The sequence below is a fragment of the Geodermatophilus sp. SYSU D01176 genome (assembly GCF_054050015.1).
The window spans coordinates 1-54,025 of record NZ_JBJGYN010000024.1 but is presented as its reverse complement, the minus strand read 5'-3'; the positions used below and the strand labels follow the sequence as shown (position 1 = coordinate 54,025).

Here is a 54,025-nt window from a genome sequence, read left to right as displayed (position 1 = left end):
TGCCCGCTTGCTCGGCTTGGTGCCCGAGCGGGACGGCGTGCCGCCGGCGTCGGAGACGACCTTGCCCAGCGCCCGGCTGTACGCCGTCACGCCCAGCGCCGCCGCGGTCAGCGCCGTCTTGAGCGTGCTCATCCCCGCCACGCCCTGCTGTTGCGCGACGCGCCTCCGGTTGCCGATCAGCTGGCCGACGCTGCCGACCAGGTGGGCGCCGATGGCGGCGGCGTTGACGGGCGTCCACCGGTCCCAGCCGGCGTTGGCGACCCGGCCGGTGTCCGAGGCGCTGCCGGCCTCACCGGCCGCGGCGTTGAGCGCGACGGCGTTGGCCAGCGTGCCGCCGAACCAGGCGGCGAGACCGACGTCGTGCAGCGAGCGGGACAGGGTGTTGCGCGCCATTGCTGAGCTCCTCCGGATGAGAACGGGAATGGAGTCGCTCTACCCCGCTTCCGAGATCCACACTCGGTTGCGTGCCACCCGGCGCGCTCAGCTCCCGTAGCGCAGCGCCGCCCGCCGGCGCGCCTTGGCCGCCTCGACCTCGCGGTCCTTGGGCGGAGCGGTCGTGACGAGGGCGGCCAGCAGCCGGGCGGAGGCCTCGGCGACCTCGGCGACGGCGCGGTCGAACACCGCCGCGTTGGCCTGCGAGGGCCGCGCCGTCCCGCTGATCTTCCGCACGTACTGCAGCGCGGCGGCGTGCACCTCGTCGTCGGTCACGGGCGGCTCGAAGTTGGCCAGCGGCCGGATGTTGCGGCACATGCCGGCAGCGTAGGAGCGCCCACCGACGTCCGGGGGGCGCTCAGGCGGCGAGACCGGCCCGGTCGACCCGGCGGTGGTAGCGGGTGCCGAGCCCGCCGCCGAGCACCGCGCCGGCCAGGGACGCGGCCGCGGCGGCGGCGAGCGTGACCAGCCCGGCGGTGGTCGCGGTGCCCTCCCCGACCGGGATGCGCGGCAGCTGCAGCCGGGCGAGCACGTTGTACTCGCTGCCCAGCATGGCGGCGGCGCCGGAGACCAGCAGGACGACGACCAGGCCGAGCAGCCAGACGGCCGCGCCCTGCCGCATCCCGGTGAAGCGCGCCATCCGCCCGGCGACGTACCCGCCCGCGAGGTAGGACAGGAAGAGGACGACGAGCAGCGCCACCGCCCCGCCGAGGCCCACCTCCCCGACCGAGGCCCCCTCCGTCAGGCCCAGCGCGACGTCGGCCGCCGACACCAGCGCGACGAGCAGGACCGCGAGGCCGGTCGCCGACAGCCAGCCGAAGAACGCCGCGCCCCAGTGGACACCGCCGAACTCCGCCTGCTGGACGGCCACGGCGTCCCGCGCGGCGCCGGAGGTGGTCGACGCGCCGTCGGCGCCGGGCAGGGTGGAGTCGCGGCGAGCCATGGCGGGCCTCCTGGGGAAGATCGGAGCCGGACGTGCCCGGCGGGGTGCCCGGTGGGCCGCGGCGGAAACGGCGCGCCGGGGGAGGGGAGGACGGCGGTGGTGGTGCTGCTGGTGGACGCCGCGAACGTGGTCGGCGCCCGGCCCGACGGCTGGTGGCGGGACCGCGCCGGCGCGAACGCCCGGCTGCTGCGCCGGCTCGCGCCACTGGCCGGGAGCGAGCTGCCCGCGCCCGGCGGCGGACGGGTGGCCTGCGACGAGGTGGTCGCGGTCGTCGAGGGGGCCGCGCGGGACGTCGAGGCCCCGGCCGGCGTGACTCCGGTGCGGGCCGATGGCAGCGGGGACGACGCCCTGGCCGCGTGCGCCGTCCGGCTGACCGGGGAGGGCCGGGAGCTGCTCGTCGTCACCGCCGACCGCGGCCTGCGCGCCCGGCTCCCCGCCGGCGTCGCCGTCACCGGCCCCGGCTGGCTGTACGACCTCCTGCCCGCGGCACCCGGGGAGGGCCCCGCATGACCCGCGGTGGCCGTGGGTAGAGCGACTCCACCTACGCGGGTGCCGACTGCTGCCCGCGGGTCCGCCCCCTCCCGAGCCCGAGGAGCCGCATGCCGCCGACCCGCCCCCTGACCGCCCTGGTCACCGGCGCCTCCAGTGGCATCGGCCGCGCCACCGTGCACACCCTCGCCGCCCGCGGCGCCCGGCTGGTGCTCGTCGCCCGGGGACGCGAGGCGCTGGAGGTGACCGCCGCCGAGGCACGGGAGAAGGGGGCCGCCGACGTCCTCGTCTGCCCGGCCGACGTCGTCGACGCCGACGCCGTGCAGCGGGTGGTGGAGACCGCCGTCGCGCGCCTCGGCCGGCTCGACGCCGTCGTGCACTCGGCGCAGACCATGGCCTACGGCCGCATCGAGGACGTGCCCCGCGCGGCCTTCGAGGCCGTCGTCGACACCTCGCTGCACGGCACCGCCAACATCGCCCGCACCGCCCTGCCGGTGTTCCGCCGCCAGGGAGCCGGGCACCTCGTCGTCGTCAGCTCGCTGCTGGCCTCGGTCACCGCGCCGCTGATGGGCACCTACGCGGCGGCCAAGTGGGGCCAGCTGGGGCTGGTGCGCACGCTGCAGCAGGAGACCCGGGACGCGCCCGGCGTGCACGTCTCCGCCGTGGCGCCGGGCGGGGTCAACACCCCGATCTACTACCAGGGCGCGACCTGGGCCGGCAGCACCGGCCGGCCGCCGCCGCCGGTCTACTCGCCGGAGCGGGTGGCGCGCGCGGTGGTGGCGCGGCTGGAGCGGCCGCGGCGGCTGGTGCAGTCGGGGATCGCCAACCCCGTGGTCATCGCCGGCTTCCGGCTGCTGCCGGCCGTCTACGACGCGCTGGTCGGGCCGCTGTTCCGGGTGTTCGCGCTCGCCGGGGACGGGGCGCTGCCCTCCGAGGGCAACGTGTTCGCCTCCCGGCCGGAGCGCAACGCCAAGGACGGCCGCTGGCACGGCGTCTGAGTGAGCGGCCGAGGCGTCAGCGGCGCCCGCGCGGCTCGGCCAGCGCCTCCTCGAACGCGGTGACCAGGCCGGCGGCGACGTCGCGCAGCTTGACGTTGCTGCGCTGCGAGGCCGTCCGCAGCAGGTCGAAGGCCTGGTCGGCGGTGCACCGTTCCCGCGCCATCAGGAGGCCGACCGCCTGGCCGATGGTCGCCCGCGTGTCCAGGCCGCCGAGGAGCGCCTCGGCGCGCTCGTCGCTGTCGGCGAGCCGCAGCGCCACCGCCAGTGCGCCGGTGGCCTGGCCCGCCCAGCGGGCGGCGGCGGCCTCGTCGTCGGCGCTGAACACCCGGGGCTCGGTGGCGTAGAGGTTGAGCGCGCCGCTGCGCCGGCCGTCCACGACCAGCGGCAGGGACAGCGACGACCCGATGCCGAGCTCCGCGGCCCGCGCCGGGTAGGGGGCCCAACGGTCCTCGGCGGCCATGTCGTCCACCCGGACGACGGTGCCGGTGCGCAGCGACTGCAGGCACGGTCCGGTGTCCATCTCGTACTGCCGCTCGTCGGCCCGGTCGGCCAGCGGCCCCGTGCTGGCCACGGTCACCCCGCTGCCGTCGCGGGTGAGCGTCAGCCCGCAGGCGTGGGCGCGGGGGACGTGCCGCGCGGTCAGGTGGACCAGGTCGTCGAGGAAGGCGTTGAGGTTCCCCGCCGTCGCCAGTGCGGCGAGCAGCTCGCCGTCGTCCGGCCCCGCGTCCCGTCTCGGCGTCACTGCCGCCCGTCCTCCGTGTCGTGCCCCGCTCGGCGGTGCCCCGCCGACGGAGTATCCCGCACGCCGCCCCGGCGGTCGGGTCTGCCGGGAACGGTGCCGTGAACGGCGTGTTGCGCCCGGGGTGGCCCGTTGACCCCGCGCTGACGTGCGACGACGCTGGCCCCTCCCCGCCGTCGGCGGGCCGACGCCGGGAGGCCGCCCATGACCGCTGATCCCACTGCTCACCCCGCCCGGACCCGGCCCGCCGCGCACGCGGGGGTCGAGGCCGAGCGGGTCGAGGCCGGCTACCTCGAGAAGCGCCGGCTGCGCACCGGGACGGCGGGCTGGCTGCTGCTGGCGGGCCTCGGCGTCTCCGCGGTCATCTCCGGCGACTACGCCGGGTGGAACTTCGGCCTGGCCGAGGGCGGCTTCGGCGGGCTGCTCATCGCCACCGTGCTCATGGCGGTCATGTACACGGCGATGGTGTTCGGGCTGGCTGAGCTGGGCTCGGCGCTGCCGACCGCCGGGGGCGGCTACACCTTCGCCCGCCGCGCACTGGGTCCGTGGGGCGGGTACGCCACCGGCGTCGCGGTGCTCATCGAGTACGCGATCGCCCCGGCGGCCATCGCGACGTTCATCGGCGCGTACGTCGAGTCCCTGGGGCTGTTCGGCATCACCGACGGGTGGTGGGTCTACCTCGCGGTCTACGCGCTGTTCGTCGGCATCCACCTGCTGGGCGTCGGCGAGGCGCTCAAGGCGATGTTCGCCGTCACGATCGTCGCGCTCGCCGGGCTGGTGGTCTTCCTGGCCGGCGCCGTCCCGCGGTTCGATGCGGGGAACCTGCTCGACATCGCCCCCACCGACGCCGCGGGGGCCTCGGCGTTCCTGCCCTACGGGATCCTCGGCATCTGGGCGGCGTTCCCCTTCGCCATCTGGTTCTTCCTCGCCGTGGAGAGCGTGCCGCTGGCCGCCGAGGAGGCCCGCGACCCGGCCCGGTCGATGCCGCGGGGGATCGTCGCGGCGATGGGCGTCCTGGTCGTCCTCGCCGTCCTCATGCTCGTGGTGACCCCGGGTGCGGCGGGCTCCTCGGCGATCGCGGGGTCGGGCAACCCGCCGGTCGACGCGCTGGCCGGTTCCGGCGCACCCGGCGGGCTGACCACGGTGGTGAACTACGCGGGCCTGTTCGGCCTGGTCGCCAGCTTCTTCTCGATCATCTACGCGTACTCGCGACAGACCTTCGCGCTCTCCCGCGCCGGCTACCTGCCCCGGGCGCTGTCGGTGACCAACGGCCGCAGGGCGCCGGTGCTGGCGCTGCTCGTGCCCGGCGCCATCGGGTTCGTGCTGTCGCTGACCGGTCAGGGCGCGATGCTGCTCAACATGGCCGTGTTCGGGGCGACGGTGTCCTACGTGCTGATGATGGTGAGCCACATCGTGCTGCGCCGCCGCGAGCCGGACCTGCCGCGCCCGTACCGGACCCCGGGCGGGACGGCGACCACCGGCGTCGCCCTGGTGCTGGCCGCCGCCGCCGTCGTGGCCACATTCCTCGTCGACGTCACCGCCGCGCTCTGGACGCTCGCGGCCTACGCCGCCTTCCTCGCCTACTTCGCGGTCTACAGCCGCCACCACCTCGTGGCGTCAGCGCCGGAGGAGGAGTTCGAGCTGCTGGCCGACGCGGAGGAGGACGTCAGATGACCGAGCTCGCGAGGTCATCCATGGACACAGCACCGTCGGGGACGAGACCGACGAGCGCCAGCGAGGAGGGGTCGTGACCGTGCGCCGCGCGACGCTGGGCGGGCACACCCACGAGTTCCCGACGCTGGTCGAGCTCATGGCGAAGGCGACGCCGGCCCGCTCCGGCGACGTCCTCGCCGGGTGCGCCGCGGAGTCGGCCGCCGAGCGGGTCGCCGCGCAGACGGTGCTCGCCGACCTGCCGCTGGCCACCTTCCTCGACGAGCAGGTGGTCGGCTACGACGAGGACGACGTCACCCGGCTGGTCCTGGACACCCACGACGCGGTCGCCTTCGCGCCGGTCGCGTCGCTGACGGTGGGGGAGTTCCGCGACCGGCTGCTGTCCTGGGCCGCGGCCGGCGACGAGACGTCGATCAGCGGCCTGGCGCCCGGGCTGACACCGGAGATGGTCGCGGCCACGTCGAAGCTGATGCGCAACGCCGACCTGGTCGCCGTCGGCCGGCGCACCCGGGTGGTCACCGGGCTGCGCAGCACCCTCGGCCTGCCCGGCCGGCTGGCCTCCCGGCTGCAGCCCAACCACCCGACCGACGACCCGCTGGGGGTCACGGCCTCCATCGTCGACGGGCTGCTGCAGGGCTGCGGGGACGCTGTCATCGGGATCAACCCGGCCACCGACTCCCCGGCCCGCACGGTCGCGCTGCTGCAGCTGGTCGACGAGGTGATCGGCCGGTACGGCATCCCGACCCAGTCCTGCGTGCTGGCGCACGTGACCACCACGCTGCGGGCGCTCGAGCAGGGCGCGCCGGTGGACCTGGTGTTCCAGTCCGTCGCCGGCACCCAGGCGGCCAACCGCGGTTTCGGCGTCACCCTCGACCTGCTGGCCGAGGCCCGCGCCGGGGCGCTGGCGCTGGGCCGCGGCACGGTCGGGTCGAACGTGACCTACTTCGAGACCGGGCAGGGCTCGGCGCTGTCGGCCGACGCGCACCGCGGCATCGGCGGGCGGCCGGTCGACCAGCAGACGCTGGAGGCGCGCGCCTACGCCGTCGCCCGGCACTTCGACCCGCTGATCGTCAACACCGTCGTCGGGTTCATCGGCCCGGAGTACCTCTACGACGGCAAGCAGGTCCTGCGCGCCGGTTTGGAGGACCACTTCTGCGGCAAGCTGCTCGGCCTGCCGATGGGCGTGGACGTCTGCTACACGAACCACGCCGAGGTCGACGAGGACGACATGGACGCCCTGATGCTGCTGCTCGGGGCCGCCGGCTGCACGTTCCTCATCGCCGTCCCCGGGATGGACGACGTGATGCTGCACTACCAGTCGCTGGCCTTCTCCGACGTGCTGGCCACCCGCTCGGTGCTCGGGCTGCGGCCGGCGCCGGAGTTCGAGGCGTGGCTGGCGCGGATGGACCTGCTCGACGACGACGGCCGAGTACGCGAGCTGACCGCCGACGCGCCCGCCGCCCGGGCCCTGCTCGCGGCGGCGTCGGCGTGACCGACGACAGCCTTTCGCGCGCGAAAGGCACCCCCGACAGCCTTTCGCGCGCGAAAGGCACCTCGGCGGACCCGTGGGCGGTGCTCCGCGCCGCCACCCGCGCCCGCGTCGCGCTGGGCCGGGCCGGCGACGCGCTGCCCACCGCGCGGGAGCTGGAGTTCCGCGCCGCGCACGCCGCGGCCCGCGACGCGGTGCACCAGCCGCTGGAGCCGTCGCTGGTCCGGGCGCAGCTGCCGGACGCCGAGCTGCTCGAGGTGCACTCGGCCGCGCCCGACCGCGCCACCTACCTGCAGCGGCCCGACCTCGGCCGGCAGCTCGCGGAGGGCACGTCGCTGCCGCGGGCCGAGGCCGACCTCGCCGTCGTCATCGCCGACGGGCTGTCCCCGCGCGCGGTGCACGAGCACGCCGCCGGGCTGGTGACCGCCCTGCTGGAGCGGCTGCCCGGCTGGACGGTCGCCCCGCTGGTGCTGGCACACCAGGCGCGGGTGGCGCTGGGCGACGCGGTGGGCGAGGCGCTGGGCACCCGGGCCGTCGTCGTGCTGATCGGCGAGCGGCCGGGGCTGTCGTCGGCGGACTCGCTCGGCGTCTACCTGACCTGGGACCCGCGGCCGGGGCGGGTGGACTCCGAGCGCAACTGCGTCTCCAACGTCCGCCCGCCGCACGGGCTGTCCTACGCGCAGGCCGCCGACACCGTGGCTGCGCTGCTGGGGGCGGCGCGCGAGCTCGGCGCCTCCGGCGTGGTGCTCAAGGACGAGGGCCCGGCGCTGCCCCCCGGAGCCGGCTGAGGGTCAGGCGGAGAACTCCTCGACCGCCGCCTGGCCGGTGTTCGCCTCCCAGAACTCGGCCACCCGGTCGCCCTCGAAGCGGAAAGAGGTGGGCGGCGAGGACGTCGAGGGTGCGCTCGCCGCGGTGTCCCGAGAGGTGGACCCCGGTGCCGCCGTCGGTGTCGTCGACGAAGCCGGTGCGCAGGTCCATCCGGGAGCTGCCCTCGGTCAGCTCCATCGTCCGGCCGAACACCTCGAACACCGCGGGCGCCGGTGTACTCGCCGGAGAGCTGGTTGCGCCCGGGCTCGTGCCACCGGATGTCCGGCGTCCAGACCTCGGTGAGGTGGTCGAGGTCGCCCCTGCCGAAGGCCTCGTGGGCCCGGCGCAGGCGGGCGAGGTCGGGGTGCTCGGACACGGCCCGCCTCCTCGCAGGAGGAGGACCCTCCTGCCCCCGGCCCCGTCCCGGGTCCCGCCGGCCCCGCGGGGAGCAGGGGGTCCTGCGACGACGGGTGGGGACGGGCTCCTGCGACCTGCAGGAGGGCCTCGTGGGCGGGGTACCGCGTCGGCGTCACCGGGCGGACGACCCAGTACGACACCCGGCGACGCCGGCGGGTGCGAGCAGTGTCGACCCCGCCGCCGGTCCGGGGAAGGACGCGGGCGGCGGCCGGGTGTGGCGGTTGCCCTCCGTCCCGGGACCGGTCGCCTCCGGTCAGCAGGGACGACGGAGGGGGCAGGGAGCCGACCGGCTCCCTGCCCCCTCGGGCGTCGTCGTCAGTACCCGTCGGAGTCGTTCGACCGGTCGGACCTCCGCTTGGCCTGGGTCTCCACCGAGATCGCGTCGGTCGTCCCGTGGTGGTGGTGCGCCTCCTCGATCTCGTGCACCGCCTCGTCGAGCACCGGCACGTGCGCCTTCTGCGGCAGCACGCGGCGGATCAGCGGGAACAGCAGGATGAGCGCCACGATGACGTAGACGACGACCGACATCGGGGTCACCAGGCCGCCCAGGTCGCCGTTGCTGATCTGCAGGGCCTGCCGCAGCTGCTCCTCGGAGAACGGCCCGAGGATCACCCCGATGATCGCCGGCAGCAGTGGCAGCCCGTAGCGCCGCATCATGAAGCCGAGCGCGCCGATCACCAGAAGCAGGAACAGGTCGAACACGTTGGCGTTGGCCGCGTAGGCCCCGAGGCTGGCGAAGAACAGGATCCCCGCGTACAGGTACGTGCGCGGGATGCGCAGCAGCCGGGCCCACACCGGCGCGAGCGGCAGGTTGAGCAGGAGCAGCGCCGCGTTGCCGATGAAGAGGCTGGCGATCAGGCCCCACACCAGCTCCGGCTCGGCGTCGAACAGGCGGGGCCCCGGCTGGATGCCGTAGCTCTCGATCGCCGACAGCATGATCGCCGCGGTCGCCGTCGTCGGGATGCCGAGCGTGAGCAGCGGCACGAGACCGCCGGCGGCGGAGGCGTTGTTGGTCGCCTCCGGGCCGGCCACGCCCTCGATGGCGCCCTTGCCGAACTCCTCGGGGTGCTTGGAGAGCCGCTTCTCGGAGACGTAGGAGAGGAACGTCGGCACCTCGGCGCCGCCGGCCGGCACGGCGCCGAACGGGAAGCCGATCGCGGTGCCGCGCAGCCAGGGCTTCCACGACCGCCGCCAGTCCGACCGGCTCATCCGCGGGTTGCCGACCGGGATGACCTCGACCGGACGCCGGCGCAGGTGGGCCGCCGTCCACAGCGCCTCGCCCACGGCGAACAGCCCGACCGCGACGACGACGACGTCGATCCCGTCGGCGAGCTCGTCGATGCCGAAGGTGAGCCGCTGCTGGCCGGAGGTGGCGTCGATGCCGATCAGGCCGATGGCCAGGCCCAGGCCGAGGGAGGCCAGGCCGCGGATCCGGGAGCTGCCGAGCACCGAGGTCACCGCGATGAAGGCCAGCACCATGACCGCGAACATGTCCGCGGGGGAGATCTCCACCGCGAGGTCGGCGACCGTCGGCGCCACGAGGGCCAGGAGCAGGGTGGCGATGGTGCCGGCGACGAACGAGCCGATGGCCGCGGTGGCCAGCGCCTGCGCGGCCCGGCCGCTCCGGGCCATCTTGTTGCCCTCGATGGCGGTGACCACCGACGCGCTCTCGCCCGGTGTGTTGAGCAGGATCGACGTCGTCGACCCGCCGTACATGCCGCCGTAGTAGATGCCGGCGAACATGATCAGCGCGGTGGTGACGTCCAGGCCGCGGGTCAGCGGCAGCAGCAGGGCCACGGTCATGGCCGGGCCGATGCCCGGCAGCACGCCGATCGCGGTGCCCAGCAGCACGCCCAGCAGCGCGAACCCGAGGTTGGTCGGGGTCAGCGCGGTGGCGAACCCGTTGGCGAGCTCGGCGAACGCGCCCATCAGAGGATCCCCCTCAGGATGCCCGGGGGCAGGACGATGCCCAGCCCCAGGGCGAACAGGTAGAAGCTGCCGATGGACAGGACGACGGCGATCACCGCGTCGCGCACGTAGTGCCGGCTGCCGAGGGCGAAGGCGCTGCCCCAGAACAGGATGGCGCCCGAGAAGACCCAGCCCAGCGGCTCGATCAGCAGGGCGTTCGCGACGAACGCCGCGGCGAGCATCAGGACGGTGCGCCAGTCGCTGCGCCCGGTCAGCTCGATGTCCTCGCCGCCCTCGGGCTCCCCGCGGCCGCCGCGCCAGACGTCGACGGCCAGGAACACCGAGGTGACCACCAGCAGGCCGCCCACCACCAGGGGGACGGCGGCCGGGCCGACCGGACCGCGGGCGATCCGGCTCTCCGGCAGCAGCATCGCGGAGACGACGACGAGGAGGCCGAGCGCCCCCAGGAACAGGGCCACGCCGAGCTCGGAGCGGCCCTGCTCCTGGGTCGTGCCTCCTGAGGAGGCGGCGGTCACGTCAGGCCCAGCTCGCTCAGCACGCCCTCGACCCGCTGGCTCTCCTCGTCGAGGAAGGAGCGGAACTCGTCGCCGGTGAGGAAGGCGTCGGTCCAGCCCTGGTCCTCGAGCACCTGCTGCCAGGCCTCGCTGTCGTGCATCTCGGTGATCAGGTCGATGTGGCGCTGGGCGTCCTCCTCGGAGATGTCCGGAGCCGCCACGATCCCGCGCCAGTTGGTGAAGGTCAGGTCGACGCCCTCCTCGGTGAGGGTCGGGGCGTCGACGCCCTCGACCGGCTCCTCGCTGGTGACCGCGAGGATGCGCACGTCACCGGCCGCGGCCGACTCGGTGACCTCGCCGACGCCGGTGGCCGCGAAGGCCACGTCGCCGCCGAGGATGCCGGCGAGGAGCTCGCCGCCGCCGTCGTAGGCGACGTAGTTGACCGAGGTCGGGGTCACGCCGACCTCCTGCGCGAGCAGCATCGGGGTCAGGTGGTCCGGGCCGCCGGGGTTGGAGGCGCCGCCGACCGGGGTGTTGCCCGGGTCGGCCTGCCACGCGGCGACCAGGTCGTCGATGCTCTGGAACGGCGAGTCCGCCGGGACGACGATCGCCTCGGCCTCCTCGATGAGCCGGGCGATCGGCGTGGTCTCGTCGAGGGTGGCCTCGGACTGGTTGCTGTACTGGGCGCCGACCACGCCCAGGCCCATCTGCATGAGCAGGTCGGCGTTGCCGGTCTCGTTGACCAGGCGCTGCAGCCCGACGGTGCCACCGGCGCCCTCGAGGTTGAACACCTCGATCGCCTGGGCCAGCCCGTCCTCCTCCATGACCTGGGCAGCCGCGCGGGCGGTGGTGTCGTAACCGCTCCCGGGCGAGTTCGGGACCATGATCCGCAGGCCGCTGACCGGACCGTCCTCGGTGCCGCCGCCGGAGGCGGAGCCGCCCTCGGCGGTGGTGCCGCAGCCGGTCAGCAGCAGACCGGCGGCGACCGTGCCGACCGTGAGCTTCCGCAGGGAAGCGTTGCGCATGGGTTCCTCCTGTGTGTCCGGCGGACGTCCGCCGCTCGGAGGGACCGTCGCAATCCGCGTGTCGCGTGTCACGCTTGCGTGCGCATTGGGCGTTGTGGTCGTTGTGTGCACGGCAGCGGGTTGCGCCGCCGGGCCGGGCCCGGGTCCGATGGCGTGCCCGTCCCGATCAGTCAGGAGTGCCCGTGCCCCGGCGGCTGTCGCTCGCCGGCCAGCTGCTCGCGCTGCAGGTGGTCATCGTCTGCGTCGTCCTCGTCGGCGTGGCCGCGGTCACCGTCGCCCAGTCGACCGTGCGCGCGGAGGAGGTGGAGGGCCGCCGGGCGCTGGAGGTCGCGGAGACGCTGGCCAACCCCCGGGCGACCCGGGAGGCGCTGGCCGCCGGCCTGCTGGAGTACGTCCGCGCCGCGGCCGAGAACAGTCGCAGCAACTCCGGCTCGGAGGACGTCGTCGTCGCCCGGGCCGACCGGACGGTGCTCGCCAGCGCCGACCCCGGCCGGCTGGGGAAGCCCCTCGACATCGGGGCCAGCCGGGTGCTGGAGGGGAGGTCCTGGGTGGGGGACGTCGAGGTCGGCGACGGCCGGGCCGCGGTCGCCATGTCCCCCGTCTACTCTCCGGAGGGCGACGAGGTGCTCGGGTTCGTGGCGGTGCAGCGGCCCTACCCCGGCGTCCTCGAGGGCCTGTCGGCGGCCGCGCCCAACCTGCTCACCTACCTGGGGCTGGCCAGCGTGCTCGGCATCGGCGGGTCGCTGCTCGTGGCCCGCCGGGTGAAGCGGCAGACGCTCGGGCTGGAGCCCGCCGAGATCGCCGGGCTGGTGGAGCACCGCGACGCCATGCTGCACGGCATCCGCGAGGGGGTCGTCGGGCTCGACCTGCGCGGGCGGGTGACGCTGGTCAACGACGAGGCGATCCGGCTGCTGCGCATCCCGGGGAACGCGCTCGGCCGCACGCTGGCCGACCTGGACGTGGCCGAGGAGGTGCGCGAGGCGCTGCTGTCGCCCGACGTCGAGCGCGACCGGGCCGTGGGCAGCGCCGGCCGGGTGCTCGTCGTCAACCGGCTGCCGCTCACCAGCCGGGGCCGGCCGCTGGGTGCGGTCGCCACGCTGCGGGACCGCACCGAGCTGCTCGAGCTGCGCCGCGAGCTCGACCTCACCCGGCACGTCACCGACACGCTGCGGGCCCAGGCCCACGAGTTCGACAACCGGCTGCACACCATCGCCGGGCTCATCGAGCTGGGCGAGGCCGAGGAGGCGGTCCGGTTCGTGCACCGGATCAGCAGCAGCCGGTCGGAGTTCGGCGGCGCGGTGACCGCCGCGGTGCGCGACCCGGCGATCGCCGCCCTGCTGTTCGCCAAGGGCAGCCAGGCCGCCGAGCTCGGGGTGGAGCTGCGCATCGCCCCGGACTCCGCCCTCCCCGCGCTGCCCTCGGAGCTCAGCACCGACGTCGCCACGGTGGTCGGCAACCTCGTGGACAACGCCCTGGACGCCGCCTCGACCGCCACCGAGCGCTGGGTGGAGGTGGGGCTGGGCGTGGTGGACGGCGAGGTGGACGTCGTGGTCCGCGACTCCGGTCCGGGCGTCCCGCCGGGCATGGAGACCGAGGTGTTCCGCCGCGGGGTGTCGACCAAGGGCGACGGCGTCCCCGGGGGCCGGGGCATCGGCCTGTCGCTGGTCCACCTGGTGTGCACCCGCCGCGGCGGCGACGTCACGGCCAGCTCCGACGGCGGCTCGGTGTTCACCGCCCGGCTCCCGGCCGGCCCGGCGCTGGTGGACGCATGACCGGCCCTGCGGGCGCGACCGGCGGCGGGATCCGGGTGCTCATCGTCGACGACGACTTCATGGTCGCCCGGGTGCACGCCGGCTTCGTGGCGGCCCTCGACGGGTTCGAGGTCGTGGGGACGGCGTCCACCGGGGCCGACGCGCTCGCCGCGGTGCAGCGCCTCCGGCCGGACCTGGTGCTGCTCGACGTGTACCTGCCCGACATGACCGGCCTGGAGGTGCTCCGCCGGCTGCGGGCGGACTCCGTCGACGTCGACGTCGTCGTCATCAGTGCGGCGCGGGACGTGGAGAGCATCCGCAGTGCGCTGCACGGCGGCGTCCTGCACTACCTGGTGAAGCCCTTCGACCGGCAGACCTTCGAGAGCCGGCTCCGCGAGTACGCGGGGGTCCGGTCGGAGCTGGCCGCGCTGGACCAGGCCCGGCAGGCCGACGTCGACCGGGTGTTCACCGGCGCGCGCGGTGGGAGCCGGTCGGTGCCGGTCACCCCCAAGGGCATCGCGCCGGAGACGCTGGAGCTGGTGCGGGAGGCGCTGCGGCAGGCGGGGACCGACGGCCTGTCGGCGACCCAGTGCAGCGAGCGGACGGGGCTGGCGCGGGTGAGCGCCCGCCGGTACCTGGAGCAGCTGGTCGCGCAGCAGGAGGCCGACGTCCGGCAGCGCTACGGCACCGCCGGGCGGCCGGAGCGGCGGTTCACCCTGCGCTCCGGGTGACCGGCGCGGGTACGCAACGACCGCAACGACCGCTACGCGCGCAAGGGCACGGGTCCGGTTCCGGCTGCCTACGCTCCGGCCATGACCATCGTCGTGGGTTACGTCCCCACTCCCGAGGGCGAGGCCGCCCTCGACGCCGCCATCGCCGAGGCCCGGCTGCGCGACCAGCCGCTGCACGTCGTCAACAGCTCGCGGGGTGACGCGCTGGTCGACGCCCGGTTCGCCTCCGAGCAGGTGCTGGAGCAGGCGCGGGGCAAGCTGGAGGCGGCCGGCGTGGTCTACGAGATCGACCAGCGGGTCGCCGGCCACGACGCCTCCGACGAGGTCGTGGACGCCGCCGACCGGGTCAAGGCCAGCCTGATCGTCATCGGCATGCGCCGCCGGACCCCCACCGGGAAGCTCATCACCGGCAGCCAGGCGCAGCGGATCCTGCTCGACGCGCACTGCCCCGTGCTCGCCGTGAAAGCCGGCTACTGAGATCTCTCACCTGCTGCTGCGGACGAGCCGGGGCACGGAGGACACCAGCATGGCGCCCGGCCCGCAGCCCGTCATCGGCGCGCGAGGATTCCGCGACAGCCTCCCGACCCCGGCGCTCGTGATCGACCGCGACGCCCTCCGGTCGAACCTGACCGCCATGCGCCGCCTCCTCCACGGCACGGGCGTCTCCCACCGCCCCCACTTCAAGGCGCACAGGTGCCTCGAGATCGCCCGGCGGCAGCTCGAGGTCGGCGCCGCCGGTCTCTGTGCGGGGACCATCGGCGAGGCCGAGGTCCTCGCCGCACTGGACACATCGATCCTGCTGACGTCGATCGTCTCGTCGGACACCAACACCGCCCGGGTCGTCGAGCTGCGCTCCCGGGGTTGCGACCTGACGCTCGTGGTCGACAACGCGATCACCGCGCGGAGACTGAGCGATGCGCTCGTCGCTCGCGGCTGTGCTGCCGACGTCCTCGTCGACATCGACACCGGGCGAGGCCGGTCCGGTTGCGGCTCGGTCGAGGAGGCGCGTCGGCTGGCCGAGCACGTCCAGCAGCTGCCCGGGCTGGCCCTCGTCGGACTGCAGCTCTATGCCGGTCACCTCTCCCACATGCGGGACCCGGCCGAGAGGGCAGCGGCACACGTGGACTTCCGCGGCCTGGTGACACGCAGCCGGGAGGCACTGGCGCCGCTGTTGCCGACGGCCCCGATCGTCACAGGCGGCAGCACCGGCTCGATCGCGCTGGACCTGCAGGACCCCGTCCTCACCGAAGTGCAGTGCGGCAGCTATGCGCTGATGGATGTGGAGTACCTGGCGATGCCGTTCTCGGCGGACGGAGCCGCATGGCCCTTCGACGCCGCGCTGACCGTTCAGGCCAGCATCCTCAGCAACAACTGGGACGGCCATGCGATCGCCGATGCCGGCGACAAGCGCTTCGTGAGCAAGTACGGGTACGACCCGCGACTCACGCGCGTGCCGGAGGGCATCGACCTGGCCAGTTCGTCGTACCGACCGGTCAGCGACGAGCACGGCCGGCTCGACTTCGCTCCCGGCAACCGGCCGCCCACCGGCGCACGGATCGAGTGCGTCGTCCCGCACCTCGACCCCTCGATCAACCTCTTCGACGTCGCCTACGTCGTCAGCGGCGACGTGCTCGTCGATGTGTGGAGGATCGATGCTCGAGGTGCGTAGGCCTCGAGCTCGCACTCGCGGCGGGACCCTGCGGAGGGCCTAACCGAGCAGCTCGACGCCGTCGGACGGGGCGCCGGCGAGGTTGCGGAAGATCGTCTCCAGGCTCCGCGCCAGGTGCCCGGCGAGGGCGGTGGCCGCGCCGTCGGCGTCCCCGGCGAGCAGCGCGTCGCAGACCGCCAGGTGCTCGCCCACGGAGACCTCGACCCGCTGCGGGTCCAGGTGGGAGAGGTTGCGCAGCCGGGCGGTGTGCGGCCGCAGCTCGGCGATGGTGCGGCGCAGGTGCTCGTTGCGGGTCGCGCCGATCACGGCCCAGTCGAACCGGTCGGCCAGCTCGTAGAACGACCGGGACCGCGCCGTCGACGGCGGCTGGTCCAGGGTGCGGGCGAACGCCTCGCGCATCGCGGCGAACTCCCGGTGCAGCCCGGGGTCGGCGGCCGCGGCCTCGGTCGCCTGCCGCACGGCCGCGGGCTCCAGCAGCGCGCGGAACTCGAACAGGTCCCGCACGCTGCGGGCCGACACCCGGGAGACCCGCGCCCCCTGCCGCGGCACGAGGTCGACCAGCCCCTCGGCGGCCAGCCGGCGCAGCGCCTCGCGCACCGGCGTCCGCGAGGCCCCGGTGCGCGCGACGAGGGACAGCTCCGACAGCGGCGCCCCCGGTGCCAGCTCGCCGAGCTCGATCTCCTCCCGGAGCCGCCGGTGGACCAGGTCGGCCTTGCTGGCCTCCTCGGGCTGCGGGTCGGCCGTCACGCCCGCACCTCACCCGGGAAGGGCACGCCGGTCCCGGCCGCCAGTCGCTGGAGCTCGGCCAGCGCCTCCCGGGCGAGGACGACGCCCCCGGCGGCCAGGTTGGCCGCCTCGGCGCGGTCCTCGACCTCGCCCGGCGTGGACACCTCGTCGAACCCCTGCGCCAGCGGCACCGACGTCACCTCCTCGACCAGCTGCCGCACGCGGTCCTCGTACCCCGCGCGGTCACCGAAGGCCCCGGGGTCCAGGGCGAGGAACAGGTGGCCGCACCCGCTGCGGGTCTCCGGCTCGTACGGCCCGTGCACGCCGGTCCCGACGGCGCTGCCGGTCAGCGCCCCGGACAGCACGTCCATCATGAAGGCGATCGCATACCCCTTGTGACCGGCCATCGGCAGCACCACGCCGAGCACCCCTTCCGCCGGATCGGTCGTCGGCGCGCCGTCCGCGCTGAGCGCCCAGGACTCCGGGATCGACTCGCCCCGGCTGCGCGCCAGGTAGATCTTGCCGCGCGCCACCGCGGTGTTGGCGATGTCGAGGGCGAGCACCCGCCCGTCGGGACCGGGGGCGGCGATCGACCAGGGGTTGGTGCCGATCCGCTTCTCCTGGCCGCCCCACGGCGCCATCGCCGGGCTCGCGTTCGTCGTCAGGACGGCGACGAGGCCCTCGCGGGCGGCCCGCCGGGTGAACCACATGGCCGTGCCGAAGTGGTTGGAGTTCCGGACGCCGACGACGCCCACCCCGTGCTGCCGCGCCCGCTCGCTCGCCAGTGCCCGGGCCCGGTCGGTGAGCACCTGCCCGACGCCGTCCCGCCCGTCGAGGAGCACCAGCGGCCCCGTGTCGGTCAGGACCGCCGGCTCGGTCACCGCGCGCATGGCGCCGCTGCGGAGCCGCGCCACGTACCAGGGCAGCCGCAGCAGGCCGTGGGAACCGTGCCCCCACAGGTCGGCCTGCACGAGGCTGTCGGCCACGAGCGCGGCGTCGTCCTCCGGCACGCCCACCGCCGCCAGCACCTGGCTGCCGAATGCCCTCAGCGGCTCGGGCGCGAATCGCTCTGCGGTCACCGTCTTGCCTCCTCCGCCTCTTGTGTGCTGAGCTGTATACAGCGTCGCATACAAGCCTGAGGAGGTCCAGAGTGTTCAGCCTGGTGGTCGAGATGGAGGTGCGGCCCGGCCGGCGCGAGCAGTTCCTGGTCGGCATGTCCGCCAACGCGGAGGCGTCCGTCCGCGACGAGCCGGGGTGCCTGCGGTTCGACGTCTGCTCCGTCGCCGACGACCCGCACCGCTTCGTCCTCTACGAGCTCTACACCGACGCCGAGGCGTTCGCCGCCCACAAGGCGTCCCCGCACTTCGCGCGCTGGCGCGAGATCGCCGAGCAGGTGCTCGCCGGGCAGGTCAACACACCCGGCGAGCTGCTGGTCACCCACACCTCCGAGGAGTCCGCATGAGCACTGCACCCGAGCCGACGCAGCCCCCACCGCCGTCGATGGTGCTGCGTCCCGACGACATCGAGCGCTTCGACCGCGGCAACGGCGTCGCCACCGTCCCGTTCGTCGGGAAGTGGAACTGCGCCACCAACCGCGTCACCACCGGCATGACCGTCTTCGCGCCCGGGACCGGCATCCCGCTGCACTCGCACAACGTCGAGGAGACGGTGCTGGTGTTCGAGGGGGAGGCCACCGCGGTGGTCGGCGACGACGAGTTCGACCTGGTCGCCGGCCAGGCGACGTGGGTGCCCGCCGGCGTCCCGCACTGCTTCCGCAACCGCGGCGAGGGGCCGATGACCATCTACTGGGTCTACGGCGGCCGCGACGTCACCCGCACCATCACCGCCACCGGCGAGACCTTCGAGCACCTGTCCGACAGCGACCGTGGCGCTGGACCCGTGCGCCGGGGCCAAGGCGCTGGGCCCGTGCGCCGGGGCGAAGACGCCGTGCCGCCCTCGGGGGAGCCCGCATGAGCGCCGTCGTCACGGTCGACCCCGCCACGGGCGGTCGGCTCGCGGAGTACGCGGCGTTCTCGGACGCCGACGTCGACGCCGCACTGGACCGGGCGGCGCAGGCCCAGGTGCCATGGGGCGCCCGCTCCTTCGAGGACCGCGCCGCCGTGCTGCGGCGGGCAGCGGCTGTCCTGCGGGAGGAGGCCGAGGAGCTGGCGCTGCTCGTCACCCGCGAGATGGGCAAGCCGCTGACCGAGGCCCGCGCCGAGGTCGAGAAGTGCGCCACGGCCTGCGACTGGTACGCGGAGCACGCCGCCGCGTTCCTGGCCGACGAGCCGGTGACCACCTCCGCCGACCGCAGCTGGATCGGCTACGAGCCCGTCGGCGTGGTCCTCGCCGTCATGCCGTGGAACTTCCCGCTGTGGCAGGTGCTGCGGTTCGCCGCACCGGCGTTGATGGCCGGCAACGCCGCTCTGCTCAAGCACTCCCCGAACACCACCGGGTGTGCGCTGGCCGTGGCGCGCGTGCTGGCCGACGCCGGGGCGCCGGAGGGACTGTTCACCGCCCTGGTGGTCGCCGAGCCGGACGTCCCCGCGGTGACCCGGCGGCTGGTCGAGGACCCGCGCATCGGCGCGGTCACGATCACCGGCAGCGAGCGCGCCGGCCGGGCGGTCGGCTCGGCCTCCGGTGCCGCCGTCAAGAAGTCCGTGCTCGAACTGGGCGGCTCGGACCCGTTCGTCGTCCTCGCCGACGCCGACCTGCCCCGGGTCGCCGCGCTGGCCGCCCGGGGACGGCTGCTCAACGCCGGGCAGAGCTGCATCTCGCCGAAGCGGCTGCTGGTCGACGGCTCGGTCGCCGAGGAGTTCACCCGGCTGCTGGTCGCCGAGGTCGAGGCGCTGACGGTCGGGGACCCCACGGCGCCGGGCACCGACGTCGGCCCCATGGCGCGGGCGGACCTGCTCGACGGGGTGCACCGGCAGGTGGAGGCCTCCGTGGCGGCCGGCGCCCGGCTGCTCACCGGCGGCCACCGCCTCGAGGGTCCGGGCACCTTCTACGCGCCCACCGTGCTGGCCGGCGTCCGCCCCGGCATGCCGGCCTACGACGAGGAGGTCTTCGGCCCGGTCGCCGCGGTCATCGCGGTGGACGGCGACGAGGAGGCCGTGCGGGTCGCCAACGACACCCGCTTCGGGCTGGGGGCCAGCGTCTGGACGGCCGACCCCGGGCGCGGGGTCGCCGTCGCCCGGCGGATCCGCTCGGGCGCGGCCTTCGTCAACGCGCTGGTCGCCTCCGACGTCCGCATGCCCTTCGGCGGCACCCGCGCCAGCGGCTACGGGCGGGAGCTGGCCGCGGCCGGCATCCGCGAGTTCGTCAACGTCCGCACGTGGTGGGTGCACGACGCACCCACCGCGACGGCCCCTGCATCGGAGTGAGCGACATGAGGAACGCCCCCTACCGGCTCGGCGTCCTGCTGGGCGACGGCATCGGCCCGGAGATCGTCCCCGCCGCGGTCCGCGTTGTCGACGCCGCGCTGGCCGCCGCCGGTGCGGCACCGGTCGAGTGGCTGGAGCTGCCGCTCGGGGCCGCCGCCATCGAAACGCACGGCAGCGCCATCCCCGGCAGCACGCTGGAGGCGCTGGCCGGGTCCGACGGCTGGCTGCTCGGCCCGCACGACAGCGCCGCCTATCCCGAGCCGTTCCGGTCGCAGCTCAACCCGAGCGGCACCCTGCGCAAGCACTTCGACCTGTACGCGAACATCCGCCCGGCGCGCGCCTTCGAGGGCGGGAAGGCGATCGCCCCCGACACCGACCTGGTGATCGTCCGCGAGAACACCGAGGGCTTCTACGCCGACCGCAACACCTTCGCCGGCACGGGGGAGTGGATGCCCACCCCCGACGTCGCCGTCGCGATGGGCGTGTTCACCCGCCGCGCCGTCGAGCGGATCGCCCGGGCGGCGTTCGAGCTGGCCCGCCGGCGGCGCCACCGGCTGACCATCGTGCACAAGGCCAACGTGCTGCAGCTGAGCTCCGGGCTGTTCAAGCGCGTCTGCCTGGAGGTGGGCGAGGGCTGTCCGGACGTGGTCGTCGACGACTTCCACATCGACGCGATGACGGTGCACCTGCTGCGCCGGGCCGCCGACTTCGACGTCGTCGTCGCCGAGAACATGTTCGGCGACATCCTCAGCGACATGGCCGGTGAGCTGGCCGGTTCCCTCGGCATCGCGCCGTCGGTCAACGCCTCCGACGACCGCTGCATGGCGCAGGCCGCGCACGGCTCCGCTCCCGACATCGCGGGGACGGGCCTGGCCAACCCGATCGCGATGATCCTGTCGGCGGGGATGCTGCTCGACTGGCTGGGCACGCGGCACGGCGACGAGCGGGCCGCCGACGCCGCCGAGCGGCTGGAGTCCGGGGTCCGCGCTGCCGTGCGCGACGGCGTGAGCACCCGCGATCTCGGCGGCGCCGCCTCCACCGACGAGTTCACCGATGCCGTGGTGGCCCGGATCGCGGGGTGAGGGTCAGGGGCCACCGCCGTCGACGTGCAGCCGGCGGGCGGCGGCCCCGGCCAGGGCCAGCGCGCCGGCGGTCGCCCACAGCACCCCGGCGGAACCGACGCCGGCGGCGAGCAGCCCGACCGTGCTGGGGATGAGCACCTGGCCGAGCCGGTTGCCGGTGAGCCGCAGCGACATGGCCCGGCCGCGCAACCCCGCCGGCGCCATCTCCGCCAGCCACGACATGGTGAGCGGCTGGCCGACGCCGAGCCCCAGCCCGAGCAGGACCACCAGGACCACCGTCCCGGCGACCGGCGTCGGCACCGCGACCGCCGCCATCGATACCGCCGACAGCGCGACGCTGGCCAGCATCAGCCGCCGCCGTCCGGCCAGGCGCACCAGCCGGCCGAGGAAGAACCGCGAGGTCATCGACGCGGCCGCGCGCAGCGTGAGGAGCAGGCCGACCACGCCGGCGGCGAGTCCGCGGTCGGCGCCGAGGGCGGGTAGGTAGACCAGCGTGATGTCGACGGCGGCGAGCACCACGCAGCTGACCGTGAGCGCCCGCACCAGGCCGGGCAGGCGCAGCAGCGTGCCCATGCCGCCGGTCTCGGCGGAGCCGCCGGTGCGCTCGCGGACCGGGAACCGCAGGACGGCCGTGCACGCCAGCAGCAGGACGGCGATCCCCCCGGCCACCAGGAAGATCGGCCGGGTGTCGGGCAGCGCGCCCTCCCCGCCCACCACGGTGATCAGCGCGGGCCCGAGCGCCTGGCCGAGGGACGCGGCGAACGTGTAGTACCCGAATGCGGTGTCGAAGCGCCCGGGCCCCGCGGTGTTGGCCACGGCCGCCTGCTGGCCGACGACCGACAGCAGGTGGCCGGTGCCGAGCACGACGCTGGCGGCCACCAGCCCGGCCGCCCCGCCGCGCTCGCTGGCGAAGAGGGCCGCCGACAGCAGCGTCAGGACCGCGCCGGCCAGCATCACCCGCCGCTCGCCGAACCGGTCGGTGGCCTGCCCGGACGGGACGGCGAGCACCAGCGGGACGACGGCGAAGGACGCGGTCAGGGCGCCGAGCCAGGCGGCCGGCACGTCCAGCTCGATCGCCCGGTACGCCGAGGTCGGGCGCAGCACGAAGGTGACGACCTGGGTGAGCGCGGAGTGCACCAGCAGCAGGGCGAGCAGCCGCCGTCCACCGGGGAGCCGCGCGCTCATGCGGTCCGCTGGGTGCGGTCGCCGGCGGCCAGCCGGCCGGCCGCCCGCGCGGCCAGGCTGGTCTCGACGTGGCGGCGCATGAGGTCGGTGGCCGCCGCCGCGTCGCGGTCCTGGACCGCCTCGAACAGCAGCCGGTGCTCCTCCGCCCGCTGCGCGCGCTCCTCGTCGCTGCGCCCGGCCCGCAGCGCGTGCCGGCGGTAGCGGTCGGTCTTGTCCCACAGGCCGTCGAGGGTCTCGACCAGCAACGCGTTGTGCGACGCGCGGTAGAGGGCCGCGTGGAACCGGCGGTGCCCGGCCAGCTGCGCGGGCGTCGGGTCGTCCGGCAGCGACTCGAGCCGGTCGAGGCTGTCGGCCATCTCCGCGAGGTCGGCGGCGGTGCGGCGGTGCGCGGCCAGGCCGGCGGCGAGCGGGTCGAGGTCCTGCCGCAGCTCCACCAGGTCGCGCGCCTCGGTGGCGTCCAGCGGGGCGATCCGGGCGTCGCGGTGCGCGCCGAGCTCCACCAGCCCCTGCTCGGCCAGCCGGCGCAGCGCCTCCCGCAGCGGCGTGGTGCTGATGCCGATCTGCCGGGCGAGGGTGGCCTGGTTGAGCACCGAACCCGGCTCGAGCTCGCCGGTCAGCACCATCTCCCGCACCCGCGCGTAGGCCAGCTCGCTCTTCGTGGCGACGCCGTCCTGGATGATTATCACAACCTCCCCGTCACCGTGAGCTGCGCAAACCGCGTCGAGCTGCGATCCGACACGCCTAGGTTATAACCTCTCCGGCATGACCGACGGTCCCGTGCACGCCACCACCGACCTCTCCGACGCCCACCCCGACGCGCAGGTCTGCGACCCGCTGTTCCAGGCGTTCGGCGGCCGGACGGCGTTCAGCGGGCCGATCACGACGCTCAAGGTGTTCGAGGACAACGCGATGGTCCGCGCGGCGGTCGAGCAGCCGGGGGAGGGCCGGGTGCTCGTCGTCGACGGCGGCGGCTCGCTGCGCTGTGCGCTCCTCGGCGGCAACCTCGCCGTCGCCGCCGCGGAGAACGGCTGGGCCGGCGTGGTGGTCAACGGCGCGGTGCGCGACGCGGACGAGATCGACGCCCAGCCGATCGGGGTGCGGGCGCTGGCGACCCATCCGCGGCGCAGCGTGAAGGGCCTGCACTCGGGTCAGGCCGGGCTGCCGGTCGTGTTCGCCGGCGTGGTGTTCCGGGAGGGGGAGTGGCTGGCCGCCGACCGGGACGGCGTCGTCGTCCTCCCCGTGCCGCCGGCCTGAGCGGTCAGCGGCGGCGCAGCAGCCGGGCCAGCCGGTGCCCGCGCCCGGAGGCCAGCTCGGCGGGCGTCACGGGTGCGGGGACGTCGGCCAGCGCGGCGTGCCGCTCGCGCAGCCGGGTGCGGATCTCCTCGGGGGTGTGCGCGCGGCGCTGCCGTTCCCCCCGGGCCAGCACCGCCCCGGTCGCCGCGACGCCGGCGAGACCGGCCAGCCCGAGCAGCTTCCAGAGGCGCACGGACCTAACGTAGCGCCGTGCCCGAGCTCAGCCTGGACGAGGCGGTCGACCTCACCCGCACCGGCGACGTGTGGGTCTTCCGCGGCGCCTCGGTGGCCGACCGGGCGATCCGGACGCTGACCAACGCCCCGGTCAACCACGTCGGCATGGCCGTCGTCCTCGAGGACCTGCCGCCGCTGCTCTGGCACGCCGAACTCGGCCGCTCGCTGCCCGACGTGTGGACCGGCCAGCACCAGCGCGGCGTCCAGCTGCACGACCTCGCCGACGCCGTCCGCACCTGGCGGCAGCGCTACGGGCAGCGGGCCTGGCTGCGCCAGCTGGTCGGCCCGGCCGACGACGGCGGCGTGACCCGGGAGATGGAGGACGCCGTCCTGCGGACGGTCGCCCGCCTCGACGGCCGGCCCTTCCCCACCACCCCGGGGCTGGCGCGCAGCTGGCTGACCGGACGGCTGCGCCGGGGGACCTCGGCGGAGACGGTGTACTGCGCCGAGCTGGTGGCCACGACCTACACCGCCATGGGCCTGCTCGACGGCCGCCGCCCGCGCAACGCCTACGACCCGGGCAGCTTCTGGTCCGGCGACGACCTGCGGCTGCTGGAGGGCGCGACGCTCGGCCCGGAGATCCCGGTCGCCGTCCCGGCGGCTCAGCCCGCGCGGCGGACCCGGTAGGTCGTCTGCACCATCCCGCCGCGGTAGGTCTGCGTGCGCACGTGCTCGAGCGGCACGTCGGCCGGCAGCGGCCCGAACGGGGTGTGGCCCTCGCCGATGAGCACCGGCACCCGGGAGAGGGTGAGGTCGCCGATCAGCCCGGCGGCGAGGAAGTCGTGCACCGTGCGTCCGCCGTCGACGTAGACGCGGCGGTACCCGGCGGCGGTCAGGGCGGCGACCGCCTCGTCGGACGAGCGGTGCACGGTGATGCGGGCGTCGTCGCCGGGCTCGAGCGTCGTGCTGATCACGTGCACCGGCTTCCCCTGGTACGGCCACTCGGCCAGGGGCGCGATCACCTCGTAGGTGCTGCGGCCCATCACCAGCGCGTCGATGCCGGAGACGAACTCGGCGAACCCGAAGTCGCCGCCCTCGCCGTCGTCCGGAGCGCCTCCGGCGTCGTCCCCGCCGGTCAGCCAGGCGAGGTCGCCGTCCGGACGGGCGATGAACCCGTCGACGCTCATGCCGAGGAACACCGAACCGGTGAAGGACGCGTCCATGACCGCAGCGTGCCCGACGGCACCGGCGAGAGGGGACGTCCGACCCGTGCGGTATCTCCGGAAAGCGTCGTACCTCTGGGCTACACCAGGCATGCACCACCTCCCGCCGGTGTTGAACCGGACGCGGGGGAACCGCCCAGGAGGGCACCATGTCCGAGGCCATCGTCAGAGGCACCCACCCGATCCACTGGGCGCGGCCGGACATCGCCGGCGACGTCGTCGCGGTCGCCCGGGATCCGCGCGCCGCGGCGCCCCGGCAGCTCCGGCTCCGGCCCGAGCTGCTCGACCGCGTGCTCGCCCAGCTGGACCCCGACACCCGCGCGGACGTGCGGGCGCGGGCGGAGCTCGGCGGGATCCCGTTCGTCGTCGACCCGCAGCTGCCCGCGTCCCCGGGATTCGAGGTCGTCCGCGCCCGGCCGGAACCCGTCGCCCGGCCGCACGTCGCGGCCGCCTAGCGCTCAGCCGACCGGCGCGGCCTCCATCGCTCCCAGCCGGACGACGCCGTCGCCGGGCTGCGCGACGGCGTCGTCGTGCGTCACGCACACCACCACCCGGCCGGCGAGCGCGGCGCGCAGGTCGCGCAGCAGCGCCGCGGCGGTGGGCGGGTCCAGGTGCGCGGTCGGCTCGTCGAGCAGCACGACGTCCCGGCCGGCCAGCAGCGCCCGGGCCGCGGCCAGCCGCCGCCGCTCCCCGCCGGACAGCGCGGTGCCGCCTGCACCGACCGGGGTGTCCAGCCCCTCGGGCAGACCGGCGAGCAGCCCGCCCAGCCCCGTGGCCTGCAGCGCCGCGCGCATCCGGGCCTCGCCGTCCGGTCCGGCCAGCTCCCCGCGCGGCGCGGCCAGGGCCAGGTTGGCGCGGATGCTCGAGGCGAACACGTGCGCCTCCTGGGGCAGCCAGGCGATCCGCGAGCGGACGCCGTCCCCGCTCAGCCGCGCGGTGTCGACGCCGCCCAGCGCGTACCGGCCGGCCCGCGGCCGCAGCGCGGCGAGCAGCACGGCGAGGAACGTCGACTTGCCCGCGCCCGAGGGGCCGCGTACGACCAGCCAGCCGCCGTCGGCGTGCGCCGACGTCGTGAGGCCGCGGAGGACGTCCGATCCGCCGGGCCAGCCGGCGACCAGGCCGTCGGTGGCCAGGTCGCGCACCGGCGCGGGGGCCGGCTGCGGATCGGCGGGGTCGGCCGGCACCGGCGCGGTGAGGACGGCGTCGAGGCGGTCGCGGGCGTCGGCGAGGGTCCCGCGCCGCTGCAGCGCGGTCACCAGGCCGGCCAGCGGCTCGGCGAGTGTCAGCGGGGCGAGGGCGAGCACGGCGATCGCCGGGCCGTCGACCCCGGCCGCGGCGCCGGCCGCCGCAGCGGCGACCGCGGCCAGCCCGGTGCCGAGGACGACGACCCCGGTGCCCAGCGCGCCGGCGCGGGTGCGCGCGCGGTCGGCGGCGGTGCGCTCGGCGGCCAGGCCGGCGAGGTCGGCAGCCGTCCGGCCGGCCAGCCCGTGCGCCCGCAGGTCGGCCGCGCCCTCGAGCGCGGTGGTGGTGTCGCGCAGCGCGGCCACCCGCAGCGCCGCCTCCGCGCGCGCGGCGCCCGCGTCCACCCGCCGGTGCGCGGCGAGCACCAGCGCGACGGTGACGAGCAGGACCGCGGCCGCGGCGCCGGCGGCCGCGGGGGAGACCAGCGCCAGCGCGCCGACGGTCGCCGTCGTCACGGTGCCGGCGACCAGGGCCGGCGGGACGACGCGCACCGAGAGGTCCTGCACCAGGCCGACGTCGCCGACCACGCGGGCCAGCGCCGAGCCCGGCGTCCGGTCGGCCGCGAGGCCCTGGGCGGCCAGCGCCCGCCAGACCCGCACCCGCAGGTCCGCGGCCAGCCGCAGCGCGGCGTCGTGCGCGGTCATCCGCTCGACCCAGCGCAGCCCGGCGCGGCCCAGCCCGAACGCCCGCACGCCGACGATCGCGACCAGCAGGGTGAGCACCGGCGGCATCTCGGCGGCCCGGACGATCAGCCAGCCCGACACCGCCGTGAGCGCCACGCCGGCCCCGGCCGAGGCGGTGCCGGCGGCGACCGCGCGGACCAGCGCCGGCCGCGGCCAGCGAGCGCCGGGTACCGGTGCGGGACCGGCGGGCGGCCCGTCGAGACCTGCGGGCGGCCCGTCGAGACCTGCGATCTCGTGGCGATGAGCGGCTGAGGGCCACGAGTTCGCAGGTCTCGACGCGGGCGGGGCGGCGGCGGGCGGCGCGGCGGGCAGGTCGACGGTCCGGTCGGCGAGGGCGGCCAGGGCCGGGTCGTGGGTGACCAGCAGGACGCTCACCGTGCCGCGCAGCCCGGCCAGCACCGCGGCCACCGTCGCGGCGGCCGCGTCGTCCAGGTGCGCGGTCGGCTCGTCGAGCAGCAGCAGCCGGGCGCCGCGACGGATCCGCACCAGCGCCCGGGCCAGCGCCACCCGCTGCAGCTCGCCGGGGGAGAGGGTGGCGCAGTCGCGGCCGGCCAGGTCGGTCGCGCCGACCCGGGCCAGCGCCTCGACGACGTAGGCCTCGCCGACCAGTTCGTCCATGCCCGGGTCGGAGCCCGCGTGCCGGCGCAGCTCGTCGGCGACCGTCGCGCCCGTGGTGCGCGGGTGCTGCGGCACGTACGCGACGCCGCCGGCCGGGACCCCGGCCACCGTGCCGCGCACCTCCGCGGCCGGGTCGGCCAGCCCGGCGAGGACGGCGAGCAGCGTCGACTTGCCCGAGCCGCTGGCCCCGCGGAGGGCGACCAGCTCGCCGGGCCGGACGGCGAGGTCGACCGGTGGCAGGGCCGCGCCGGTGCGACCCGGGAAGCGGACGGTCAGCCCGGTGACGGCGACGTCGGCGCCGCGCGGGTCGTTCCCGCCGTCCTCCGCGTCCGGGGTGGCCGGTTCCGGCGCCGCCAGCACCGCGCGCGCCTCGGTGGCGGCCAGCGCGGCGTCCTCACCGGCGTGGTGGGCCGCACCGAGTGCGCGCAGCGGGGCGAAGGCCTCCGGGGCGAGCAGCAGCGCGGTCAGGCCGACCGCGAGTTCCACGTCGCCGTGGACCAGCCGCAGACCGACGGTGACCGCGACCAGCGCGACCGACAGCGTGGCGAGCAGCTCGAGCACCAGCGCGGAGAGGAAGGCCAGGCGCAGCACCGACAGGGTGCGCCGGCGGGAGGCCTCGCCCAGCTCGGCGAGGGCCGCGGCCTGCTCGGCGGCCCGGCCCAGGCCGACCAGCACCGGCAGCCCGCGGACCAGCTCGGCGACGTGCGCGGCGATGCGGTCCAGGGCGCGGGCGGCCGCCGTCGTGCCGTCCCGGGTGGTCAGCCCGACCAGCACCATGAACAGCGGCACCAGCGGCAGGGTGACCGCGACCAGGACGGCGGAGAGCAGGTCGGTCCAGGCGAGGACGACGAGCAGCACCGGCGGCACGACCAGCGCCTGTGCCAGCGCGGGGAGGCGGGTGGCCAGCGCGGGCCCGAGGTCGGCCAGCCGGGTGGTGGCCAGCACCGCGGCCGGGCCGGGACCGCCGGCCGCGGCGACCGCGGCGGGGGAGGCCGCGAGCCGGGCGGTCAGCGCCGCCCGCAGCTGCTCCTCGGCGCGCCGGGCGTCCCGCGCGGCCATCCGCTCGCCGGCCCAGCCGGCGACCGCGCGCAGCACCACGCCGGCGGCCGCGGCGAGCAGCGGCCCGGCGAGCGCGCCGTCGGCCTGCCCTGCGGCCCGTGCGACGGCGTGCGCCAGCCCGCCGGCCAGCAGCACCAGCCCGGCGACCTGGCCGAGCGCCGCGAACGCGGCACGGACCAGCGCCCCCGTCACCCCGGGCACGCCGGCCAGCGCGCCGAGCGGTCCCCGGTCCGACCGGCATTTTCCGCGGAAATCGCCGCCTCCGGTCACGCGCGCGCCCCGGCAGTCTCGCCGTGCTGCGGCTCGGCGGCCAGCCGCTTGCGGAACACCCAGTAGGTCCAGGCCTGGTAGCCGAGCACCACGGGCAGGCCGATGCCGGCGGCCCAGGTCATCACGGTGAGCGTGTAGTCGCTGACCGAGGCGTCGGCGATCGTGACGTCGAACGCCGCGTCGATCGTCGAGGGGACGACGACCGGGTACGCGGCGCCGAACAGCGTCGCGGCCGCCGCGGCCAGCATCCCGCCCCACGCGGCGAACGCCTGGCCCTCGCGGCCGACCCGCAGCCGCGCCCAGGCGACCAGGACGGCGAGCGCGGCGACCAGCCACAGCGCCCCGGTCACCGGCGTCCCGTACCGCAGGTGCACCACGCCGGCCCAGGCCAGCAACGGCAGCGCGGCCAGCGGAGCCCACCGCAGCGCGAAGCGCCGGGCCGCGATCCGCAGCGGGCCGTCGGTCTTCAGCGACAGGAACACCGCCCCGTGCACCACCGAGAAGGCCAGGACGGCGACCGCGCCCAGCAGCGCCGGCCAGCCCAGCCCCGAGAAGGCGCCGCCGACCCGGTTGCCGTCGGCGTCGATCGGCAGGCCCAGCGTGGTGGCCCCGAGTGCGGCGCCGACGCCGGCCGCGGCGATCAGCGAGCCGGCGGTGATGACCCGCGTCCAGGTGGTGTCCCAGGCCGCGGTGTGGTGCGAGTGCCGCCACTCGAAGGCGACCGCCCGGATGATCAGCCCGAAGAGCACCAGCACGAACGGCAGGTACAGCGCGGGCAGCCAGGTGGCGTACCAGCCGGGGAAGGCGGCGAAGACCGCGCCGGCGGCGGTGATCAGCCAGACCTCGTTGCCGTCCCAGAGCGGGCCGATGGTGCGCAGCATGAGGTGCCGGTCGGCGGTGCGGCGGCCGAGCACCGGCAGCAGCGCGGCGACGCCGAAGTCGAAGCCCTCGAGCAGCAGGAAGCCGGTCCACAGCAGGGCGACGGCGGCGAACCAGAGGGTCTGCAGGTCCACGGGGTTGGCTCCTGGGGTGGGTGGGTGGACGAGGACTCAGTAGGCGAAGGACAGGACGTCGTCGTCGGCGTCGTCCGCACGGGACTCCGGCGTCCCCTCGGGGGTGTGTCCCGGGGTGGGGGCGCCGTCGCCCGCCGTGACGCCGCGGCGCACGAAGCGGGTGATCAGCCACAGCTCGACGACGGCCAGCGCGCCGTAGACGAGGGTGAGCAGCGACAGCGACGTCCAGACCTCGGCGGCGGTGACGCCGGGGGAGACGGCCTGGGCGGTGAAGAAGTACGTCTGCTCCCCGACCGGGACGTCGGGGTTGGGGTGGACGACGAAGGGCTGGCGGCCCATCTCGGTGAAGATCCAGCCGGTCGCGTTGGCCACGAACGGCGCGGCGACGGCGAGCAGCGAGCCGTACACGCCGATCCGCGAGGTCGGCACCCGACCCTTCCGGGTGGCCCACAGCGCGTAGGCGGCGACCCCGGCCGAGACCGCGCCCATGCCGATCATCAGCCGGAAGCTCCAGTAGGTGACGCCCAGCAGCGGCGTGTAGTCGATCTCCTCGCCGGCCAGCGCGCCGAACCGCGACGGGTCGTCGGGATAGGTCGCGCCGTAGACCGCGGCGTACTCCTCCTGCAGCTCGTTGACGCCGGGGACGGCGGTCGAGAAGTCGCCGTGCGCCAGGTAGGAGAGCAGGTAGGGGACGGTGATCGAGTGGACGTCGTCGCACTCGTTGGACCCGAGCTTGCCCCAGGCGAGGACCGAGAAGGACGCCGGCGCCTCGGTCTCGCACAGCGCCTCGGCCGAGCTCATCTTGAGCGGCTGCTGCTCGTACATGAGTTTGCCCTGCCAGTCGCCGGTGAGGGCGACCAGGAGGAACGCGGCCAGCGACACCCACCCGCCCAGCCGGACCGAGCGGCGCCAGACCACGTCGTCGACCCGCCCGCCCGAGACGTCCGTGGTCGGCTGCTCGGCCAGCTTCCGGCGGCGCAGGTGCCACAGGCCGATGCCGACCAGCAGCGCGCCGGCCACCATGAGCGCCGCGACGATCGCGTGGCTGAACGCGGCCAGCGCGGTGTTGTTGGTCAGGACGGCGAGGAAGTCCACCTGCACCGGGCGGCCGGTGGCGTCGTCGACCTCCACGCCGACCGGGTGCTGCATCCACGAGTTGGCCGCGATGATGAAGTACGCGCTGACGATCGAGCCGATGACCGCGGCCCACAGCGCGGCCAGGTGCAGCTTCTTCGGGATGCGGCCCCAGCCGAAGATCCACAGGCCGAGGAAGGTCGACTCGAGGAAGAAGGCCAGCAGGGCCTCCAGCGCCAGCAGCGAGCCGAAGACGTCGCCGACGAAGCGGGAGTACTCGCTCCAGGCGAGGCCGAACTGGAACTCCTGCACCAGCCCGGTGGCCACGCCGAGCACGAAGTTGATGAGGTAGACGCGGCCCCAGAAGCGGGTCATCCGCAGCCACTCCGGCTTGCCGGTGCGCACCCACAGCGTGTGCATGACGGCGACCAGGACCCCCAGCCCGATGGTCAGCGGGACCATCAGGAAGTGGTAGACGGTCGTGATCCCGAACTGCCAGCGCGCCACGTCCAGGACGTCCACCGCGGGCCCCTCTCCGGTCGTCGTACGATCGACACGTTCTTTCTACGCCTCGTAGAAGGACTTCTTCTACAGGACGTAGAACATGCCGGTGTGATCCCGGGGACAGGAGGAGCCATGGCGTCGCTGGGAGACCTCGAGCGGGCGGTCATGGACCGGCTCTGGTCGGCCGAGGGACCGCTGGCCGCGACCGAGCTGCGCGACGGCCTGGCCGACCGCGGCCTCGCGCTGACCACCGTGCACACCGTGCTGAGCCGGCTGGAGCAGAAGGGCTTCGTGGTCCACGACGACGCCCGGCCGCGGCGGTTCCGCGCCCGCGGCACTCGCGAGGACCACGCTGCCGAGCTGATGCACGAGGTGCTCGGGCAGGCCGGGGACCGGCAGGCGGTGCTGGCCCGCTTCGTCGGCGGCGTCGACCCCGACGAGGCCCGGCTGCTGCGCGAGCTGCTCGCGGCGGCCGGTCCGGACGACGCTCGCTGACCCCCCGACCCGCCCCGCCGCCCCCGTGCTGCCCGCCACCGCGGCCGCCCTCGCCGTGCTGGCCGCGCTGCTGGCGTGGCCGGTGCCGGTGCTCCTTGGGCGCGCCCGCTGGCCGCGGCGCGACCCGCTCGTCGCCCTGGTCTGCTGGCAGGCGATCGGGCTGGCCGGCGGCCTGTCGATCATCGGCGCGCTGCTCGTGCACGGCCTCGCGCCGTGGGGTCACTCGCTGCCCGAGGCGGCCTGGGCGGTGGCCACCGGGCACTCCGCCGAGGCGCCGGTCCGGGGCGACCACTGGGTCACGCTGACCCTCGCCGGGGTGCTGGCCACCGAGCTGGTCGGGGTGCTGCTGCTGTCCTGGGTGCGGACCGCGCGCACCCGCCGCCGGCACCGCGAGCTGCTGGAGCTCGTCGTGCAGCCGGCCTCGCTGCCCGACGCCCGGCTGCTCGAGCACCCCGCGCCGGTCGCCTTCTGCATCCCCGGCGCGCGGCCGCTGCTGGTGCTCTCCTCCGGCATGGTCGCCGAGCTGGACGACGCCCAGCTGGCCGCCGTCGTCGCGCACGAGCGGGCGCACCTGCGCGAGCACCACCACCTCTACCTGCTGCCGTTCGTGGCGTGGGAGGCCGCGCTCCCGGTGCTGCCCGCCGCGGCCCGCGCGCACGTCGCGGTGCGCACGCTGGTGGAGATGCGGGCCGACGACGTCGCGCTCGGCTCGCTGCCCGGTCCCGCGCCGCGGCGCACCCTGGCCCAGGCGATCGTCGTCGCGGCCGACGGCGCCGGGGGAGCGGGCGTGCCGTCCGGGGCGCTCGCGGTCACCGGCAGCGCGGTCGGGGCGCGGGTGGTGCGGCTGCTCGAGCCGCCGTCCCCCCTGCCGGCCTGGGCGCGGCTGGCCGCGCTGCTGTCGGCCGGCCTGCTGCTGCTCGTGCCGACCGCTCTCCTGCTGCTCCCGGCGCTCTAGCTGACTGATCCCAAGGGGTCCGGGCTGCGGCCGGTGTGATCACGGGCGAGGGTGCTCAGGCTTGGCGTTGCTGACCCAGCGTCGAGCCGGGAGACCCTCGTGGACGCCGACCTGGACGCCCTCGCGACGGCACTGTATGCCCGCACCGATGATCTGCTGAAGGCCGCGCCGGAGCGTCGGCCCTGGCGGCCGACGGGCGGCACCGCCCCGCGGATCAGCGATGCCGAGCTGGTGACCCTGGCGGTGCTGCAGGCGCTGCCGGGGTTCACCAGCGAGGCGCGCTGGCTGCGGTTCGCCGACCGGCAGCTGCACCCGCTGTTTCCCTACCTGCCCGGCCAGCCCGGCGACAACAAGCGGCTGCGCCGGCTCGCCGGCACCGTGACCTGGCTGATCCGGGCCCTGGCCACCGACACCAGCCCGTGGGCCGACGACGTGTGGGTGGTCGACTCCACCCCGATCGAATGCGCCCGCTCTCGCCCGGCCGCACTCCGTTCGGAGCTCGCCGGCTGGGCCGAGTACGGCTACTGCGCCAGCCACAGCCGCTACTTCTGGGGGCTGTGGCTGCCCAGTGGACCGACCCGGCGAGCGAGGTCGACGTCGACCAGCTGCTGACCGACGTCGCCGTCTACTGGTTCACCCGCACCGGGCCGTCGTCGGCGCAGCTCTACTGGGAGCGCGCGCACACCGGCGCCCGGCTGGTCCCGGGACGTGCCGACCGGCGTGGCGGTGCTGCCGCACGACCTCTTCCGGCCGCCGCGGGGTGCTGACCGTCACCGGCGCCCCGGCCGTGGTGCCACGGCCGGGGCCAGTGCGGCGTACCCCACCGCGACCGTGCCGCTGATCAGCGCCGCTCGCCGGTAGCGCGCCGAGCGCACCAGCGGCGCCATGCTCGCGGCGTGCAGCAGGTCGACGGCCGAGCCGACGCGGACGACCCGCGGCTCCGGAACGGCCAGGACGGCGCCGTGCTGGACCACGAGCCGGGCTCCCAGCAGCGGCACCGCCCAGCGCCGGGACCCGGGCAGCTCCGGGCACAGGGCGTCGACGACCCGCCGCGGTGCGGCGAGCAGGATGAGCCCCCAGGCGGCTCCGGCTCCGGCGAGCAGGCGGGTGAGCCAGCGGCGCCGTTCGTCCCCGGTCATGGTCGTGCCTCCGATCGTCCGACGGGGGTCAGACGGGAACCGCGGCCCGTCCGGACGGGACGGCGGTGGTCGCGTCCGCGTTGCCCGGCAGCGGGGCGAACTGGCGCAGCCGCAGGCTGTTGGTCACCACGAACACCGAGCTGAACGCCATCGCGGCACCGGCGATCATCGGGTTGAGCAGCCCCGCCATGGCCAGCGGGATCGCCGCCACGTTGTAGGCGAACGCCCAGAACAGGTTGCCCTTGATGACCGCGAGGGTGCGGCGGGCCAGCCGGATCGCGTCGGCCGCGGCGCGCAGGTCGCCGCGCACCAGGGTGAGGTCGGAGGCCTGGATCGCCACGTCGGTGCCGGTGCCCATGGCCAGCCCCAGGTCGGCCTGCGCCAGCGCCGCGGCGTCGTTGACCCCGTCGCCGACCATCGCCACGACCCGGCCCTCCGCCTGCAGCCGGCGGACGACGTCGACCTTGTCTCGCGGCAGCACCTCGGCGACCACCTCGTCGATGCCGACCTCGGCGGCGACCGCGCGGGCCACCGTCGCGTTGTCGCCGGTCAGCAGCACCGGGTCCAGGCCCAGGTCGCGCAGCTGGCGCACCGCCTCGGCCGAGGTCCCCTTCACCGCGTCGGCGACCGCGAGCACCCCGCGGGCGACGCCGTCCCACGCCACGAGCACGGCAGTCCGCCCGGCGGCCTCCGCCTCGGCCTGCGCCCGGGTGAGCTCCGCCGGGACGGCGGTGCCGTCGAGCAGGCCGGCCCGCCCGACGAGCACCGTCGTCCCGTCGACGACGCCCCGCACGCCGAGCCCGGCCTCGTTCGCGAAGCCGGTGACCGGCCGCAGCGGGCCGGTGCGCGCGGCGGCCGCCTCCGCGACGGCCCGCGCGACCGGGTGCTCGGAGCCGGACTCGACCGCGCCGGCCAGCGCCAGCACCCGATCGGCGTCCTCCCCGGTCGCGGGGACGACGTCGGCCAGGGTCATCCGGCCGGTGGTGACCGTGCCGGTCTTGTCGAGCACCACGGTGTCGACGGCGCGGGTGGACTCCAGCACCTCCGGGCCCTTGATCAGGATGCCGAGCTGGGCGCCGCGGCCGGTGCCGACCATGAGCGCGGTCGGCGTGGCCAGCCCCAGCGCACACGGGCAGGCGATGATCAGCACCGCGACGGCGGCGGTGAACCCGGCGGGGAGGCCGGCTCCGGTGCCGATCCAGAAACCGAGCGTCGCGACGGCGAGCGCCAGCACGACGGGCACGAAGACGCCGGAGACCCGGTCGGCCAGCCGCTGCACGTCGGCCTTGCCGTTCTGCGCCTCCTCCACCAGCCGGGCCATCTGCGCCAGCTGCGTCTCCGACCCCACCCGCGTGGCCCGCACCACCAGGCGCCCCCCGGCGTTGACGGTCGCGCCGGCGACGGCGTCGCCCGGGCCGACCTCGACCGGGACCGACTCGCCGGTGAGCATCGAGGCGTCGACGGCCGACGCACCCTCGGTCACCACGCCGTCCGTGGCGATCTTCTCCCCGGGCCGGACGACGAACAGGTCGCCGACCGCCAGCCGGTCCACCGGCACCCGCGTCTCGGTGCCGCCGCGCAGCACCGTGGCCTCCTTGGCGCCGAGCTCCAGCAGCGCGCGCAGTGCCGCCCCGGCCCGGCGCTTGGAGCGGGCCTCGGCGTACCGCCCGGCCAGCAGGAACGTGGTCACGCCCGCCGCGGCCTCGAGGTAGGTGTTCGCGCTGCCGTCGGTGCGGGCGATGGTCAGCTCGAAGGGGTGCGTCATGCCCGGCTCCCCGGCGGTGCCGAGGAACAGCGCGTACAGCGACCAGAGGAACGCCGCCCCGGTGCCGAGGGAGACCAGGGTGTCCATGGTGGCCGTGCCGTGCCGCAGGTTGGTCCACGCGGCGCGGTGGAACGGCAGCCCACCCCACACGACGACCGGCGCGGCCAGGGTGAGCGAGAGCCACTGCCAGGAGGTGAACTGCAGCGCCGGCACCATCGCCATCGCGACCACCGGCACGGTGAGCAGCGTGGAGACCAGCAGCCGCTGCCGCAGGGGCCGGCTGGCGTCGTCGTCGGCGGGCTCGTCCTCCCGCGCGGGCGGTTCGGGCAGCGCCGCGGTGTAGCCGGTCTTCTCGACGGTGGCGATCAGGTCGTCGGTCGTGACGTTCCCGCCGAAGGACACCCGCGCCTTCTCGGTGGCGTAGTTGACCGTCGCGGTGACGCCGTCCATCCGGTTGAGCTTCTTCTCGACGCGCGCGGCGCACGACGCGCAGGTCATGCCGCCGATCAGCAGCTCGACCTCGCCGGTCCGGACGTCGGGGGCGCTCATCGGGGTCTCCCTCAGCTGCCGGCGACCTCGTAGCCGGCTTCCTCGACGGCGGCGCGGACGGCGCCCTCGTCGACCGGCTCGGTGCTGGTGACGGTCAGGCCGCCGCTGGCCAGGTCGACGTCGACGGCGGTGACCCCGGGGACGGCGCTGACCTCCTCGGTCACCGCGGTGACGCAGTGGCCGCAGGTCATGCCGACGACGGTGTAGCTGGCGGTGCTCACGCTGGGTTCCTCTCGGGGGGGTGTCTCAGGAGCGGACGAGCCGGGCGATGGCCTCGGCGGCCTCGCGGACCTTCTCGTCGGCCTCGCGGCCGCCGGCCTGGGCCGCCTGGACGACGCAGTGCGACAGGTGCTCCTCGACCAGGCCGAGGGCGACCGACTGCAGCGCCTTGGTCATCGCCGAGACCTGCGTGAGGATGTCGATGCAGTACTTCTCGTCCTCGACCATCCGCTGCAGCCCGCGGGCCTGACCCTCGATGCGGCGCAGCCGCTTGAGGTAGTCGTCCTTGCGGTGGATGTAGCCGTGCCCGCCGGTTGCTCCCGTGCTGTCCACGGGACAACCGTACCCCCCTAGGGCATGCAGTGCCGCGCGCCGCCCGTCACCCGCGGGTGTCCCCGCCCCGCAGCCGGTCCACGGTGGCCTGCAGCCGTTCGCTGTCGGCCCGGGCGTCGGCCAGCTCGTCCTGCAGCCCGAGGATCACCTCGGCCGACGCCAGCGTGTGCCCCTCGTCGAGCAGACCGCGCAGCCGCGCGGCGAGGGCGAGCTGGTGGCGGGAGTAGCGGCGGTGTCCGCCGGGGGAGCGGTGCGGCTGGAGGACGCCGGCGGTGTCGAGGCTGCGCAGGAAGGCCGCCTGGACGCCGAGCAGCGCGGCGGCCTGGCTCATGGTCAGGGCGGGGAAGTCGGGGTCGTCGAGGCGCCCGACCGGGTCGTCGCCCTCCCGTGAGCCGGGTGCGGTGGTCATGGCGGGCCTCCGGGTCGTGGATGGCACGAGGGCCGGGTCCGCGTGGACCCGGCCCTCGGGGAGTCGCCGATCAGCTCTCGACGGACTTGCGCTCCGACGACTCGCCCTCGATGGTCCGCCCCTCCACGGCGACCGGCGTGTCGGCGCGGCTGACCGTGATCTTGCGGGCCCTCGCCTTCTCGGCGACCGGGATGCTCACCGTGAGCACGCCGTCGTGGTAGTGCGCCTCCAGCCGGTCGGTGTCCAGGCTGCGGCCGAGGACGAGCTGCCGCGTGTAGCTGCCGTAGGGCCGCTCCGCGATCGCCCACTCGGCGTTCTCCACCTGCGGCACCGAGCGCTCCGCGGTGACGGTCAGCGTGGTGCCCTCGACCTGCAGGTCGATCGAGCCGGGGTCGACGCCGGGCAGGTCGAAGTGGGCGACGAAGTTGTCACCGACGCGATAGGCGTCCATCGGCATGCCCGACAGCGGGCGAGCGGTCAGCCCGCCGCCGCGACCGGTCAGCTGGTCCAGCGCCCGGAAGGCGGCGTTCGTGGCGGCGAACGGGTCGTAGGCGGTCAGCATGGCCATGGCTGTGTCAACCTCCTGGTGGTCGTACTGGCGTGTTCGCTGCCCGAGGTCATCCTCTAGTGGCAACTGGAGAATACCTCGAGCATGCACCGGAGTAAACGTCCACCGCCGAGATTTGTTCCCGGCTCGCTCAGGCGACCGCGGCGGGCATGTCCACGCCAGTCAGCTCGGCGGAGGCCACCCACAGCTGCCGGGCGAGCTCCGGGTCACTGGCCGCCGGTGAGTGACCGACCAGCGTGGGCGCCCCGCGCCATTCGCCCAGGCCGCGCGGGCCCAGGTAGCTGCCGCCGGGCAGGTCCAGGACGGCGGCGGCCAGCGTCGGCAGCGCGCCCTGCTCGGCGGACTGCGCGACCAGCAGGTTGCCCAGCCGCATCGCCCGGTCGCTGATCGGGTTGCCGGTCCGGCCCTGCAGCTCGGTGGCCGCCCAGCCGGGGTGCGCCGCGAGCGCCCGCACCCGGGAGCCGGCCGCGCTCAGCCGGCGCTGCAGCTCCAGGGTGCACAACAGGTTGGCCAGCTTGGACTGCGCGTAGGCGCCGGTGGCCGAGTACGGACGGCGCTCCCAGTTGAGGTCGTCGAGGTCGATCCGCCCGGCCCGGTGCACGGACGACGACAGCGTCACCACCCGGTCGGTGACGTGCGGGAGCAGCAGGACCGTGAGCGCGAAGTGGCCGAGGTGGTTGGTGCCGAACTGCCGCTCGAACCCGTCCACGGTCCGCCCGGCCGGCACCATCATGATCCCGGCGTTGTCGACCAGGACGTCGAGGTCGCCGCTCCAGCCGGCCGCGAACGCCCGCACCGAGGCCAGGTCGGCCAGGTCCAGCCGCCGCACCTCGACGTCCCCGGACATCGTGGTGGCGGCCCGCTCGCCGCGCGCGGGGTCGCGCACGGCCAGGACGACCCGCGCGCCCGCGCGGGCCAGTTCCCGGGCGGTGACCAGGCCCAGGCCGCTGGTCGCCCCGGTCACCACGACGGTGCGGCCGGTCTGCGAGGGGATGTCCGCGGTGCTCCAGGAGGGGTGCATGGGCCCGACGGTAGGCACGCGACACGATGGCCCGCGCGTGAGCGGCGCGTCCCCGGGGCAGGGAACGGCCGTGGACGACACCAGCGCCCCCCGAGCGCAGGGGGAACCGGAACAGCAGGGGCACGCCGACGTGGAGCCGGAGGTGACCACCGACCTGGACGGCGACGTCGCGACGCTGACCGTCGGTGGCGAGCTGACCGAGGGAGCCCGGCGTCCCCTGGTCCGGACGATGACCGACCTGCTGCTCGGCCGCCCGGACCTGCGGCAGGTGCGCCTGGACCTCCGGGGCACCACCTACCTCAACTCCGCCGGGGTGGCCGTGCTGGTGCAGCTGCAGAAGCTGGGCCAGCCGCGGGGCGTGGACGTCGTGCTGGTCGCCCCGCCCCCGGCGATCACCCGCCCGCTGCAGCTGTCCGGGTTGTGGCTGCGTTTCACGGTCGAGGGGGAGGGGGTGGTGGACGACCGCGTCGACCGGGAGGGCGGACCGGCCTGAGTCCCGGTGTCGCGACCGGCCCGCCGGACCTGAGCTCCTAGCCTGACCGGGTGCCGTCGAGTGCCACCCACAGCCACGGTCCCGACCCGGACGCGCCGCCGCCGACCCCCGAGGTCCTGGCCCGGAGACGGCGCGCGGTCTGGCTGATGCTGCTGCTGCTCGTGCCGATGGGCCTGGCCACGGTCGTCGGGTTGGTGGTGCTGTGGCCCTCGGGCGAGCCGAGCCGCGCCGAGCAGGCCGCCGAGCTGTTCCTCCCGCCGGGGACCACCTATCCCGAGGGCCGGGTCTCGACGGTCGAGCCCTACGACTGCTCGTTCCCCGGCGGGGAGGGGCAGCCGGCGCAGCAGCTGACCTGCGCCACCGTCGTCGTCGAGGTGCTCGACGGAGTCGGCGCGGGGGAGTTCCAGCAGCTCGAGCTCCCGGCGGAGGTCTACGCCGCCGGGATCGCCGAGGGGGACGTCCTCGTGCTCACCCGGGACCCCGGGGCGGAGGGCGCCGGCCTGTACGCGTTCTACGACTACGAGCGGGACGTGCCGATCGTCGCCCTCACCGTCGCCTTCGCCGTCGTCACCGTGGCCGTCGCCCGGCTGCGGGGGCTGGCCGCCCTGGTCGGCCTGGCGTTCGCGTTCTTCGTGATGCTGCAGTTCCTGCTGCCCGGCCTGCTGGGGGACTCCTCGCCCACGCTGGTCAGCCTGGTCGGCTCGGCCGCGATCATGTTCGTCGTCCTCTACCTGGCGCACGGCTTCTCGGCCCGGACGACGACGGCGTTGGTGGGCACGATGTTCGGCCTGGCGCTGGTCGCCGTCCTCGGGGCGGTGGCGGTGGCCACGGCGCGGCTGACCGGCCTGACCAGCGAGGAGACGGTGCGGCTGCAGACCTACGACCCGGCCATCGACTTCTCCGGCCTGGTGCTCGCCGGCGTGGTCGTCGCCGGGCTCGGCGTGCTCAACGACGTGACGATCACCCAGGCCTCGGCGATCTGGCAGCTGCACGAGGTCGATCCCGGCATGAGCTGGGGGGAGCTGTACCGCCGCGGGATGGCCGTGGGCCGCGACCACATCGCCTCGACCGTCTACACGATCGTCTTCGCGTACGCGGGCGCCTCGCTGCCGCTGCTCATGCTGTTCGAGGTCTACGCCCAGCCGTGGGACGTCGTCCTCACCAGCTCGGCGATGGCCGAGGAGGTGATCCGCACGCTGGTCGGCTCGATCGCCCTGGTGCTCGCCGTCCCGGTGACGACGGCGGCCGGCGCGTTCTTCGCCAAGGCCGCCGGCACCGCGGCCGGCGCGGCCACCGAGCGGCGGCTGACCGCGCTGCGGGCCCGCTTCGCCCGGTGAGCGAGGCTGGGACCGTGACCCCCGACCTGCTCACCGCCGCCCGCGCCGCTCCCGGCTTCATGCCCGACGACGAGGGGGCGGCGCTGTACGAGGCGGCCCGGACGGTCGCCGTCCCGGGGCCGCTGCTCGAGGTGGGCAGCTGGATGGGGAAGTCGGCGCTCTACCTGGCCGCCGCGGCGCGGGAGACCGGCCGGCAGGTGGTCACCGTCGACCACCACCGCGGCTCGGAGGAGCACCAGCCGGGCTGGGAGTACCACGACCCGGCGCTGGTCGACCCCGCCGTCGGGCTGGTCGACACGCTGCCGCGGTTCCGCCGGACGATCGCCGACGCCGGCGCCGAGGACGTCGTCATCGCCGTCGTCGCCCGCTCGGAGACCCTCGCCCCGCTGTGGGCCACCCCGCTGGCGCTGCTGTTCCTCGACGGTTCGCACACCGAGGAGTCGGCCCGCCGCGACCAGGACGCCTGGGTGGCCAAGCTGGCGGTCGGCGGCACGCTGGCCATCCACGACGTCTTCCCCGACCCGGCCGACGGCGGGCAGGCGCCCTACGGGGTCTACCGGCGGGTGCTCGCGTCGGGGGAGTTCACCGAGCTGCCCGGCACCGGGTCGCTGCGGCTGCTGCGCCGTGACCGCTGAGGACGCGCTGGCCGGCGAGCGGGCCGCGGTCCTGGCCCAGATCGCCGCGCTGACCGGGGAGTTCGACGCCGTCGTCGCCGCGTCGAGGTCCTCCAACGCCGACGACGAGCACGACCCGGAGGGCGCGACGATCGCGTTCGAGCGCCAGCAGGTGGCGGCGCTGCTGGAGCAGGCGCGCCGCCGGCTGGCCGACGTCGACGCAGCGGTCACCGCCCTCGAGGCCGGCACCTACGGCCGCTGTGAGTCCTGCGGGAAGCCGATCGCGCCCGAGCGGCTGGCCGCCCGCCCCGCCGCGCGCACCTGCATCGCCTGCGCCCGCTGAGCCCGCGGTCCGGCGGTTTCCGCGGAAAACGCCGCTGGGTCAGCTGACGTAGCGCCGTGCGGTCGACGTCCGCTGGGCGTGGTCCAGCCGTCCTGGACGCTGAGGAGACGTAGCGGCGGGCGGTCCGGGCGGACGCCGTCACGGCCGCCGGTCCTGACCCTCCCCGGCGGCGAGCAGCCGCGCGCTCATGAGGTGCCCGCCGGAGCGGGCCCGCCGTAGAGCCCCGGCGGCGAGGGCGCCCGCATCGGGGTCGCCGCGGGCCCGGGCCAGCACCACCTCGGCCAGGCGGGCCTCGTAGCGACCCAGGGGCGGCCCCGTGGCCAGGGCGCGTGCGACGTGGTCCGCGGCCTCGGCCAGCCGCCCCTGGTCGGTCAGCACGAGGGCGAGCTGGGCGTGGGCCCAGCAGGTGAACAGGGGCAGGCCGGCCGCTGCGGCCAGCGACCGACGGAACACGGACTCGGCCGCGGGCGTCCGCCCGGATGCCCGGAGCGCTAGCCCCTGCGCGCGCAGGGCTGTGGCCGTCCAGCCCCGGTGCGCCAGCTGCTCGGCCGCGGCCAGCGCCCGGGCGGCGTCCTCGAGCGCCTCCTCGACGCGGCCGCAGCCGGTCAGCAACTCGGACCGGTGCCAGCGGGCGTACGCCTCGGCCTCCAGGGCGCCGAGGTCCAGGGCCAGGCGCACCGCGGCGTCGCTGTCGGGGAGGCCCTCGGCGGGGCGCCCGGCGAACAGCAGCGCGTGGGCCCGCGTGGACCGGGGGGTGACCACGCGCAGCAGGTCGCCCAGGTCGGTGTAGAGGCGGGCGACCTCGGCGAAGCGGGTGACGCCCGCGGTGATCCCACCGTCCAGGAAACCGGCCATGGCCCGGGCGTCGAGGACGTCGGCGACCCCGTGTGCGTCCCCCAGGCCGGCGAACAGCCGGCGCGCCTCCTCCGCCCGCCGTGCCGCCCGGACCCGCCGCTGCAGGTTCATGTCGACCACGGCCGCGACGGCGAGCGCTCGGGCCCGGGCGGCATGGTCGGGTCCGGCTTCCACCAGGGCCAGCTCCGCCAGCTCCGACGCGTGCCGCAGGTCCTCGGCGCCGGCGTTGAGCATCGCCAGCCTGGCCAGCAGCCTGGCCCGATCGGGGCCCTCCCGCGGCAGGCGTAGCGCGGCGCGGAGGTCGGCGCGGGCGCCGACCAGGTCCCCGGTGCGGGCACGGGCCTCGGCCCGGATGCCGAGCAGCTCCGCGCGCAGCGGACCGGGAGGGTCCAGGGTGAGCGCCCGCCCGGCGAAGTGGCCGGCCTCCTCGTTGGCGTGGCGGCTCAGCTGCTCGGCCGCGTCCGCGGCCAGCGCAGCGGCGGCCGAGGCCGGGTCCCCGGCGCCCAGCAGGTGCCGGGCGCGTTCACCCGGCACCGCGGCGCCCGCGGCGAGTGCGCCGGCCAGCCGGGCGTGCAGCGCGGAGCGCTCCGCCGGCAGGAGCCCGTCCGCGACCGCCTCACCGACGAGGTCGTGGCCGACCGCCCAGCCGGCCGCCCCCGGCCGGACCAGCTCGGCGCGCAGCAGGCGGTCCAGCGCCGCGGCCACGTCGATCTCCGGCCGGCCCGCCGCCGCGGCGACCAGGGGGATCGGCGTCTCGCGGCCGAGCAGGGCCAGCACCGACAGCACGGCGCGGCCGGCCTCGTCCTGCCGCCGGGTCCGGGACAGCACGGAGCGTCGCTGCCCCTCCCGGGCCAGCTGCTCCGCGCGTGATCCCGCGTCGTCGGACCGGGGGAACCAGCGCCCTCCGGCACCCGGCACGACCCGGCCTTCCTCCTCGAGGGCGGTCAGGACCTCGGCCACGGCGAACGGCGTGCGGTCGGTGTGCGAGACCAGCACGTCGAGCAGTGCGCCGGAGGGGACCAGCTCGGCGAGCGCCGCCGGGGGAAGCGGGCCGAGGAACAGGGACCGGACGGGCCCGGTGGCCTCGAGGCCGGCGACCAGGTCGGCGGCCGGCGTGCCCGGGCCCGCCTCCTCCGGGCGGAAGGCGAGGACCAGGGTGATGCCGTCGAGCCGGTGGGCCACGAGGGCGAGCAGGTGCAGGCTGCTGGCGTCGCTCCACTGCACGTCGTCGACGAGCACGACCGCACCGCCCGCGGTCGTCGCGCCCAGCAGCCGCACCGCCGCCTCGGTCAGCAGCGCGCGCCTCGTCCGTGGCTCCAGCGGGCTCCGGTCACCCACCTCGTTGCCGCCAGCCAGCTCAGGCAGCAGCTCGGCCAGGGCCGCCCGGTGCCGGGAGGGCAGGGCCGCCGGGACGTCGGGGCAGGCAGCGGCGGCCGAGCGCAGCAGGTTCCGGACCAGGCCCCAGGGCGTGCCCCGCTCCGGGAGGAACGCCCGGGCGGCCACCACAGGGGTGCCGGCGCAGGCGGCGAGCTCGGCCAGCAGGCGGGACTTGCCGCTGCCCGCCCGGCCGGCCACGAGCGCGATCCCCCCGCCGCGGCGCCGGACCAGCCCGAGCAGCGCGGCGAGCTCCTCGTCGCGGCCCACGAACGGCGGGCCGGGGACGGCGCGGGCGGCACCCACCCCCGGATGGGCGGGTGCCGGGACGTCGCCGCGGAGGACCTGCACGCGCAGGCGGGCGGTCTCCGGCGTGGGGTTGACCCCCAGCTCGTCGGCCAGCCGGTCCCGGACCGCGTCCAGCGCGGCCAGCGCCCCGGCCCGGTCCCCCGCAGCCACCCGCGCCCGGGCCAGCAGGCGGGCGGCCGGCTCGTCCAGCGGCGCCAACGCGACCGCCTGACCGGCCCAGTCGACGGCCCGGGACGGGTCGCCGAGGAGCAGCGCGGCCTCCGCGGCACCGGTGAGCGCCTGCTCCCTCGCCCGGCGGACGGACTCGCGGTGGTCGAGCGCCCAGTCCCCGTCGTCGTCCTCCGGCAGCGGGTCGCCGCTCCACCAGGAGAGCGCCTCGGCCAGGCAGCGCAGCGCAGGGCCGGGGCGGGCCGGCGCCGAGGCCGGCCCGCCCCTCCGCGACCGCGCGCAGGAAGCGCTCGGTGTCCACCGAGCAGTGCGCGTCGGTGGCCAGCAGGTAGCCCGTCGGCGTCGTCCGCAGCGCGGTGGACGCGCCCATCGCCCGCCGGGCGCGGTGCACGAGGACGGCGAGGTTGGCGTCCGGGTCGGCCGGCCGGTCGTGCGGCCACAGGACGTCGGCGAGCGCGTCCCGGCTCACCGGCCGGCCGGGCCGGCTGGCCAGCACCCGGGTGAGGCGGCGGGCCAGCCGCCCGCCGAAAGCCGCCGGCGGCACGGGCACGCCGTCCTTCAGCACCGTGAAGGGGCCCAGCAGCCGGATCTCCAGACGCTGGGGCCCGGGCGGCCGTCGTCCTGCCGTCACCGCACCACTCCCGGTAGCGGGATCTGCTCGGCCGGCCGCCATCGGGCTGCAACCGGCCGTTCCTAGTCTCCCGCCGTCGCAGGTACAGGACGAGAGGAGCACGCGATGACCGTCACGATCGAGCCCCGTCCGATCGACGAGGAGCGGCTGCAGGAGTTCGTCGGCCGCTTCGTCGGCGACCTCGGTGCCGTGCTGCACGGCGCCACCGTCCTCCTGGGGGACCGGCTCGGGCTCTACCGCGCCATGGCCGACGGCACCTGGACCGGTGCCGCGGACCTGGCGGACCGGACCGGCACCGAGGAGCGCTACGTGGCCGAGTGGCTCGCCGCCCAGGCGGCGAGCGGGTACGCGGAGTACGACGCCGAGGAGCACCGCTACCGGCTCTCACCGGAGCAGGCGCTCGCGCTCACCGACGAGCACAATCCCCTGTTCGCCCCGGGTGGTCTGCAGGTCGCCGCCTCGACCATCAAGGACGTCGACCTGGTCGCCGACGCCTTCCGCACCGGCACGGGCGTGGACTGGGGAGCGCACGACCGCGACCTCTTCGACGGCACCGAGCGCTTCTTCCGGCCGACCTACACCGCCAACCTGGTGGACGCGTGGATCCCGGCGCTGGACGGGGTCGCCGACCGTCTGCGGGCCGGCACCCAGGTGGCCGACGTCGGCTGCGGCCACGGCTCCTCGACGATCCTGATGGCCAGGGCCTTCCCGGGGTCGGCGTTCGCCGGCTTCGACTCACACGGCCCGTCGATCGAGGCTGCCCGGCGGCGGGCGGAGGAGGCCGGGGTCGCCGACCGGTGCACCTTCGAGGTGGCGACGGCGAAGGACTACCCGGGCCGCGGCTACGGCCTGGTGACCTTCTTCGACTGCCTGCACGACATGGGGGACCCGGTGGGCGCGGCCCGCCACGTGCGGGAGACCCTCGCCGGGGACGGCACCTGGATGCTCGTCGAGCCCTACGCCGGGGACCGGCCGGAGGACAACCTCACCCCGGTGGGGCGGGTGTTCTACTCGGCCTCCACGATGATCTGCACCCCCGGCTCGCGGGCGCAGGAGGTCGGCGTCGCTCTCGGCGCCCAGGCCGGGGAGGCCCGGCTGCGCGAGGTCCTGACGGCGGCCGGCTTCGACCGGGTCCGGCGAGCGGCGGGGACGCCGTTCAACCTGGTGCTGGAGGCCCGGCCGTGAGCGGCCCGGTGGGCGCCCTGACAGGAACAGCGGGTGTCGTCCGCCGGTTCCTCGAGGCCTTCGGCCGCGGCGACGTCGACGCGGTCATGGCTGCGATGGCCGAGGACTGCGTGTTCGAGTCGACCGATCCGCCCGCCGGGCGCCGGCACTGCGGGCAGGGCGCGGTGCGCCGGTGCTGGGAGCAGGTGTTCGCCACGCCCGGCGCCCGGTTCGAGACCGAGGAGGTGCTCGTCTGCGGCGAGCGGGCGGTGGTGCGCTGGACCTACCGGTGGGGGAGCGGCACCGGTGCCGGCTCCGTGCGGGGAATCGACCTGTTCACCGTCCGGGACGACCTGGTCACCGAGAAGCTGTCCTACGTCAAGGGCTGACCGGGGTCGCCGTCGTGCGGCTCGACGCCTCCCCCGCGACCGCGGCCGCGGTGCGGCGGGCGCGGACCCCGGCGGCCCGCAGCAGGCCGGGGGTCATCCCGAAGTTGACGAACCGCAGGCCCGGGAGCGCGGCGCGGTCGTCCGTGGCCGTGGGCAGCCCGGCGGCGTCCAGCACCCCCAGGTGCCCCGCCAGCGGCGTCAGCCCGCTGGTCAGCCCCGTGGCGGCGACGACGGCGTCGACCCGGACGGTGCTCCCGTCGGCCAGCCGCAGCCCGCCGTCGCCGTCGGCCCCGGAGAGCGCGGGGACGACGGCGATCCGGCCGGCCCGGACGTCGTCGACCACACCCCGGTCGACGACGGCCGGACCCGCGTCACCGGGCTCCCGGAGCCGCGCGAACGGACCGGTGGCGGGCACCGGGAGCCCCCATGGCGCCAGGTCGCCGATGGTCAGCCGGCGGACCAGCCGCGCCTGCGGGTCGGCCAGCCGCGGGGGCAGCCGCTCCAGCAGGTGGACGGCGAGGTCCCCGGGCCGGCCCGCCACCGCTCGGGGCAGCACGTTGGGCGGCGTCCGGACCGACAGCAGGACGCGGCGCGCACCTCCCGAGACCAGGTCGTGCGCGATCTCCATGCCGGAGGAGCCGGCGCCGACCACGAGCACGTCGCGCCCCGCGTACGGGGTGGCGTCGACGTACCGGGCGGAGTGGACGACCGGCAGTCCGGCCGGGGCCCCGGCCAGGGCGGCGGGCAGCCGCGGCTCGGCCAGCAGACCGGTGGCGACGACCACCTGGGCGGCGGTCACCGGCCCGATGTCGGTGTCCAGCCGCCAGCCGGCCGGGTCGCGGTCGATCCTGCGGACGTGGACCCCGGTCCGCACCGCGATCCCGTGCCGGGCCGCGTACGCGTCGAGGTAGGCGACGAACTGGTCGCGCGTCGGGAACACCGGCGTCTCCGGGGGGAAGCGCAGTCCCGGCAGCGCGGAGAAGGCCCGGCCGCTGTTGAGCCGCAGGGCCCGGTAGCGGCTGCGCCAGGCCGCGCCCGCGGCGTCCCCGCGCTCCAGGACCACCACCGCCACGCCGCGCAGGCCGAGCTCCGCGGCGACCGCCAGCCCGGTCGGTCCCGCGCCGACGACGACCACTGGGTGGATGTCCTCTCGCATGGCGTGCTCCCTGCCGCGCCGATCGGCTGTCGCCGGCCATGGTGGGCACCGGCGCGCGCGCCGGTCCATCCCGCAGGTGGGGGATCCCCGGCACCGGCGGGGGTGGACGCTGGCGGGCCGGGCGACGCATGGTGGTGCCGTGGGTCGTGCCCCCGAGCGGGCCGCCGCTCGCGACGCCGTCGTCCGCGCCTGCGCCCGCGGCCGGCTGCCCCTGGAGCTGTTGGCCCAGGTCGCCGCGCTGATCGCACCGGTGGTCCCGTCCCACGCGTCCGGCTGGGTGCTGACCGATCCCGGGACGATGCTCGGCACCGGTGTCGTTGCGACCAACGTGTCCCCCTCCCTCTACCGGGGGCTGGTGGCGCACGAGCTGGCGACCGACGACGTCAACAGCTTCGCGCGCCTGGCCCGGCGTCGCCGCCCGGTGGCCCGGCTCGGCGCGGCGACGGGAGGACACCTGGAGCGCAGCTCGCGCCATCGCCGGCTGTACGCCCCCGAGGGGTTCGGTGACGAGCTGCGCGCGGTCGTCCGTACCGGTGATGCCTGCTGGGGCGAGATCTGCCTGACCCGCCGGGCGGATGCCCCGGCGTTCAGCGCGGCCGACGAGGAGTGGATGGCCGGCTTGCTCGGGCACGTGGCCTCCGGGCTGCGCACGGCCCTCGCCGTCACCGGCGGCCCGCCCGTGAGCGGAGGGCCCGGAGTCCTCGTGCTGGACGGCGACGACAGGGTGGAGGTCCGCAGCGAGGAGGCCGACCGGTGGCTGCGGGACCTGCCCGACGCCGGGGCCGACCCGCCGCCCGTCGTCGTCGCCGTCGCCCGGCAGGCGCGGCTGCTGGCCGCCGGGACGGTGTCCGGCGGCCCGGCGAAGGCACGGGTCCGGGGCCGGAGCGGGCGCTACGTGCTCGTGCGCGGCACCTGCCTGGCCGGCTCCGGCGAGCAGGACCCTCCCGCGGTGCGGGTGGCCGTCGTCGTGGAGCCGGCCGGGCGCGCCGAGCTGGCGCCCGTGGTCCTCGCTCTCGGGGACCTCACTCCGCGGGAGCAGCAGGTGACCCAGCTGCTCCTGGCCGGTGGCTCCGTCCCGGACATCGCCCAGCGGCTGTGGATCTCACCCCACACGCTGCGCGACCACGTGAAGGCGGTCTTCGCGAAGTTGCGGGTGAGCAGCCGCCCGGAGCTCGCCGCGCTGCTGACCGACCAGCATCCGGCGTCTCCCGCGGGCGGCCCCGTCGGACCGGTCAGCTGACGTAGCGGCGGGCGGTCGACGTCCGCTGGGCGTGCTCGAGGGCGGCGAAGCGGGCCTCGGCGTGCGGCGGCAGCACCCGCCGCTCACGCAGCACCCACGGCAGCCCGCGGGCCGCGGCCCACAGGCCCTGGGCGGTCACCCGGTCCCGCGGCAGGGTCTGCAGCAGGTGCAGCGTCCGGCGCAGCGCCGGGCGGGCGGGACGGCGCAGCCACGTCGTCCAGAGGGTGTTGCGGATGCCGTCGCGGCGCCGCCGGTGGGAGTCCCGGGCCTTCGACGCCTGGTGGTGCACGGTGAGCGCGGGCAGGTAGCACAGCTCCCACCCGGCGGCGGCGAGGTCGCCGGCCATCAGCTCCTCCTCGCCGCCGAGCCACAGCCGCTCGCAGAAGCCGCCCACCTCGGTGAAGGCCTCGCGGCGCAGCACCGACGCGCCGGCCAGGAAGGAGCCCAGCGCCGGGCCGGGCAGCCAGTCCGCACCCCGCACGGGGGAGTCGCGCAGCTCGGGGACGATCGGGTCCTCGCGGCCACCGGGCTCGACCAGGATCCGGGCGGTCAGCACCGCCAGGCGGGGGTGCGCGTCGAGGACGTCGGCGGCGGCGCGCAGCGAGCCCGGGTCCCACCAGGTGTCGTCGTCGCAGAACGCGACGTAGGGGGTGTGCACCCGGGCCACGCCGACGTTGCGGCCGATCGCACCGAGGTTCTCCGGGCTGGCGACCAGCTCCACCTGCGGGAACCGCTCGGCGACCGCCTGTGACGTCCCGTCGGTCGAGCCGTTGTCCACGACGACGACGTGCGGCTGCTCGGGCAGCGCGACCAGCCGGGAGAGGGCGAGCAGCACCTCGTCGCGGCGCTGGTGGGTGATGACGACGACCGACACCCGCGGATCGCTGAAAGGACCTCCCTGCCCCCCATCGCTCGCAGGCTCGCGCCGGGGCCCTGCAGGGAGGCCGGCCGTGACGGCGCGTTTCGTCGTCGTCATGCCGCGGCCTCGGCCAGCACGCGCAGGTCGGCGCGGACGCGCTCCGGGATCACCCGGCGGCGGCGCAGCGCGGCGGGCACCTCCGGCAGCGCGCGCAGCAGCCCGCGGCGCTCGGGCGCGCCGGTCCGCAGCGCCTCCAGCACCAGTCCGGTCACCTCCGGCCACGGACGGCGCATCACCGCGGTGAGCAGCCGGCTGCGCCAGATGGCCGTCCGCCGGCCCTCCGGTGCGGACCGCCTCGTCGAGGGGTGGTGGTGCACGGTGACGCCGTCGACGTAGGCGATGCCCCAGCCGGCCGTGGCCAGGTCCAGCGACAGCCGCTCCTCCTCGCCGGGGAAGCGGACGACGGGGTCGAAGCCGCCGACGGCCAGGAAGGCCTCGGTGCGCACCAGCGCGCCGCAGGCGATGAACCCGAGCAGCGCCGGGCCGGGCAGGTCGTCGGGCGTCCCCAGGGCGCTGCGCGCGAGCTCCGTGCAGAACGAGTCGAGCCGCTCCTCGGGGCCGACCAGGATCCGCGCGTTGAGCACCGCGAGCCGCGGGTGCGCCCGCATGACCTCCACGGCGCGGGCGAGGTCGCCGGGCGCCCACCACGAGTCGTCGTCGGCGAAGGCGATGAACTCGGTGCCGGCCCGCTCGACGCCGAGGGTGCGCGCGTAGGACCCGACGTTGCGCTCCAGGGGGACGACCGTCACCTCGGGCAGGGCCGCGCGCACCGCCTCGACGGTGCCGTCGGTGGAGGCGTTGTCGACGAGCACGACCGGCGCCTCGTGGCGGGGCAGCGTGCGCAGGAGGTCCTCGCGGCGGTTCTGGCTCATGACGACGACGGCGACGTCGCCGGGGCGGGGAGAGCTGCTCACGGCCTCCCCCTGCCCGCAGCGCCGGGCAGCCAACCGGCGGTCTCCTGTGATGCTCCCGTCCCGGCCGCGGGCAGCGCGCCCGGGTCGGTGAACAGGCCCGCCGCCGGGGTCGCGCCGGAGAGGGCGTCGGCGGCGAGGACGACGGCCGCCGCGGTCCACGTCGTCCGCTCGACCGGCCAGCGGGCGTCGTCGGGGTAGACGTAGCCGGTCCAGTACGACCCGTCGTCCGCCCGCAGGTGCTGCATCGCCGCCACCTGCTCCAGCGCGGCGTCCGGGCGGCCGGCAGCGGCCAGCGCCAGGGCCAGCTCGCAGGTCTCCGCTCCGGTCACCCACGGCCGGTCGGCGACGCAGCGCACCCCCAGCCCGGGGACGACGAAGCGGTCCCAGCCGGCCGCCAGCCGGGCGTCGGCCGCCTCGCCGGTGACCGCGCCGCCCAGCACCGGGTAGTACCAGTCCATCGAGTAGCGCGACCGGTCGGCGAAGGCCTCCGGCCGGCCGCGCAGCGCGGCACCCAGGTCGGTGACGGCGAGCTCCCAGTCCGGCTGGGGCTCACCGGTCAGGCCGGCCAGCGCGACCCCGCAGCGCAGCGCCTGGAACAGGCTGCCGTTGCCGGTGAGCAGCGCGGTGTCGTCGGCGGTGCCGTCGGGCCGCAGCGCCCAGCCGACCGCGCCGCCGGACAGCTGCATGCGGGTCACCAGGTCCAGGCCGCGGCGCACGGCGGGCCACGCTGCGGCGACCAGCTCCTCGTCGCCGGTGCACAGCCAGCTGTGCCAGACCCCGACCGCCAGGTAGCCGGCGTGGTTGCTCTCCGCGGCGGGGGAGACCTCCGCGCCGTCCCGGTACTCCGCGGCCCACGAGCCGTCCGGCCGCTGCCGGCGGGCCAGCCACCGGTAGGCCGCCCGCGCCCGGTCGTGCTCCCCGCCGACGTCCAGGGCCATCGCGGCCTCGACCATGTCCCAGGGGTCCAGCTGCCCACCGCGGAACCAGGGCAGCGCGCCGTCGGCGTCCTGCTCGGCGGCGATCGCCGCGACGGTGGCGCGCACCTGCTCCCCGCTCAGGACGCCGGGCAGCTCGGGGAGCAGCTCAGACAGCGGTCCGCTCCAGCTCGGGCTCCACGGCCGAGGTCAGGACGGGCTTCCGCGCGTAGACCACCAGGCTCTTGCCGATCACCGGGTCCAGCAGCCGCTCGGCGAACCGGGTCGGCCACGGCCGCTCGGTCAGGTCCCACACCAGCAGCCGGTGGTAGGCGCGGACGGCGGCCGGGTCGCGGTCGACGCCGACGGCGCACTTGAGCCACCAGAACGGCGCGTGCAGCGCGTGCGCGTGGTGCTGGCCGCCCGGCACCAGGCCGGCGGCGGACAGCCGCGCCCTCAGCACGTCGCCCCGGTAGATGCGGATGTGGCCGCCTTCGTTGGCGTGGTAGGCGTCCGACAGAGCCCAGCAGACCCGCTCCGGGCCGTACCGCGGCACGGTCACCGCGACCGTGCCGCCCGGCTTGAGCACGCGGGCGATCTCGGCGATCGCGGTGGCGTCGTCGGGGATGTGCTCGAGCACCTCCGACGCGATCACCCGGTCGACGCTGTCGTCGGGGAAGGGCAGCGCCAGGAGGTCGGCGCGCACCACCTCGTACGCCGCGCCCGCCGGGGCCTCGCCCGCGTCGGCGATGGCGCCCAGCCAGCGCTTCGTCGTCCCGACCTCGGACGCGCCCCGGTCGACGGCGACCACGCGGGCGCCGCGCCGGTAGGCCTCGAACGCGTGCCGGCCCTCGCCGCAGCCCAGGTCCAGGACGGTCATCCCCGGGCGCAGGTCCAGCCGCTCGTAGTCCACCGTCAGCACGTGCCGCGCTTCCGGTCCAGCACCTCGGCGTACCACTCCGCCGTCCGCTCGGCGGTCGACCGCCAGGTGTAGGAGGCCAGCACCCGGCGCCGGCCGGCCCGGCCCAGCTGGTCGGCGAGGGACGGCGAGTCGAGCACCAGCTGCAGCGCCGCGGTCAGCTCGCCGACGTCGCCGGCGCGCGCCCGCAGGCCCGCCTTGCTGCCCACGACCTCCGGCAGCGCCCCGGCGTCGGTGGTGACCAGCGCGGTGCCGCAGGCCATGGCCTCGATCGCCGGGAGCGAGAAGCCCTCGTACAGGGACGGGATGGCGACGACGGCGGCGCTCTGCAGCAGCGCGACCAGGTCGGCCTCCGGCAGCGGGCCGGTGAAGCGGACGGCGTCGCGCAGGGCCAGCCGGTCGAGTGCGGCCTCGGCCGGCCCGCCCGGCCGCGCGGTGCCGACGACGGTCAGCCGCACCGCCCGCTCGGTGCGCAGCTTGGCGACCGCCTCGAGCAGGTGCACCAGCCCCTTGAGCGGGACGTCGGCGCTGGTGGTGACGACGATCGAGTCCGGGTCCCGGGGCCGGTCGGCGGGGGGCGGCGTGAAGACGCCGGGGTCGATGCCCACCGGGATGACCGAGATGGCCTCGGCCGGGACGCCGAGGTGGGTCTCGATGTCGCGGCGGGAGTTCTCCGAGACGGTGGTGACGCCGTCCAGCTGCGGTGCCACGCGGGCCTGCATGCGCGTGAACCCGTACCAGCGGCGCAGGCTGAGCCGGCGACGCAGGGACGGCGCGGCGGCCAGCTCCAGGTCGCGGTCGATCGCGACCGGGTGGTGCACGGTGGCCACCGTCGGCACGCCGGCACGGGTGAGCTGCAGCAGCCCCGACCCCAGGCACTGGTTGTCGTGCACGAGGTCGAACAGCGGCGCCTGGGGGAGGAGCAGCCGGGCGGCCCGGAGGCTGAAGGTCAGCGGCTCGGGGAAGCCGGCCGTGCACATCGTGGCGTACTCGAGGACGTCGATCCGGTCGCGGAACTCCGCGGGCCGCGGCGTGCGGAAGGGGTCGGGTTCCCGGTACAGGTCCAGGCTCGGCACCCGCGTCAGCGGCACGCCGTCGTCCAGCTCGGGGTAGGGCTGGCCGCTGACCACGGTGACCCCGTGCCCGAGGGCGGTGAGCTCCCGGGAGAGAGCGCGGACGTAGACGCCCTGCCCGCCGCTGTGCGGCTTGCTGCGGTAGGACAGCAGTGCGATCCGCAGCGGCCGTCCCATGGTCGGCGACTCTAACCAGCCCGGTCACCGGCCGTTGCGGGGAGCCCGGCCCTGCGGCGGCACCGCCGAGCTGACAGGATCGCGGCCGTGCTGCGCCACGTCGTCCTCTTCACCTGGTCCGACGACGCCGACGAGGAGCGCCGGGAGCAGACCCTGGCCGCCCTTCGCCGGCTGCCCGAGGAGGTGGGCGGGATGACCTCCTTCGCGGTCGGCCCGGACGCCGGGCTGCGCGAGGGGAACGCGCACACCGCGCTGGTCGCCGACTTCCCCGACGTCGAGGCCTGGCGGCGCTACGCCGACCACCCGGTGCACCTGCAGGTCATCGCCGACCACGTGAAGCCGATCCTCGCCGCGCGCAGCGCCGTCCAGTACGAGGTCTGACGGCGGTCCTCGGGTTGGTCGGGGTCGAAGCGGCGCATGAAGCCGACCTGCACCAGCTGGCGGTCGGTGCGGGCGGTGTACTCGTCCTC

The 54,025-nt window shown here is 76.0% G+C and carries 57 protein-coding genes and 3 pseudogenes (1 of these 60 cut by a window edge); 28 read left to right on the top strand and 32 right to left on the bottom strand.

The window, feature by feature from the left end; genetic code table 11:
• The 3 genes from ACI78Z_RS14370 to ACI78Z_RS14360 form a co-directional block, all read right to left on the bottom strand.
• Positions 1-393: the 5' portion of a hypothetical protein gene (locus tag ACI78Z_RS14370; protein ID WP_457037209.1), read on the bottom strand. The gene continues 147 nt to the left of window position 1, outside the view; 393 of the gene's 540 nt are visible here — the first part of the coding sequence; it begins with the start codon at positions 391-393; its stop codon lies off the left edge, out of view.
• Between the two features lie 87 nt (positions 394-480).
• On the bottom strand, positions 481-750 hold the full coding sequence (locus ACI78Z_RS14365; protein WP_457037208.1) for a DUF2277 domain-containing protein: 270 nt from the start codon (positions 748-750) through the stop codon (positions 481-483).
• Between the two features lie 40 nt (positions 751-790).
• Complete coding sequence (locus ACI78Z_RS14360) at positions 791-1,375, bottom strand: hypothetical protein (protein WP_457037207.1); 585 nt, start codon at positions 1,373-1,375, stop codon at positions 791-793.
• 96 nt (positions 1,376-1,471) lie between these two features.
• Between ACI78Z_RS14360 and ACI78Z_RS14355 the strand changes: the two genes are divergently transcribed.
• Both ACI78Z_RS14355 and ACI78Z_RS14350 read left to right on the top strand, forming a co-directional pair.
• On the top strand, positions 1,472-1,885 hold the full coding sequence (locus ACI78Z_RS14355; RefSeq protein WP_457037206.1) for a hypothetical protein: 414 nt from the start codon (positions 1,472-1,474) through the stop codon (positions 1,883-1,885).
• A gap of 89 nt (positions 1,886-1,974) precedes the next feature.
• Positions 1,975-2,862 (top strand): SDR family NAD(P)-dependent oxidoreductase, encoded by an 888-nt coding sequence (locus ACI78Z_RS14350; protein WP_457037205.1) that lies wholly within the window; start codon positions 1,975-1,977, stop codon positions 2,860-2,862.
• Positions 2,863-2,878: 16 nt separating this feature from the next.
• On the opposite strand, the gene ACI78Z_RS14345 is transcribed toward ACI78Z_RS14350, so the two are convergent.
• Positions 2,879-3,604, bottom strand: coding sequence for a GAF and ANTAR domain-containing protein (locus tag ACI78Z_RS14345; RefSeq protein WP_457037204.1), 726 nt, complete (start codon positions 3,602-3,604; stop codon positions 2,879-2,881).
• 201 nt (positions 3,605-3,805) lie between these two features.
• On the opposite strand from ACI78Z_RS14345, the gene eat reads away from it, so the two are divergent.
• The 3 genes from eat (at position 3,806) to eutC (ending at position 7,549) form a co-directional block, all read left to right on the top strand.
• Positions 3,806-5,275, top strand: a complete 1,470-nt coding sequence (gene eat / locus ACI78Z_RS14340) for an ethanolamine permease (RefSeq protein ID WP_457037203.1) — start codon at positions 3,806-3,808, stop codon at positions 5,273-5,275.
• A 73-nt stretch (positions 5,276-5,348) separates the two neighbouring features.
• Entirely contained in the window at positions 5,349-6,764 is a 1,416-nt protein-coding gene (locus tag ACI78Z_RS14335) for an ethanolamine ammonia-lyase subunit EutB (protein ID WP_457037202.1), read from the top strand.
• Complete coding sequence (eutC, locus tag ACI78Z_RS14330) at positions 6,761-7,549, top strand: ethanolamine ammonia-lyase subunit EutC (RefSeq protein ID WP_457037201.1); 789 nt, start codon at positions 6,761-6,763, stop codon at positions 7,547-7,549. Before ACI78Z_RS14335 ends, eutC begins: the two co-directional genes overlap by 4 nt.
• Positions 7,550-8,300: 751 nt before the next feature.
• On the opposite strand, the gene ACI78Z_RS14325 is transcribed toward eutC, so the two are convergent.
• From ACI78Z_RS14325 to ACI78Z_RS14315, 3 genes are read right to left on the bottom strand one after another with little or no spacing between them, the layout of a single operon-like run.
• Complete coding sequence (locus ACI78Z_RS14325) at positions 8,301-9,914, bottom strand: tripartite tricarboxylate transporter permease (RefSeq protein ID WP_457037200.1); 1,614 nt, start codon at positions 9,912-9,914, stop codon at positions 8,301-8,303.
• Complete coding sequence (locus ACI78Z_RS14320) at positions 9,914-10,429, bottom strand: tripartite tricarboxylate transporter TctB family protein (RefSeq protein WP_457037199.1); 516 nt, start codon at positions 10,427-10,429, stop codon at positions 9,914-9,916. Before ACI78Z_RS14320 ends, ACI78Z_RS14325 begins: the two co-directional genes overlap by 1 nt.
• The gene (locus ACI78Z_RS14315; protein WP_457037198.1) at positions 10,426-11,433 is read right to left on the bottom strand and encodes a Bug family tripartite tricarboxylate transporter substrate binding protein; all 1,008 of its coding nucleotides are present in this window, start codon (positions 11,431-11,433) and stop codon (positions 10,426-10,428) included. Before ACI78Z_RS14315 ends, ACI78Z_RS14320 begins: the two co-directional genes overlap by 4 nt.
• A 182-nt stretch (positions 11,434-11,615) precedes the next feature.
• Between ACI78Z_RS14315 and ACI78Z_RS14310 the strand changes: the two genes are divergently transcribed.
• From ACI78Z_RS14310 to ACI78Z_RS14295, 4 genes are all read left to right on the top strand, one after another.
• Positions 11,616-13,205, top strand: a complete 1,590-nt coding sequence (locus tag ACI78Z_RS14310) for an ATP-binding protein (RefSeq protein WP_457037197.1) — start codon at positions 11,616-11,618, stop codon at positions 13,203-13,205.
• Positions 13,202-13,915 carry a response regulator gene (locus ACI78Z_RS14305; RefSeq protein WP_457037196.1) on the top strand — a complete coding sequence of 238 codons (714 nt, stop codon included), beginning with the start codon at positions 13,202-13,204 and terminating at the stop codon, positions 13,913-13,915. Before ACI78Z_RS14310 ends, ACI78Z_RS14305 begins: the two co-directional genes overlap by 4 nt.
• Before the next feature lie 81 nt (positions 13,916-13,996).
• Positions 13,997-14,392 (top strand): universal stress protein, encoded by a 396-nt coding sequence (locus tag ACI78Z_RS14300; protein ID WP_457037195.1) that lies wholly within the window; start codon positions 13,997-13,999, stop codon positions 14,390-14,392.
• Between the two features lie 49 nt (positions 14,393-14,441).
• On the top strand, positions 14,442-15,584 hold the full coding sequence (locus ACI78Z_RS14295) for an alanine racemase (protein WP_457037194.1): 1,143 nt from the start codon (positions 14,442-14,444) through the stop codon (positions 15,582-15,584).
• Between the two features lie 39 nt (positions 15,585-15,623).
• Here the strand turns inward: ACI78Z_RS14295 and ACI78Z_RS14290 are convergent, their stop codons facing one another.
• Both ACI78Z_RS14290 and ACI78Z_RS14285 read right to left on the bottom strand, forming a co-directional pair.
• Positions 15,624-16,331, bottom strand: coding sequence for a GntR family transcriptional regulator (locus tag ACI78Z_RS14290; RefSeq protein WP_457037193.1), 708 nt, complete (start codon positions 16,329-16,331; stop codon positions 15,624-15,626).
• Positions 16,328-17,389 carry an Ldh family oxidoreductase gene (locus ACI78Z_RS14285; protein ID WP_457037192.1) on the bottom strand — a complete coding sequence of 354 codons (1,062 nt, stop codon included), beginning with the start codon at positions 17,387-17,389 and terminating at the stop codon, positions 16,328-16,330. The genes ACI78Z_RS14290 and ACI78Z_RS14285 overlap by 4 nt, the downstream gene beginning before the upstream one ends.
• Before the next feature lie 71 nt (positions 17,390-17,460).
• On the opposite strand from ACI78Z_RS14285, the gene ACI78Z_RS14280 reads away from it, so the two are divergent.
• The 4 genes from ACI78Z_RS14280 to ACI78Z_RS14265 are packed head-to-tail and all read left to right on the top strand — an operon-like array spanning position 17,461 to position 20,775.
• Positions 17,461-17,772, top strand: coding sequence for a putative quinol monooxygenase (locus ACI78Z_RS14280; RefSeq protein WP_457037191.1), 312 nt, complete (start codon positions 17,461-17,463; stop codon positions 17,770-17,772).
• Positions 17,769-18,284 carry a cupin domain-containing protein gene (locus ACI78Z_RS14275; protein WP_457037190.1) on the top strand — a complete coding sequence of 172 codons (516 nt, stop codon included), beginning with the start codon at positions 17,769-17,771 and terminating at the stop codon, positions 18,282-18,284. The genes ACI78Z_RS14280 and ACI78Z_RS14275 overlap by 4 nt, the downstream gene beginning before the upstream one ends.
• Positions 18,281-19,693 carry an NAD-dependent succinate-semialdehyde dehydrogenase gene (locus ACI78Z_RS14270; protein WP_457037189.1) on the top strand — a complete coding sequence of 471 codons (1,413 nt, stop codon included), beginning with the start codon at positions 18,281-18,283 and terminating at the stop codon, positions 19,691-19,693. The genes ACI78Z_RS14275 and ACI78Z_RS14270 overlap by 4 nt, the downstream gene beginning before the upstream one ends.
• A gap of 5 nt (positions 19,694-19,698) precedes the next feature.
• Positions 19,699-20,775, top strand: coding sequence for an isocitrate/isopropylmalate dehydrogenase family protein (locus tag ACI78Z_RS14265; protein WP_457037188.1), 1,077 nt, complete (start codon positions 19,699-19,701; stop codon positions 20,773-20,775).
• A gap of 3 nt (positions 20,776-20,778) precedes the next feature.
• On the opposite strand, the gene ACI78Z_RS14260 is transcribed toward ACI78Z_RS14265, so the two are convergent.
• Together ACI78Z_RS14260 and ACI78Z_RS14255 are read right to left on the bottom strand one after the other, a co-directional pair.
• Positions 20,779-21,960 (bottom strand): MFS transporter, encoded by a 1,182-nt coding sequence (locus ACI78Z_RS14260; RefSeq protein WP_457037187.1) that lies wholly within the window; start codon positions 21,958-21,960, stop codon positions 20,779-20,781.
• Positions 21,957-22,646 carry a GntR family transcriptional regulator gene (locus ACI78Z_RS14255; RefSeq protein WP_457037186.1) on the bottom strand — a complete coding sequence of 230 codons (690 nt, stop codon included), beginning with the start codon at positions 22,644-22,646 and terminating at the stop codon, positions 21,957-21,959. Before ACI78Z_RS14255 ends, ACI78Z_RS14260 begins: the two co-directional genes overlap by 4 nt.
• 76 nt (positions 22,647-22,722) lie before the next feature.
• On the opposite strand from ACI78Z_RS14255, the gene rraA reads away from it, so the two are divergent.
• Complete coding sequence (rraA, locus tag ACI78Z_RS14250) at positions 22,723-23,214, top strand: ribonuclease E activity regulator RraA (protein WP_457037185.1); 492 nt, start codon at positions 22,723-22,725, stop codon at positions 23,212-23,214.
• A 4-nt stretch (positions 23,215-23,218) separates the two neighbouring features.
• Here the strand turns inward: rraA and ACI78Z_RS14245 are convergent, their stop codons facing one another.
• Entirely contained in the window at positions 23,219-23,446 is a 228-nt protein-coding gene (locus tag ACI78Z_RS14245) for a hypothetical protein (RefSeq protein ID WP_457037184.1), read from the bottom strand.
• Between the two features lie 17 nt (positions 23,447-23,463).
• Between ACI78Z_RS14245 and ACI78Z_RS14240 the strand changes: the two genes are divergently transcribed.
• Positions 23,464-24,114: a hypothetical protein gene (locus ACI78Z_RS14240; protein WP_457037183.1), complete on the top strand. Its 651-nt coding sequence runs from the start codon at positions 23,464-23,466 to the stop codon at positions 24,112-24,114.
• On the opposite strand, the gene ACI78Z_RS14235 is transcribed toward ACI78Z_RS14240, so the two are convergent.
• Positions 24,090-24,650 carry a dihydrofolate reductase family protein gene (locus ACI78Z_RS14235; RefSeq protein WP_457037182.1) on the bottom strand — a complete coding sequence of 187 codons (561 nt, stop codon included), beginning with the start codon at positions 24,648-24,650 and terminating at the stop codon, positions 24,090-24,092. The genes ACI78Z_RS14240 and ACI78Z_RS14235 overlap by 25 nt on opposite strands.
• 149 nt (positions 24,651-24,799) lie before the next feature.
• Between ACI78Z_RS14235 and ACI78Z_RS14230 the strand changes: the two genes are divergently transcribed.
• Entirely contained in the window at positions 24,800-25,105 is a 306-nt protein-coding gene (locus ACI78Z_RS14230; protein WP_457037181.1) for a hypothetical protein, read from the top strand.
• Positions 25,106-25,108: 3 nt separating this feature from the next.
• On the opposite strand, the gene cydC is transcribed toward ACI78Z_RS14230, so the two are convergent.
• The 3 genes from cydC to ACI78Z_RS14215 form a co-directional block, all read right to left on the bottom strand.
• On the bottom strand, positions 25,109-28,453 hold the full coding sequence (gene cydC, locus ACI78Z_RS14225) for a thiol reductant ABC exporter subunit CydC (protein WP_457037180.1): 3,345 nt from the start codon (positions 28,451-28,453) through the stop codon (positions 25,109-25,111).
• 65 nt (positions 28,454-28,518) lie between these two features.
• The gene (cydB, locus tag ACI78Z_RS14220; protein WP_457037179.1) at positions 28,519-29,535 is read right to left on the bottom strand and encodes a cytochrome d ubiquinol oxidase subunit II; all 1,017 of its coding nucleotides are present in this window, start codon (positions 29,533-29,535) and stop codon (positions 28,519-28,521) included.
• A gap of 36 nt (positions 29,536-29,571) precedes the next feature.
• On the bottom strand, positions 29,572-31,131 hold the full coding sequence (locus ACI78Z_RS14215; protein WP_457037178.1) for a cytochrome ubiquinol oxidase subunit I: 1,560 nt from the start codon (positions 31,129-31,131) through the stop codon (positions 29,572-29,574).
• Between the two features lie 114 nt (positions 31,132-31,245).
• Between ACI78Z_RS14215 and ACI78Z_RS14210 the strand changes: the two genes are divergently transcribed.
• From ACI78Z_RS14210 to ACI78Z_RS14195, 4 genes and pseudogenes are all read left to right on the top strand, one after another.
• Positions 31,246-31,608: a BlaI/MecI/CopY family transcriptional regulator gene (locus ACI78Z_RS14210; RefSeq protein WP_457037177.1), complete on the top strand. Its 363-nt coding sequence runs from the start codon at positions 31,246-31,248 to the stop codon at positions 31,606-31,608.
• 25 nt (positions 31,609-31,633) lie between these two features.
• Entirely contained in the window at positions 31,634-32,563 is a 930-nt protein-coding gene (locus ACI78Z_RS14205; protein WP_457037176.1) for a M56 family metallopeptidase, read from the top strand.
• A gap of 99 nt (positions 32,564-32,662) precedes the next feature.
• Positions 32,663-33,127, top strand: a pseudogene (locus ACI78Z_RS14200) (IS982 family transposase); the annotation flags it as partial.
• A complete protein-coding gene (locus ACI78Z_RS14195; protein WP_457037175.1) occupies positions 33,121-33,330 on the top strand; it encodes a hypothetical protein in 210 nt (69 codons plus the stop codon). The pseudogene ACI78Z_RS14200 and the gene ACI78Z_RS14195, both read left to right, overlap by 7 nt.
• Before the next feature lie 3 nt (positions 33,331-33,333).
• On the opposite strand, the gene ACI78Z_RS14190 is transcribed toward ACI78Z_RS14195, so the two are convergent.
• The 7 genes from ACI78Z_RS14190 to ACI78Z_RS14160 form a co-directional block, all read right to left on the bottom strand.
• Positions 33,334-33,702 carry a hypothetical protein gene (locus ACI78Z_RS14190; protein ID WP_457037174.1) on the bottom strand — a complete coding sequence of 123 codons (369 nt, stop codon included), beginning with the start codon at positions 33,700-33,702 and terminating at the stop codon, positions 33,334-33,336.
• 28 nt (positions 33,703-33,730) lie between these two features.
• Positions 33,731-36,016 (bottom strand): heavy metal translocating P-type ATPase, encoded by a 2,286-nt coding sequence (locus ACI78Z_RS14185; protein WP_457037173.1) that lies wholly within the window; start codon positions 36,014-36,016, stop codon positions 33,731-33,733.
• Positions 36,017-36,027: 11 nt separating this feature from the next.
• Entirely contained in the window at positions 36,028-36,237 is a 210-nt protein-coding gene (locus tag ACI78Z_RS14180) for a heavy-metal-associated domain-containing protein (RefSeq protein WP_457037172.1), read from the bottom strand.
• Between the two features lie 25 nt (positions 36,238-36,262).
• Positions 36,263-36,568: a metal-sensitive transcriptional regulator gene (locus ACI78Z_RS14175; protein WP_457037171.1), complete on the bottom strand. Its 306-nt coding sequence runs from the start codon at positions 36,566-36,568 to the stop codon at positions 36,263-36,265.
• Between the two features lie 46 nt (positions 36,569-36,614).
• Positions 36,615-36,977, bottom strand: coding sequence for a helix-turn-helix domain-containing protein (locus tag ACI78Z_RS14170; protein WP_457037170.1), 363 nt, complete (start codon positions 36,975-36,977; stop codon positions 36,615-36,617).
• 70 nt (positions 36,978-37,047) lie between these two features.
• A complete protein-coding gene (locus ACI78Z_RS14165) occupies positions 37,048-37,545 on the bottom strand; it encodes an Hsp20/alpha crystallin family protein (protein WP_457037169.1) in 498 nt (165 codons plus the stop codon).
• A gap of 130 nt (positions 37,546-37,675) precedes the next feature.
• Positions 37,676-38,566 carry an oxidoreductase gene (locus ACI78Z_RS14160; RefSeq protein ID WP_457037168.1) on the bottom strand — a complete coding sequence of 297 codons (891 nt, stop codon included), beginning with the start codon at positions 38,564-38,566 and terminating at the stop codon, positions 37,676-37,678.
• Positions 38,567-38,708: 142 nt separating this feature from the next.
• Between ACI78Z_RS14160 and ACI78Z_RS14155 the strand changes: the two genes are divergently transcribed.
• The 4 genes from ACI78Z_RS14155 to ACI78Z_RS14140 are packed head-to-tail and all read left to right on the top strand — an operon-like array spanning position 38,709 to position 41,353.
• The gene (locus ACI78Z_RS14155; protein WP_457037167.1) at positions 38,709-39,059 is read left to right on the top strand and encodes an STAS domain-containing protein; all 351 of its coding nucleotides are present in this window, start codon (positions 38,709-38,711) and stop codon (positions 39,057-39,059) included.
• 50 nt (positions 39,060-39,109) lie between these two features.
• On the top strand, positions 39,110-40,396 hold the full coding sequence (locus ACI78Z_RS14150; RefSeq protein ID WP_457037166.1) for a YibE/F family protein: 1,287 nt from the start codon (positions 39,110-39,112) through the stop codon (positions 40,394-40,396).
• A gap of 14 nt (positions 40,397-40,410) precedes the next feature.
• Positions 40,411-41,031, top strand: a complete 621-nt coding sequence (locus ACI78Z_RS14145; protein WP_457037165.1) for a class I SAM-dependent methyltransferase — start codon at positions 40,411-40,413, stop codon at positions 41,029-41,031.
• Entirely contained in the window at positions 41,021-41,353 is a 333-nt protein-coding gene (locus tag ACI78Z_RS14140; RefSeq protein ID WP_457037164.1) for a TraR/DksA family transcriptional regulator, read from the top strand. Before ACI78Z_RS14145 ends, ACI78Z_RS14140 begins: the two co-directional genes overlap by 11 nt.
• A gap of 138 nt (positions 41,354-41,491) precedes the next feature.
• Here ACI78Z_RS14140 and ACI78Z_RS14135 read toward each other — a convergent pair whose 3' ends face one another.
• The 3 genes and pseudogenes from ACI78Z_RS14135 to ACI78Z_RS14125 form a co-directional block, all read right to left on the bottom strand.
• Positions 41,492-42,208: a tetratricopeptide repeat protein gene (locus ACI78Z_RS14135; protein WP_457037233.1), complete on the bottom strand. Its 717-nt coding sequence runs from the start codon at positions 42,206-42,208 to the stop codon at positions 41,492-41,494.
• Between the two features lie 1,143 nt (positions 42,209-43,351).
• Positions 43,352-44,317, bottom strand: a pseudogene (locus tag ACI78Z_RS14130) (BTAD domain-containing putative transcriptional regulator); the annotation flags it as partial.
• Between the two features lie 109 nt (positions 44,318-44,426).
• Positions 44,427-44,732: pseudogene (locus ACI78Z_RS14125) on the bottom strand (AfsR/SARP family transcriptional regulator); the annotation flags it as partial.
• A gap of 63 nt (positions 44,733-44,795) precedes the next feature.
• On the opposite strand from ACI78Z_RS14125, the gene ACI78Z_RS14120 reads away from it, so the two are divergent.
• Together ACI78Z_RS14120 and ACI78Z_RS14115 are read left to right on the top strand one after the other, a co-directional pair.
• Positions 44,796-45,875, top strand: a complete 1,080-nt coding sequence (locus ACI78Z_RS14120) for a class I SAM-dependent methyltransferase (protein ID WP_457037163.1) — start codon at positions 44,796-44,798, stop codon at positions 45,873-45,875.
• The gene (locus tag ACI78Z_RS14115) at positions 45,872-46,243 is read left to right on the top strand and encodes a nuclear transport factor 2 family protein (protein ID WP_457037162.1); all 372 of its coding nucleotides are present in this window, start codon (positions 45,872-45,874) and stop codon (positions 46,241-46,243) included. Before ACI78Z_RS14120 ends, ACI78Z_RS14115 begins: the two co-directional genes overlap by 4 nt.
• Here the strand turns inward: ACI78Z_RS14115 and ACI78Z_RS14110 are convergent.
• The gene (locus tag ACI78Z_RS14110) at positions 46,233-47,399 is read right to left on the bottom strand and encodes a flavin-containing monooxygenase (RefSeq protein WP_457037161.1); all 1,167 of its coding nucleotides are present in this window, start codon (positions 47,397-47,399) and stop codon (positions 46,233-46,235) included. The genes ACI78Z_RS14115 and ACI78Z_RS14110 overlap by 11 nt on opposite strands.
• Positions 47,400-47,538: 139 nt before the next feature.
• Between ACI78Z_RS14110 and ACI78Z_RS14105 the strand changes: the two genes are divergently transcribed.
• Entirely contained in the window at positions 47,539-48,639 is a 1,101-nt protein-coding gene (locus ACI78Z_RS14105; protein WP_457037160.1) for a helix-turn-helix transcriptional regulator, read from the top strand.
• Here the strand turns inward: ACI78Z_RS14105 and ACI78Z_RS14100 are convergent.
• From ACI78Z_RS14100 to ACI78Z_RS14080, 5 genes are all read right to left on the bottom strand, one after another.
• A complete protein-coding gene (locus ACI78Z_RS14100; RefSeq protein WP_457037159.1) occupies positions 48,632-49,513 on the bottom strand; it encodes a glycosyltransferase family 2 protein in 882 nt (293 codons plus the stop codon). The two genes, ACI78Z_RS14105 and ACI78Z_RS14100, sit on opposite strands and share 8 nt — an antisense overlap.
• 98 nt (positions 49,514-49,611) lie before the next feature.
• Entirely contained in the window at positions 49,612-50,472 is an 861-nt protein-coding gene (locus tag ACI78Z_RS14095) for a glycosyltransferase family 2 protein (RefSeq protein WP_457037158.1), read from the bottom strand.
• The gene (locus ACI78Z_RS14090; RefSeq protein ID WP_457037157.1) at positions 50,469-51,515 is read right to left on the bottom strand and encodes a prenyltransferase; all 1,047 of its coding nucleotides are present in this window, start codon (positions 51,513-51,515) and stop codon (positions 50,469-50,471) included. Before ACI78Z_RS14090 ends, ACI78Z_RS14095 begins: the two co-directional genes overlap by 4 nt.
• 40 nt (positions 51,516-51,555) lie before the next feature.
• Positions 51,556-52,308, bottom strand: a complete 753-nt coding sequence (locus ACI78Z_RS14085; RefSeq protein ID WP_457037156.1) for a class I SAM-dependent methyltransferase — start codon at positions 52,306-52,308, stop codon at positions 51,556-51,558.
• The gene (locus ACI78Z_RS14080; RefSeq protein WP_457037155.1) at positions 52,302-53,555 is read right to left on the bottom strand and encodes a glycosyltransferase family 4 protein; all 1,254 of its coding nucleotides are present in this window, start codon (positions 53,553-53,555) and stop codon (positions 52,302-52,304) included. Before ACI78Z_RS14080 ends, ACI78Z_RS14085 begins: the two co-directional genes overlap by 7 nt.
• A gap of 87 nt (positions 53,556-53,642) precedes the next feature.
• Between ACI78Z_RS14080 and ACI78Z_RS14075 the strand changes: the two genes are divergently transcribed.
• The gene (locus ACI78Z_RS14075; protein ID WP_012949601.1) at positions 53,643-53,936 is read left to right on the top strand and encodes a Dabb family protein; all 294 of its coding nucleotides are present in this window, start codon (positions 53,643-53,645) and stop codon (positions 53,934-53,936) included.
• Positions 53,937-54,025 lie beyond the last annotated feature (89 nt).

Bases quoted from the DNA above. Each gene is read 5' to 3' on its own strand.
- ACI78Z_RS14365 (WP_457037208.1), bottom strand. From the start codon at position 750: ATGTGCCGCAACATCCGGCCGCTGGCCAACTTCGAGCCGCCCGTGACC.
- ACI78Z_RS14360 (WP_457037207.1), bottom strand. From the start codon at position 1,375: ATGGCTCGCCGCGACTCCACCCTGCCCGGCGCCGACGGCGCGTCGACC.
- ACI78Z_RS14350 (WP_457037205.1), top strand. From the start codon at position 1,975: ATGCCGCCGACCCGCCCCCTGACCGCCCTGGTCACCGGCGCCTCCAGT.
- eat (WP_457037203.1), top strand. From the start codon at position 3,806: ATGACCGCTGATCCCACTGCTCACCCCGCCCGGACCCGGCCCGCCGCG.
- ACI78Z_RS14325 (WP_457037200.1), bottom strand. From the start codon at position 9,914: ATGGGCGCGTTCGCCGAGCTCGCCAACGGGTTCGCCACCGCGCTGACC.
- ACI78Z_RS14315 (WP_457037198.1), bottom strand. From the start codon at position 11,433: ATGCGCAACGCTTCCCTGCGGAAGCTCACGGTCGGCACGGTCGCCGCC.
- ACI78Z_RS14305 (WP_457037196.1), top strand. From the start codon at position 13,202: ATGACCGGCCCTGCGGGCGCGACCGGCGGCGGGATCCGGGTGCTCATC.
- ACI78Z_RS14300 (WP_457037195.1), top strand. From the start codon at position 13,997: ATGACCATCGTCGTGGGTTACGTCCCCACTCCCGAGGGCGAGGCCGCC.
- ACI78Z_RS14295 (WP_457037194.1), top strand. From the start codon at position 14,442: ATGGCGCCCGGCCCGCAGCCCGTCATCGGCGCGCGAGGATTCCGCGAC.
- ACI78Z_RS14275 (WP_457037190.1), top strand. From the start codon at position 17,769: ATGAGCACTGCACCCGAGCCGACGCAGCCCCCACCGCCGTCGATGGTG.
- ACI78Z_RS14270 (WP_457037189.1), top strand. From the start codon at position 18,281: ATGAGCGCCGTCGTCACGGTCGACCCCGCCACGGGCGGTCGGCTCGCG.
- ACI78Z_RS14265 (WP_457037188.1), top strand. From the start codon at position 19,699: ATGAGGAACGCCCCCTACCGGCTCGGCGTCCTGCTGGGCGACGGCATC.
- ACI78Z_RS14260 (WP_457037187.1), bottom strand. From the start codon at position 21,960: ATGAGCGCGCGGCTCCCCGGTGGACGGCGGCTGCTCGCCCTGCTGCTG.
- rraA (WP_457037185.1), top strand. From the start codon at position 22,723: ATGACCGACGGTCCCGTGCACGCCACCACCGACCTCTCCGACGCCCAC.
- ACI78Z_RS14235 (WP_457037182.1), bottom strand. From the start codon at position 24,650: ATGGACGCGTCCTTCACCGGTTCGGTGTTCCTCGGCATGAGCGTCGAC.
- ACI78Z_RS14230 (WP_457037181.1), top strand. From the start codon at position 24,800: ATGTCCGAGGCCATCGTCAGAGGCACCCACCCGATCCACTGGGCGCGG.
- ACI78Z_RS14210 (WP_457037177.1), top strand. From the start codon at position 31,246: ATGGCGTCGCTGGGAGACCTCGAGCGGGCGGTCATGGACCGGCTCTGG.
- ACI78Z_RS14190 (WP_457037174.1), bottom strand. From the start codon at position 33,702: ATGACCGGGGACGAACGGCGCCGCTGGCTCACCCGCCTGCTCGCCGGA.
- ACI78Z_RS14185 (WP_457037173.1), bottom strand. From the start codon at position 36,016: ATGAGCGCCCCCGACGTCCGGACCGGCGAGGTCGAGCTGCTGATCGGC.
- ACI78Z_RS14170 (WP_457037170.1), bottom strand. From the start codon at position 36,977: ATGACCACCGCACCCGGCTCACGGGAGGGCGACGACCCGGTCGGGCGC.
- ACI78Z_RS14165 (WP_457037169.1), bottom strand. From the start codon at position 37,545: ATGGCCATGCTGACCGCCTACGACCCGTTCGCCGCCACGAACGCCGCC.
- ACI78Z_RS14160 (WP_457037168.1), bottom strand. From the start codon at position 38,566: ATGCACCCCTCCTGGAGCACCGCGGACATCCCCTCGCAGACCGGCCGC.
- ACI78Z_RS14135 (WP_457037233.1), bottom strand. From the start codon at position 42,208: ATGGCCGGTTTCCTGGACGGTGGGATCACCGCGGGCGTCACCCGCTTC.
- ACI78Z_RS14120 (WP_457037163.1), top strand. From the start codon at position 44,796: ATGACCGTCACGATCGAGCCCCGTCCGATCGACGAGGAGCGGCTGCAG.
- ACI78Z_RS14110 (WP_457037161.1), bottom strand. From the start codon at position 47,399: ATGCGAGAGGACATCCACCCAGTGGTCGTCGTCGGCGCGGGACCGACC.
- ACI78Z_RS14080 (WP_457037155.1), bottom strand. From the start codon at position 53,555: ATGGGACGGCCGCTGCGGATCGCACTGCTGTCCTACCGCAGCAAGCCG.